The organism is Paraburkholderia solitsugae, from assembly GCF_013177695.1.
GTDB classification, from domain to species: Bacteria; Pseudomonadota; Gammaproteobacteria; order Burkholderiales; family Burkholderiaceae; genus Paraburkholderia; species Paraburkholderia solitsugae.
Map to the genome: position 1 here is coordinate 1 of NZ_WOEY01000016.1, position 56573 is coordinate 56573.

General features: G+C 60.2%; 56 protein-coding genes and 1 pseudogene (1 of these 57 running past the window's edge). 37 read left to right on the forward strand and 20 right to left on the reverse strand.

The features are described from left to right. The coding region (locus GNZ12_RS03755; RefSeq protein WP_328805944.1) for a reverse transcriptase domain-containing protein at positions 1-942 on the reverse strand (942 nt) is incomplete at its 3' end. A 1555-nt stretch (positions 943-2497) separates the two neighbouring features. Here GNZ12_RS03755 and GNZ12_RS03760 point away from each other — a divergent pair. From GNZ12_RS03760 to GNZ12_RS45745, 5 genes are all read left to right on the forward strand, one after another. Next, a complete protein-coding gene (locus GNZ12_RS03760; protein WP_172309080.1) occupies positions 2498-3034 on the forward strand; it encodes a hypothetical protein in 537 nt (178 codons plus the stop codon). Between the two features lie 186 nt (positions 3035-3220). After that, positions 3221-3808 carry a DUF6817 domain-containing protein gene (locus GNZ12_RS03765; RefSeq protein ID WP_172309081.1) on the forward strand — a complete coding sequence of 196 codons (588 nt, stop codon included), beginning with the start codon at positions 3221-3223 and terminating at the stop codon, positions 3806-3808. Positions 3809-4026: 218 nt separating this feature from the next. After that, positions 4027-4461: a GNAT family N-acetyltransferase gene (locus tag GNZ12_RS03770; protein ID WP_172309082.1), complete on the forward strand. Its 435-nt coding sequence runs from the start codon at positions 4027-4029 to the stop codon at positions 4459-4461. A 34-nt stretch (positions 4462-4495) separates the two neighbouring features. Next, a complete protein-coding gene (locus GNZ12_RS03775; protein ID WP_172309083.1) occupies positions 4496-5215 on the forward strand; it encodes a class I SAM-dependent methyltransferase in 720 nt (239 codons plus the stop codon). 45 nt (positions 5216-5260) lie between these two features. Beyond that, the gene (locus GNZ12_RS45745) at positions 5261-5854 is read left to right on the forward strand and encodes a hypothetical protein (RefSeq protein ID WP_456238557.1); all 594 of its coding nucleotides are present in this window, start codon (positions 5261-5263) and stop codon (positions 5852-5854) included. A 1004-nt stretch (positions 5855-6858) separates the two neighbouring features. On the opposite strand, the gene GNZ12_RS03785 is transcribed toward GNZ12_RS45745, so the two are convergent. The 7 genes from GNZ12_RS03785 to GNZ12_RS03815 all read right to left on the reverse strand — a co-directional run bounded on the left by GNZ12_RS03785 (position 6859) and on the right by GNZ12_RS03815 (position 14574). After that, a complete protein-coding gene (locus GNZ12_RS03785; protein WP_172309084.1) occupies positions 6859-8088 on the reverse strand; it encodes a tyrosine-type recombinase/integrase in 1230 nt (409 codons plus the stop codon). After that, on the reverse strand, positions 8033-9121 hold the full coding sequence (locus tag GNZ12_RS03790; RefSeq protein ID WP_172309085.1) for a fatty acid desaturase: 1089 nt from the start codon (positions 9119-9121) through the stop codon (positions 8033-8035). Before GNZ12_RS03790 ends, GNZ12_RS03785 begins: the two co-directional genes overlap by 56 nt. A gap of 168 nt (positions 9122-9289) precedes the next feature. After that, on the reverse strand, positions 9290-10612 hold the full coding sequence (locus GNZ12_RS03795; RefSeq protein ID WP_172309129.1) for an IS5 family transposase: 1323 nt from the start codon (positions 10610-10612) through the stop codon (positions 9290-9292). Between the two features lie 211 nt (positions 10613-10823). Then, a complete protein-coding gene (locus tag GNZ12_RS03800) occupies positions 10824-11600 on the reverse strand; it encodes a CDP-diacylglycerol diphosphatase (RefSeq protein ID WP_172309086.1) in 777 nt (258 codons plus the stop codon). A gap of 91 nt (positions 11601-11691) precedes the next feature. Continuing rightward, positions 11692-13146 carry an indoleacetamide hydrolase gene (gene iaaH / locus GNZ12_RS03805; protein ID WP_172309087.1) on the reverse strand — a complete coding sequence of 485 codons (1455 nt, stop codon included), beginning with the start codon at positions 13144-13146 and terminating at the stop codon, positions 11692-11694. 198 nt (positions 13147-13344) lie between these two features. After that, positions 13345-13560, reverse strand: a complete 216-nt coding sequence (locus GNZ12_RS03810; protein WP_172309088.1) for a transcriptional regulator — start codon at positions 13558-13560, stop codon at positions 13345-13347. A gap of 354 nt (positions 13561-13914) precedes the next feature. Beyond that, entirely contained in the window at positions 13915-14574 is a 660-nt protein-coding gene (locus GNZ12_RS03815) for an NADPH-dependent FMN reductase (RefSeq protein WP_172309089.1), read from the reverse strand. Positions 14575-15034: 460 nt separating this feature from the next. On the opposite strand from GNZ12_RS03815, the gene GNZ12_RS03820 reads away from it, so the two are divergent. Continuing rightward, positions 15035-15727 carry a J domain-containing protein gene (locus GNZ12_RS03820; protein ID WP_172309090.1) on the forward strand — a complete coding sequence of 231 codons (693 nt, stop codon included), beginning with the start codon at positions 15035-15037 and terminating at the stop codon, positions 15725-15727. A 22-nt stretch (positions 15728-15749) separates the two neighbouring features. Here GNZ12_RS03820 and GNZ12_RS03825 read toward each other — a convergent pair whose 3' ends face one another. Continuing rightward, complete coding sequence (locus GNZ12_RS03825) at positions 15750-16046, reverse strand: hypothetical protein (RefSeq protein ID WP_172309091.1); 297 nt, start codon at positions 16044-16046, stop codon at positions 15750-15752. A 255-nt stretch (positions 16047-16301) separates the two neighbouring features. Between GNZ12_RS03825 and GNZ12_RS03830 the strand changes: the two genes are divergently transcribed. Further along, positions 16302-16802 (forward strand): arsenate reductase ArsC, encoded by a 501-nt coding sequence (locus GNZ12_RS03830; RefSeq protein ID WP_172309092.1) that lies wholly within the window; start codon positions 16302-16304, stop codon positions 16800-16802. A 59-nt stretch (positions 16803-16861) separates the two neighbouring features. On the opposite strand, the gene GNZ12_RS03835 is transcribed toward GNZ12_RS03830, so the two are convergent. From GNZ12_RS03835 to GNZ12_RS03845, 3 genes are all read right to left on the reverse strand, one after another. Further along, the gene (locus GNZ12_RS03835) at positions 16862-17140 is read right to left on the reverse strand and encodes a hypothetical protein (protein WP_172309079.1); all 279 of its coding nucleotides are present in this window, start codon (positions 17138-17140) and stop codon (positions 16862-16864) included. 47 nt (positions 17141-17187) lie between these two features. Further along, positions 17188-17742, reverse strand: a complete 555-nt coding sequence (locus GNZ12_RS03840; RefSeq protein ID WP_172309093.1) for a fasciclin domain-containing protein — start codon at positions 17740-17742, stop codon at positions 17188-17190. 215 nt (positions 17743-17957) lie between these two features. Then, on the reverse strand, positions 17958-18284 hold the full coding sequence (locus GNZ12_RS03845) for an H-NS histone family protein (RefSeq protein WP_120307526.1): 327 nt from the start codon (positions 18282-18284) through the stop codon (positions 17958-17960). A 771-nt stretch (positions 18285-19055) separates the two neighbouring features. Between GNZ12_RS03845 and GNZ12_RS03850 the strand changes: the two genes are divergently transcribed. The 5 genes from GNZ12_RS03850 (at position 19056) to GNZ12_RS03865 (ending at position 22136) form a co-directional block, all read left to right on the forward strand. Next, positions 19056-19367 (forward strand): hypothetical protein, encoded by a 312-nt coding sequence (locus GNZ12_RS03850; protein ID WP_172309094.1) that lies wholly within the window; start codon positions 19056-19058, stop codon positions 19365-19367. Positions 19368-19805: 438 nt separating this feature from the next. Further along, the gene (locus GNZ12_RS44120) at positions 19806-20030 is read left to right on the forward strand and encodes a GDCCVxC domain-containing (seleno)protein (protein ID WP_235993584.1); all 225 of its coding nucleotides are present in this window, start codon (positions 19806-19808) and stop codon (positions 20028-20030) included. A 269-nt stretch (positions 20031-20299) separates the two neighbouring features. Then, the gene (locus GNZ12_RS03855; protein WP_172309095.1) at positions 20300-21217 is read left to right on the forward strand and encodes a CHAD domain-containing protein; all 918 of its coding nucleotides are present in this window, start codon (positions 20300-20302) and stop codon (positions 21215-21217) included. A gap of 160 nt (positions 21218-21377) precedes the next feature. Beyond that, a complete protein-coding gene (locus GNZ12_RS03860; RefSeq protein WP_172309096.1) occupies positions 21378-21716 on the forward strand; it encodes a hypothetical protein in 339 nt (112 codons plus the stop codon). Between the two features lie 84 nt (positions 21717-21800). Then, positions 21801-22136, forward strand: coding sequence for a hypothetical protein (locus GNZ12_RS03865; RefSeq protein WP_235993585.1), 336 nt, complete (start codon positions 21801-21803; stop codon positions 22134-22136). Positions 22137-22147: 11 nt separating this feature from the next. On the opposite strand, the gene GNZ12_RS03870 is transcribed toward GNZ12_RS03865, so the two are convergent. Together GNZ12_RS03870 and GNZ12_RS03875 are read right to left on the reverse strand one after the other, a co-directional pair. After that, on the reverse strand, positions 22148-22657 hold the full coding sequence (locus tag GNZ12_RS03870) for a hypothetical protein (protein ID WP_172309131.1): 510 nt from the start codon (positions 22655-22657) through the stop codon (positions 22148-22150). A gap of 73 nt (positions 22658-22730) precedes the next feature. After that, the gene (locus GNZ12_RS03875) at positions 22731-22901 is read right to left on the reverse strand and encodes a hypothetical protein (RefSeq protein WP_172309097.1); all 171 of its coding nucleotides are present in this window, start codon (positions 22899-22901) and stop codon (positions 22731-22733) included. 498 nt (positions 22902-23399) lie between these two features. On the opposite strand from GNZ12_RS03875, the gene GNZ12_RS03880 reads away from it, so the two are divergent. The 5 genes from GNZ12_RS03880 (at position 23400) to GNZ12_RS03900 (ending at position 28621) form a co-directional block, all read left to right on the forward strand. Beyond that, positions 23400-24110 (forward strand): lysophospholipid acyltransferase family protein, encoded by a 711-nt coding sequence (locus GNZ12_RS03880; RefSeq protein WP_172309098.1) that lies wholly within the window; start codon positions 23400-23402, stop codon positions 24108-24110. A 240-nt stretch (positions 24111-24350) separates the two neighbouring features. Beyond that, positions 24351-25103 carry an SDR family NAD(P)-dependent oxidoreductase gene (locus GNZ12_RS03885; protein ID WP_172309099.1) on the forward strand — a complete coding sequence of 251 codons (753 nt, stop codon included), beginning with the start codon at positions 24351-24353 and terminating at the stop codon, positions 25101-25103. Positions 25104-25196: 93 nt separating this feature from the next. Then, positions 25197-26525, forward strand: coding sequence for an MFS transporter (locus GNZ12_RS03890; RefSeq protein WP_172309100.1), 1329 nt, complete (start codon positions 25197-25199; stop codon positions 26523-26525). 48 nt (positions 26526-26573) lie between these two features. Continuing rightward, on the forward strand, positions 26574-27752 hold the full coding sequence (gene rhmD / locus GNZ12_RS03895; RefSeq protein ID WP_172309101.1) for an L-rhamnonate dehydratase: 1179 nt from the start codon (positions 26574-26576) through the stop codon (positions 27750-27752). An 86-nt stretch (positions 27753-27838) separates the two neighbouring features. Next, positions 27839-28621, forward strand: coding sequence for an SDR family NAD(P)-dependent oxidoreductase (locus tag GNZ12_RS03900; protein WP_172309102.1), 783 nt, complete (start codon positions 27839-27841; stop codon positions 28619-28621). A 15-nt stretch (positions 28622-28636) separates the two neighbouring features. On the opposite strand, the gene GNZ12_RS03905 is transcribed toward GNZ12_RS03900, so the two are convergent. Further along, entirely contained in the window at positions 28637-29635 is a 999-nt protein-coding gene (locus GNZ12_RS03905) for a LysR family transcriptional regulator (RefSeq protein WP_172309103.1), read from the reverse strand. A gap of 139 nt (positions 29636-29774) precedes the next feature. Between GNZ12_RS03905 and rhaM the strand changes: the two genes are divergently transcribed. The 7 genes from rhaM (at position 29775) to GNZ12_RS03940 (ending at position 36525) form a co-directional block, all read left to right on the forward strand. Beyond that, the gene (rhaM, locus tag GNZ12_RS03910; RefSeq protein WP_172309104.1) at positions 29775-30098 is read left to right on the forward strand and encodes an L-rhamnose mutarotase; all 324 of its coding nucleotides are present in this window, start codon (positions 29775-29777) and stop codon (positions 30096-30098) included. Between the two features lie 41 nt (positions 30099-30139). Beyond that, a complete protein-coding gene (locus tag GNZ12_RS03915; RefSeq protein WP_172309105.1) occupies positions 30140-31033 on the forward strand; it encodes an amidohydrolase family protein in 894 nt (297 codons plus the stop codon). Between the two features lie 63 nt (positions 31034-31096). Then, entirely contained in the window at positions 31097-32626 is a 1530-nt protein-coding gene (locus tag GNZ12_RS03920; RefSeq protein WP_172309106.1) for a sugar ABC transporter ATP-binding protein, read from the forward strand. Next, positions 32623-33681, forward strand: coding sequence for an ABC transporter permease (locus GNZ12_RS03925; protein ID WP_172309107.1), 1059 nt, complete (start codon positions 32623-32625; stop codon positions 33679-33681). Before GNZ12_RS03920 ends, GNZ12_RS03925 begins: the two co-directional genes overlap by 4 nt. Further along, positions 33674-34690, forward strand: a complete 1017-nt coding sequence (locus GNZ12_RS03930) for an ABC transporter permease (RefSeq protein ID WP_172309108.1) — start codon at positions 33674-33676, stop codon at positions 34688-34690. The genes GNZ12_RS03925 and GNZ12_RS03930 overlap by 8 nt, the downstream gene beginning before the upstream one ends. Positions 34691-34784: 94 nt before the next feature. Then, positions 34785-35792: a rhamnose ABC transporter substrate-binding protein gene (gene rhaS, locus GNZ12_RS03935; protein ID WP_172309109.1), complete on the forward strand. Its 1008-nt coding sequence runs from the start codon at positions 34785-34787 to the stop codon at positions 35790-35792. A gap of 376 nt (positions 35793-36168) precedes the next feature. Further along, positions 36169-36525 carry a host attachment protein gene (locus GNZ12_RS03940; protein WP_172309110.1) on the forward strand — a complete coding sequence of 119 codons (357 nt, stop codon included), beginning with the start codon at positions 36169-36171 and terminating at the stop codon, positions 36523-36525. A 105-nt stretch (positions 36526-36630) separates the two neighbouring features. Here GNZ12_RS03940 and GNZ12_RS03945 read toward each other — a convergent pair whose 3' ends face one another. Further along, on the reverse strand, positions 36631-36969 hold the full coding sequence (locus GNZ12_RS03945; protein ID WP_235993586.1) for a DUF6566 family protein: 339 nt from the start codon (positions 36967-36969) through the stop codon (positions 36631-36633). A gap of 227 nt (positions 36970-37196) precedes the next feature. On the opposite strand from GNZ12_RS03945, the gene GNZ12_RS03950 reads away from it, so the two are divergent. Both GNZ12_RS03950 and GNZ12_RS03955 read left to right on the forward strand, forming a co-directional pair. After that, complete coding sequence (locus GNZ12_RS03950; RefSeq protein WP_172309111.1) at positions 37197-37448, forward strand: hypothetical protein; 252 nt, start codon at positions 37197-37199, stop codon at positions 37446-37448. A gap of 29 nt (positions 37449-37477) precedes the next feature. Then, on the forward strand, positions 37478-37675 hold the full coding sequence (locus tag GNZ12_RS03955; protein ID WP_172309112.1) for a hypothetical protein: 198 nt from the start codon (positions 37478-37480) through the stop codon (positions 37673-37675). Between the two features lie 63 nt (positions 37676-37738). Here GNZ12_RS03955 and GNZ12_RS03960 read toward each other — a convergent pair. Further along, positions 37739-38164: pseudogene (locus GNZ12_RS03960) on the reverse strand (TOBE domain-containing protein). Positions 38165-38419: 255 nt separating this feature from the next. On the opposite strand from GNZ12_RS03960, the gene GNZ12_RS03965 reads away from it, so the two are divergent. The 9 genes from GNZ12_RS03965 to GNZ12_RS04005 all read left to right on the forward strand — a co-directional run bounded on the left by GNZ12_RS03965 (position 38420) and on the right by GNZ12_RS04005 (position 50406). Continuing rightward, complete coding sequence (locus tag GNZ12_RS03965) at positions 38420-38800, forward strand: TraR/DksA family transcriptional regulator (protein WP_172309113.1); 381 nt, start codon at positions 38420-38422, stop codon at positions 38798-38800. 419 nt (positions 38801-39219) lie between these two features. Further along, entirely contained in the window at positions 39220-42012 is a 2793-nt protein-coding gene (locus GNZ12_RS03970; protein WP_172309114.1) for an ATP-dependent Clp protease ATP-binding subunit, read from the forward strand. A gap of 244 nt (positions 42013-42256) precedes the next feature. Further along, entirely contained in the window at positions 42257-44539 is a 2283-nt protein-coding gene (locus GNZ12_RS03975) for an FdhF/YdeP family oxidoreductase (RefSeq protein ID WP_172309115.1), read from the forward strand. Positions 44540-44804: 265 nt separating this feature from the next. Continuing rightward, a complete protein-coding gene (locus GNZ12_RS03980; protein ID WP_172309116.1) occupies positions 44805-46193 on the forward strand; it encodes a cytochrome ubiquinol oxidase subunit I in 1389 nt (462 codons plus the stop codon). 4 nt (positions 46194-46197) lie between these two features. Further along, positions 46198-47205 (forward strand): cytochrome d ubiquinol oxidase subunit II, encoded by a 1008-nt coding sequence (gene cydB / locus GNZ12_RS03985; protein WP_172309117.1) that lies wholly within the window; start codon positions 46198-46200, stop codon positions 47203-47205. 38 nt (positions 47206-47243) lie between these two features. Beyond that, positions 47244-48155 (forward strand): bestrophin family protein, encoded by a 912-nt coding sequence (locus tag GNZ12_RS03990; RefSeq protein WP_172309118.1) that lies wholly within the window; start codon positions 47244-47246, stop codon positions 48153-48155. Positions 48156-48426: 271 nt separating this feature from the next. After that, positions 48427-49509 (forward strand): GTP 3',8-cyclase MoaA, encoded by a 1083-nt coding sequence (moaA, locus tag GNZ12_RS03995; RefSeq protein WP_328805945.1) that lies wholly within the window; start codon positions 48427-48429, stop codon positions 49507-49509. A gap of 45 nt (positions 49510-49554) precedes the next feature. Then, positions 49555-50106, forward strand: a complete 552-nt coding sequence (locus GNZ12_RS04000; protein ID WP_172309120.1) for a molybdenum cofactor biosynthesis protein MoaE — start codon at positions 49555-49557, stop codon at positions 50104-50106. Between the two features lie 42 nt (positions 50107-50148). After that, entirely contained in the window at positions 50149-50406 is a 258-nt protein-coding gene (locus GNZ12_RS04005; RefSeq protein ID WP_172309121.1) for a MoaD/ThiS family protein, read from the forward strand. A gap of 84 nt (positions 50407-50490) precedes the next feature. On the opposite strand, the gene GNZ12_RS04010 is transcribed toward GNZ12_RS04005, so the two are convergent. Further along, positions 50491-51918, reverse strand: coding sequence for an aminotransferase-like domain-containing protein (locus tag GNZ12_RS04010; RefSeq protein ID WP_172309122.1), 1428 nt, complete (start codon positions 51916-51918; stop codon positions 50491-50493). A gap of 273 nt (positions 51919-52191) precedes the next feature. Here GNZ12_RS04010 and GNZ12_RS04015 point away from each other — a divergent pair, with 273 nt between their 5' ends. Further along, positions 52192-53181: a LysR family transcriptional regulator gene (locus GNZ12_RS04015; RefSeq protein ID WP_172309123.1), complete on the forward strand. Its 990-nt coding sequence runs from the start codon at positions 52192-52194 to the stop codon at positions 53179-53181. A gap of 88 nt (positions 53182-53269) precedes the next feature. Here the strand turns inward: GNZ12_RS04015 and GNZ12_RS04020 are convergent, their stop codons facing one another. Then, positions 53270-54733, reverse strand: a complete 1464-nt coding sequence (locus GNZ12_RS04020) for a mechanosensitive ion channel (RefSeq protein WP_172309124.1) — start codon at positions 54731-54733, stop codon at positions 53270-53272. Between the two features lie 422 nt (positions 54734-55155). On the opposite strand from GNZ12_RS04020, the gene atpD reads away from it, so the two are divergent. Beyond that, positions 55156-56535, forward strand: coding sequence for a F0F1 ATP synthase subunit beta (gene atpD / locus GNZ12_RS04025; protein WP_172309125.1), 1380 nt, complete (start codon positions 55156-55158; stop codon positions 56533-56535). Positions 56536-56569: 34 nt separating this feature from the next. On the opposite strand, the gene GNZ12_RS04030 is transcribed toward atpD, so the two are convergent. Next, positions 56570-56573, reverse strand: the 3' end of a protein-coding gene (locus GNZ12_RS04030) for a family 1 encapsulin nanocompartment shell protein (protein ID WP_172309126.1). Its footprint extends 800 nt past the window's final position; only the last 4 of its 804 coding nucleotides appear in the window; its start codon lies beyond the right edge, outside the window — the gene reads right to left on this strand; its stop codon occupies positions 56570-56572.

The following is a 56573-nucleotide window of genomic DNA, read 5'->3' on the forward strand; positions in this document are numbered from 1 at the left end:
TGACCATCGGCAAGCAGATGAAAGGCGGCATTCAAACGCTGAGCCCTTTCGGAGAGAGTCGAGCGCGACATATGACATTTTTATATTACTTCTTGTGACGCAAATCAAGGACTGAATCGGACCGGCATAACGGAATCTGCCGCTCAAACTCAAAGTTATCTTTTGCGTCCATGGCGTGATGGGTGAGCCTTGCGGTATGCCGCGCCGGCTGTCCCGGGCCTCCGTCGTACGTTTCTTCCGTCCTCGGTTATCGGTTTCTTCTACGGGGCATTCCAGCCACATCCTGATCAGATGCAGCACTCGCCGATCAACGATGCGTCGCGCGAGCGACAGCATCAATTCGGCGTGGGGAATACTTCCGAAGTAGTCCGCGAGGTCGGCGTCAACAACGTCCGTTTGCCCTCGGTGCAGCCGCTCCTCCACCTCGATCACCGCTTGCTGGGCGTTTCGCCCCGGGCGGTAAGCGTATTGCTCCGGTGGAAGGTCAGCCTCGAAGATCGGTTCGAGCACGAGCATTGCTGCTGTCATGCACACCCGATCACGCAAGGTCGAGATGCCCAGTGGCCTCAGCTTGCCATTGGCCTTCGGGATAAACACTCGTCTGATAGGGTCCGGCCGGTAAGTCTCCTGCCTGAGCGCAAGCGCCAGTTCGCCGAGCCACTTCTGCACCCCGTACGCCTCGACCTCCGCGAAGTCCTGCCGATCGACACCCGGTGCGCCCCTGTTCGAGCGGCACTGAGCGTACGCATGCGCCAGCACATCCTCGCGATAGATCTTGTCGTACAGCGCGTAGAAGCGATACCCGGCTTCTGCCTTCGCTTTCGCGTGTAACGCCATCTGCAGTTTCTGAACACGAATCGGAGTTGATAGGTTGCCCAATCTCCACGTCCTCACTACGTATTGCGTCTGTCTTGAACTGAGGCCCCTTCCCTCCACCAGCATTACACCGGCTTCAACGGTAATACGGGCCTCTCCGTCACCCCAAGGCGCCCGGCCTGTCCCTCACGGGCGTCCGGTTGGTCATCCCTGACCACGCCAGGGGGGCTTCCCGTGTTGCGTGCGCTTCCCTTGTGTGCATGCTGTCGCCACTACCCCGGCGCAGCGACTGGGCGTCCTGCCTGCTCATTCACCCAGCCGTATCAGCCTTCCCCGACATGGCTCTCGGGTCGGCCTGCGCATCGTCCTTTTCGAGGCTTGCTCGGCGTTCACTCGCGTTACGGCCTGCACACTCGCGCTGTCACCGTATTTCGTGACACGCTTCACCGAAGGCTTCAACCGCTTCGTTACCTCCACGATTGCTCCGGTTGCTTCCGGCTGGAGCGGTTGCCGGGTGGGGCTTTCACCCACTGGAAAAGCGCCGCCTTTTCACGGCGCACGCCATGAAGGGACATTCGACATGACCGTCTAAATTGTCGACAATGCGTGCAAACATGGATGTCGAGGTTGCATCGTGATGAGAGTCGACAAAGTAAGGTTAGCGGCGGAGCGATTGGTCTCGGAATACGTTCGGCTTGTCGCGTTGGCGAGCGTGGCTGTTTGTGTCGTGTTGCCGGCCTTCGCGGCGCAGGTTGCGGCCTCGGACGTTGGCACAGAGCCCGTGCATCAGGTTGATTCGCAGGTCGATCGGCTAATTGCTGTAATCAAGGATGAGTACGCAACCGAGGCATCGAACGGCAGGCGGGTCAGGTTTATAGACGTGCCAAAATACGGGACGATCGCAATTGCAACCTTCCTGGTCGAGGGATTCGGAGACGGGAACAACGTTCACCAATATCTGGCCATTTTTGGGCCGCCAAATGACCGCAGGGCACCGCCGGTGCGAGGCTACTACGCTCTCTCGGCGATCGCGGAGGTTGGAGACGGCTGTGCCGTCGATGTGCGCGACGTTCGGCTTTCGGGCTTGCGAGGAGACGGTTCGCTCACGTTGACTTTACCTACGTTCACGTTGTCGACCACGGGCTCATGCGAAGGACAGACGCGCCGGTCGTATGTACTGCGGACTGGTGATGCCCGTCTCGGACAACTTGAACCCCGGTAGCCCACCATTGTCGGAGGTGGGCTAATCTCTATACGACGTAGCATGCTCAAGGACCTGACGATGAAGCGCTATGTTGTTGCTCTTTGTATGTTTTTGGTCTTCGCCACTTTTCCTCTCTATGAGCTATGGAGAGCCTACACACTTGGAGTAGTACTAGTACTGTCCAAGCACAGTCCGAGTTTCGATGCTACACGTGCGGCCAGACCTGGTGAATTCATTGCGTCGGTCTGGTTTTACGTCTTCTTGCTTGCGGTTGCCGCGGTTGGCGGAGCGGCTTGTTTGCTGCCAGATCGCAGACCCTCCAAGGCTCGGTCCTCGGTTCGATAATCGATCGCTGATCGGCCATTTTCAGCCGCTCGACGGCGAAGGTGGGATCGTTTCAATCGCTACGGAATAAGACAGTACGCGTATTCAAGGGGCGCAGCAGCTTGCTTCCGGGTGACTAGAGAGACACATTTGATGCAGCAGGAAATCACCGAGAGATCGGATAGTTTCTCGTACGGCCACATCGTTGCGTGGTCACTTTACGGGGCATTGTTCTATCTCTTCGACCAACTAGAGCGGTTCTCCGCGTTGTCTCTTTTCCTGACGCTTCCGCTGCTGACCTTAGGTGGCTTTTGCATGTTAATCGTATGGGCATCGACGATCACAGTTTCACTTTGGAAGCGGCGTTGGCGTTATGTAAGCACAGCCGTCCTTGGTCCCGCGTTGTTGGTTGGAGTGGTTTTTCTGGTGCGTTACGGATATGGTTGCGATTGGCTCCGCTTCCAGTTATTCGGTTGGCGATACGCGCGGGAAGTACAACAGATGCCGCAAACTCAGCCGAGGTATCGTACGTGGGATTGGGGCGAGACCGGTGGAGCAGGCGTCGTCAATATTTTCCACTCATTGGTGTATGACGAGACCAATCGAACAGCAGAGCTTGCACTCCCCAGCGGAGCGATCAGCGTGCACGCGTTAGGCAATCACTTTTTTATCGTTACTGAGATCGAGTAGTAGGACCTGCTTGATGCTGTCACCGATCGCAAAAATGCAACGTGGATGGGCGCTTTGCGGTCGCCCACTGATCGTTCCGGGTCGGTTTATGCCTATCTCACCAGGCGCTTTTCGGCCATTTGGGGACGTTCGACAGGTTGGGCTAGATCGTTCACAATTGAGCACCGTCGACCATGAGGGGTGCTCATGCTTGAGCAGCTGCAACGCGAAGTCCGCACGTTCGGCACCGACCAAATCTTTCATTTTGGAAGACCGCTGACATCGCATCTTGTCGAGACCGGCAGATGGCTTAAGAAGTGGGGCAACCCACGCGCTCTTGTTGCGGCCGGCGCCTTTCACAGTATCTACGGGACTGAGGAGTTTCGCGAAAGGGCCGTCTCGCTGGAACGACGCCCAGAGATCCGGCAGATCATTGGCGAAGAAGCCGAGGCGCTTGTCTATCTCTTTTGCGTGGCGGATCGCCACGCGCTTTTCTCTGCTCAAGCGGCCGGATCTTATTCTGTTCCTCTTCCATCTCTTGGAACCCGCGCGGAACTTGATGAGCCGACGTTCGCTGCACTTCTGGAACTGGAAGCGGCGAACATCGTCGATAGCGCATTGCATCAAGCGGACGCTCCACCCACCGCAGGACGGTTCTGGTTGGAACGGTTTGGGTCAGTCAAACCTTGGCTCTCCGACAGGGCCTACCGCACTGCTCGCGAGGTCTTGACGAGTTGGTGCGCGGACACGGTTCGTGAGCGAATGAGGATGGAAGGATGGTTGACCGATAACTAGCCTTAAGACTTCGTGTTGACGTCGCTCGGCCACGAAGGAACGAGCGACCGCTTTCAAGGACGACGACTTCCCCTTGTGGGTCGAGCCGAGCCGGTCGTCATCGTACCCAGTTCGGCCATTTTCAGTCGGTCGACAACGTCGCGTAGATCGCCGACAATCGGTCCGTCGAAACTTGCAGTCCTGCACATTCCGTCGCAGCACGCTCCTATGAAAACAGCATGCTAGCCATAACTCCGCTAAAAACCCTCTCTCCGCAGCTAGTCGACCTCGAACGTGAGGCATCGAAAGAAGGGTTTAACTTTATGAGACGTTTGATCGAGGAGTGGAGAAACGGCAGCAATAGGTTCGACAAGCCGGGCGAACGCCTGCTAGTGGCTATCAACGACATGAACATCGTGGGTATCGGTGGATTGAATGTTGATCCGTATAAACCAGCCGGCGACACCGCGCGGTTGCGGCGTCTCTATGTCGCAAATGGCTTTCGGCGTCGTGGCGTAGGCGAAGCGCTGGTCAATGCGCTCCTCGTGGGAGCGTCATTACGATTTCGTGTAGTTCGGCTCTCGACGGATACCGAAGCCGCCGCTGCTTTCTATACGCGACTAGGGTTCAGTGCAATCGAGGACGAGACAGCTACGCACGTCAAAATGCTTTGAAGGGAAGGTCCAAAATACGAACTACGAGGTAGACATGACCACAACTTCGTCTGGTTGGGACGAGTCGGCATCTGCGTGGATCGCTGCACAAGGAGAAGATGGAGACTTTGGTCGCAGGTTCGTTCTCGATGGCCCTATGAGATCTCGCATCATGAATCGCGGCTTTGTGACCGCGCTCGATGTTGGATGTGGCGAAGGTCGGTTTTGTCGGATCATGCAAGCGGAGGGAATCAGGACCGTCGGCATAGACCCGACCGGAGCGCTCATTCAACGCGCCCGAGAATTGAACGTTCGGGGCGATTATAGAATCGAGTCCGCGGAAAATTTCTGCCTTGAAAGCGCGTCGTTTGATCTCGTTGTGAGCTACCTGTCGCTAATCGACATTCCCGACATAGCGCGCGCTACACATAATATGGTCCGTGTGTTAAATCCCGGCGGCACACTGTTGATTGCGAATTTAACCAGCTTCAACACTGCCGGGATGCCACAAGGATGGGCTACAGGCAGCGATGGAGTTGCCCGTTTTTGCATCGATGATTATCTGGAAGAACGTCCGATTTCAGCCGAATGGCAGGGAATACGGATTAAGAATTTTCACCGGCCTTTGTCTAGCTACATGAAACTGTTTCTAGACACCGGTCTGATATTAAGGCATTTCTCAGAGCCACCGCCCACCGGGGGCGACTCCGCGAAAGCAGACCGCTACAGACGGGTTCCATTCTTTCACATCATGGAGTGGCAGAAGCCGGCGTGACATCTTTGTTCCGCGTCGAGCGGTCACGTGGAGGAGAAAGCAGCAATGTCGAATACGACGCATGAGCGTGACGCCCGACTGTGGCAACGGTCTCTATCGGCCAATCCTAGTGCAGGGGTGAGACTGTCCAACCTGCGCAACGTAACGGTGGGCGACGTGCCTGCGTTGGGAACGCTCTTCTTTTGGGCGTTCCTTGGGACGATCGATGACGCAGGTGAAGCCGAATCGCAATACTCATTAAAGGCGGCAGCGATTTTCGGTGGCGGGTACGAAGAATGGATTCCGGCGGCGTCGTGGGCGATTGAAGAAGCTGGGAATATTCTGTCTGCGTGTCTCGTTTGCGACTACAAACCTTACGGCTGCCCGGTCATCGCAGTCGTCGCTACGACACCGTCGCGCAAACGGTCGGGAGACGGCAGAACATTAGTGAACGCAGCGGCTATGTCGCTCGCTGCGCTCGATGCCATCGAATGCTGCGCGATGATTGCCCATCGCGTCCTTCGCAGACACCGCCATCTTGCTGAGTTGTCCGTGATCGTTTCCGACGTTAGTTACCTCATGCTCCACGATCAGGTGATGTTTCGTGTCTACGGCTACCTGAACGTTGTAGCCCACTATGCCGGAATCCGGTTCAGGTAATCGCCGAACGCCGCAACTGCGAGCAAGCTCATCGTCCGCAAAAGGCAGAGCTACAGCCGTTCACGAGCAGTCTGCTGACGGCCGTTGTGGGTCGAAAGTACGCATCCGGCAAACGTGTAACTGGCCATTCGCGGCAACTGATTGGTGAATGGCTGTTCAACGCCCTATAGCGGCTGCCCCGACGGCGATGAGTGAGCGGCAGCTCCGGCCGAACTACAGTCTCCCCATGGGAGTCGACGAATAGCCGTTGAGTCTTGAAAATCGACCAGGAGGGCGCGTCGGGCAACGGCCCGCAATGGTGGCGAACTCAGCCAGACGCGTGCGGGCACGTCCTGATCCGCTGCACGAATAGCGCGAGTTCCCCGATGTGATGCTTCGCGAGGATCGTATGGGAGAAAAGGGCATTTGGAATGTCGATGCACGATTGCTCCTGACATGGGCTTGATCGCGCCGGCGGAAGCTTGAGGCACTTGCCGGGCGTGATTGCGCAGCATCTCCCTGTCGAGTGGCTACTGCGTTTTGCTCACCTCGGTTGCGACACGCGTTGTATGCTTCTGAGCGGGGGGCGACCTCTGTTAAGATCATGGCTTCTTCAAGCTTTGCCAGGTCCGCGTTGGAAAGTGGCTGACGGTATCGATGACGGTATCCCCGCAGAAGTAGTATTCGGATGCCCAGTGTCCGTGATGTTTGAACGACAGCGCACGTTGATTCTCCGATGCAGTCTGTCCAAAGCTGATAACTGCCGACTGGATTTTTCGGTATGGCTGACGGTATGGTCGCTACCCGACAGGGCGGAAAGGCCGTCTTCACAAGGGTCCGGTCGACAATTGACGATCGAGTGGGGATTCGACACGAGCCCGCAAGGGATGAGTCGGAAGCGTCATGCGCGCGTTTTTGGTTTCTCGCAGCCGCATAGTCTTCGCCACGCGGATCGGACGGTGGCAAGCGTTGGAGTCTGTTGCGCTGCTATGCGTCTAAAGAAGCGAGGCGCAGAGCCGCAACAATCAACTGCTCATGCTTTGGAGATAGTCGCCCCAATCCTGCATCATTTTCTGCCTTTCAGGAAGAAACTCAGCTTTGTTATACGCTCGGCTCACCCGGTTCTTCTCGACGTGGGCCAACTGTCGTTCAACCGCAAGTGGAGCAAATCCCTGTTCGTGCGCCCATGTGCTAAACGTACCGCGTGCACCGTGCGCCCTGAATAGCCGTTCGTCATTGAATCCGGCGCGGATCAGCGCTGCATTGATCGTGGTAGGCGACATGGGGCGCGATTTGTCTTTGACGTTTGGGAATAGGTAGTCGTCAGCGATTGTAGCTCCAGTGATTTTCTGAATTTCTTTCAGAATTTCAATTGCCTGAGTACTCAGTGGCACGACGTGTGGATGCCCCATCTTCATGCGCTCGCCGGGAATGGCCCATATCGCAGATTTCAGGTCTATCTCCTTCCACGTCGCGCCCCGCAATTCGATAGTTCGCACCGAGGTAAGCAACAGCAGATGCATTGCCAAACGTGTAAGCGCCGTTCCCACGACCGACAATGAATCCAGCAAGCATTTGAGTTCATCGGCCTCCAGCGCCCGATTGTGGCGCGTAGGAGGAAGCGTCACCACGTCCGACGCTTTGAGCGCCGCAACAGGATTTGCGTCGGCCCGCCCTCTGATAATGGCCCGCCTGAATATCGCGTCAAGGTGCTGACGCAGACGCACTGCAATATGAGGAGCACCCCCGGGCTTGCGTTCATCACCTGAAAGGGTCTTGCGTTTTGCAATTGATTGCAGCAGATCGTAGACGTGAGCCACTTTGATATCACGTACTGGCATCTTCCCGAGTGGCGAATCTTTCACATAGCGCGAGAGAAAGCGTATTGCCTGCCCGCAGTAGTACTCGCTCCACCTGTCACGGTTGTCTTCAATCCAGTCCTCGCAGATGGCCCAAAAGGTGTTCTTGTTGTGTGTGATCGTCTGTAGTTGCAACTGCTGCTCATAGGCCTTGGGGTGGATGCCGGACGCCACGAGCTTGGCCGCATCGTTGCGACGTTGGCGGGCGTCGTTTATCGACAGGTCAGGGAATCGCCCAAGGGTATAGCTGCAGTCCTTGCCATCCAGCCGGTAGTCAAATTTCCAAACCTTCGAACCCGAGACCGATACCCGCAGATACATGGAGTCGCGGTCACGGATCTTATAGGGCTTGTCTTGCGGTTTCGCGTTCAGCAGTAGCGGGTAGGTTAGCTTCACGGAGCTCTCCTCGACGGACAACTACCATGAATTTTACCCGCAATTTACCCGCAAAACTGTCGGAAGCATGTGGATCACCCTGGATCAAACCGGATAGATCCCCATAAACCGGAAGCGCAACCGCGGCGAACGTATAAAGTTTCAACCATTCGCTGTAACCACCTACCAGAAAGCCTCCCGAGCGTTCTATGTACTGCTGGCGGGACGTTTCATAAACCTCCCGAAGTGCAAACCACGGCACATGCGGCAAGTCGTGATGAACCAGATGGTAGTTGTTGTTCAGGAATAGCAGGCGCCAGAACCATGCTGCTTCGTTGATGACGGTGCGATGTTCGTGCGCGTGGGCTGCGCGATGTTCCTGAAACGAGCGGATCGAGCCCAGTGACAACGATCCATAACCCGCGCCGACGATAAAGGCCCATGCAGGGATTCCGCAGACGCGCTGAAGCCACATCGTCAGCGCGGCCAACGCGGCGAGATGCGCGAGCCACATCGGGACATCGCGAAAATCGCCGTGTTTGATTCTGCGGATTGCATCGACGCCCGTCGCCGCAATGGCGAAAGCCGGCCCAACCAGCAGGCGACCGATAAACGTATTGCGGAACGTCAGCAGCGCACGAATCGCAAAACCCGCGCGTTGCCACACACGCTGACCGACGAAGTAGCTTTCGGGATCACGCTCAGGAAGCGTCAGATGCGGATCGTCGTGATGCTGAAGATGCGAATCACGGTAGACGCCATACGGAAACCACACCGCGAGCGGCGCGAATCCCAGCAGTGCGTTGAAGCGCGGCGAACGCGTTGGATGACCGTGAAGCAGTTCGTGTTGCAGGGACATGTACCACGTGCCCAGCAGTGCCAGCAGTGCGGTGGTCAAGGGCAGGCCGAGGGTGCGTGCATGCGTCGCCACACCGAACCATCCACCGTAGATCGTGACGATCAGCAACCACGTCGGCCATTGTGTGCGCCATGTCCAGCTTGCAGCCTGTCGGGCGAGTGCTTTGCGTTGGGTATCGTCGAGGTAAATCGCCATCGGCTGGATCGGTCGGAATGCAGATTTAGACCAATCCTACGGACCCATTCACACGACTAGAACCATTTTGTTCGGCAATGCATCTGCGCAAACGTGCAAAAGCGGGGGAACACATCGCCGGCCCTTACGCAGTCGGCCCTGAACAATTCGTTTTTCGTTGCGCCGGCGTCACGCCGTCACGTCGGCGGCAATGCAGCGATTGAGCAAAGCAGCGAGAACGAAGACGCAAAAAAGCCGCAGCGTCCTCAGGATCATCCGCAGGTTATGGCCAGCGCCGCACAGTACCGCGTGCATCGCGTCGCCCAGCGCACCTTTAAGCCAGTTTCGATCGAGTTTCCCGTCTGTCTTCATGTGGCCGATGGCTGGCTCGATTGCACTTCGCCGTCTGATCATCGCACGCAGTGCGCGAGTGATGCCGCGCCGCAGGCCGGGGTGATAGACCTTCACGCCATCAATCGCAACGCCCTTGTAACCACGGTCCACGACGGCGACCTCTGGCGTAACGTCGCTGAGGATCGCTGCCTGCTCCAGCGCCTCAGCCAGCGTGTGGCCGTCGTATGGGTTGCCCGGCATTGAGCGCATGCCAACCACCAGTCCTTCCTTGTGGGTCGTCGTGATCGACACCTTCACGCCGAACTCGTACGGCTTGCGGGCCTTGCCTTTGGCCAGACACTCGACTTCAGGCGCGTGTAGCGCATAAAGCTTGTTCTTGTCTTTCGGCTTCTGCGCCAGGATGCGCTTCGTGTGGCCAATCAGCTCCATTAATGCAGCACGGCCTGGCTCGGCCACCTGGGCGACCTGCCGCTCCACATCGCGCATCACCCGTCCGACGCGTGAACGCAGCGTGCGCAGTGCTTTCCTCATGCGCTTGTACTGCTTCGCGTGAGCGTAGCGGCCAATCTGCAGCCCCAGACGCGGCGCCTCCCGGTTGTAGTTCTGCCTCAGTTTCAGGCCGTGTCGCGCCGCGGCCTTCACCAGATGTTCCCGACACCGTTCGAGCAATCGCGAATCGGTTGGATGGGCGATCGCCTTCTCCATGATCGTTGTGTCCACAATCACGCGCTTCACGCTCGCGGCCTTGATTACGCCAGCACGTTTTGCTGCTTCGATCGTCTCGGCCAGCAGTTCTTCAACGCCGGCTTCGCCTAGGCGCTTGCGCCATCGCGTCAGGCTCGACGGGTCGATCGGAGGCTCCGTCTGCAGGTACGTTTCGCCCGTGAACACCTGCCAGTACGGGTTCTCCACCCATTGCCAGACGACCTCTTCGTCGGACAGATCGAACGCATGCTGCAAGTACAGCAGCCCCGCAATCAGGCGCGGCGAGCTCGCTGGTCGACCCTTGCGTGATACGAAGCTCTCGCTCATCGATGCGCCCAATCGTTCCCAACTGATCAGGTCGGCCAAACCGACTAACGGGTGCTTCAGGTTGATCTGTTCGCGCAGCGGTTGCCGGAAGAAATCTCCCTCCGCTACAGGCGTCTTCGGACCCATCTGCACCTCGTCGAAAAATGCAGGATTCACGCGTTAATGTGCCAGGTTCCTGCAATTCCCACAACCGTATTTGCGGCTCAAAGCCTCACACCGCAAGGCTTTGAAGATTGTTCAGGTCCGACTACGCAGCGTCAAGCCGCCATCACCTGGCGCTCAGAACGCCGTGCAAGGCCCTTGCGGATCCTGTTCGGGTAAAGGCGCAGTAGACCGCTCAACCTCCGTCCGCCACCCGGCATGCATGATCAAGCAAGCCTTCCGCCGTACCGCTGCCGTTGTCGACATCCAGACCGCTATTCACGACGAGCCAGCCGTCCTTTTCCGCCGATGGCCCCGCACCGGTCACGAGGATGGTTTGCATCGCCATCGCCGCGGCGTTTCCGTTGTCACGCGCGATGATACGAAACGGATTGTTCGCCTCAGTGAGCGAGGTGACGCGCATGATCCGGTAGCGCTGGCCGTCGAGCGTATCCCAGCGCCACTCGTCAGGTGTGTCCTTCGCGTGGCGCGCGAGTGCGTCGCTCACGTTGCTGTGCATGCAATCGATATGGATATGCAACTGGTTTTGCGAGCGTCGGAATTGCGAGTTGATCTCGAGCCCAAGTTGATTGTCGGGCAGGGATCGCTTGACGGATTTTTCGACGTAAAGCCGCGACATCCACGCGTCGTCCCAATAGTCCTGTGCATTCGGCGCCAGCACGAACGGGCTTTCGATGCCGGTGACGCGGTCGGTCGGCATCAGCAGATGCTGTGAGCGGCCGACGATGTCCTTCAGGATTACATAGCGTTTGTCGAGGTCGACGACCGTGCATTGGCCCGGCGTGCCGGTAGCCTGTTGCGACGGCACGCAGCGCAGATCGACGATTTTCCAGAGCGCGTTCGAATCGACCGCGGCAAGGCGCGCGCAGGAGGTAGCGGTGAAGGCGACCGCCAGCGCGGCGACGGTTCGCAGAAGTGTTTGTCGAAGGCGGGGTGATGTTGACAGTGTCATCGGCATGCGGATCGGCGCTTACTTGTTGGAGTTTTCAACGGCATTTTCAATGGCACCTTCAACGGTGCCTTCAACGGCATCTTCAAAGCCGTCAGAGCACAGGCGCCGGCAGCACGCCGAGCAATTGCTCGAATGCGACGCCGATCGCCAGCAGGCGCCGGTCCTCGCCGAGAGGACCATCCAGTTCCAGTCCGACCGGCAAGCCGCTGGCGGTCATCCCCGCGGCCAGCGACAAGCCCGGAATGCCGGACGTGCTGGCCGGGTCGGTATTGCGCAGGAAAGCGTCCATCGTATCGATCGGCGCGGCGCCATCGATCGATACCGTCGACGAGCCGTTCAGATCGTCGATCGGCACCGCGGCGAGGCGCGTGGTCGGGAACAGCAGCGCGTCGAGATGCTCATCCGCGAAAGTCGCCGCGACATATTGCTGCAAGCGCGGCCGCCAATGCTTCAGTGCCGCGTCGTAATGGGTGCCGAGCACGTCGGCAAGCACGTCGTCGTAGATCGCACGCACGTCCGGGCTCGCAATGCGGGCCGCCATTTCAGCTACCGTCTTGACGGGCGCATGGTTAGCGGCGAGCCAGGCGAGCACGTCTTCGCGCGGCTCGTGGATCGCAATGGGACCGCCTACCTTGCCGTTCAAGGTTTCCAGTTCGCTCATCGCGACGGGCACGAAGGTGACGCCCGCTGCGTCGAGGCGCAGCAAGGCAGCGCGCGCGACTTGTTCCACTTGCCTTTCGAGCCCTTCCCAGAGCGGTGCGGGCAAGCCGATACGCAAGCCGTTCAGCGTGAGCGCGGGCAACGGTCCCGCTCCGGTGATCACGCCGTCGAGCAAGGCAATATCGGCAACTGTGCGCGCCATCGGGCCCACCGTATCGCGCGTATGGCTGATCGGCACGACGGCATTCGGGTCGTGATAGCGCCGCTCGGCGCCGCCATTCCCGACCGACGGACGAAACCCCGCGATGCCCGTCAACGCGGCCGGAATGCGGGTCGAACCGCCGGTGTCGGTGCCGAGACCCGCGGGCGCGATGCGCGCGGCGATCGCGGCGGCGGTGCCACCCGACGAGCCGCCGGGGATCAGGGTGGGGTCGTACGGATTGCGCACGGGGCCGGCGTGGGTGGCGAAGTTCGTGCTAGTGATGCCGAACGCCAGTTCGTGCATGTTGGCTTTGCCTAGCACGATCGCGCCGGCGTCGAGAAGCCGTTGTACCGAAGGCGCGTTCGTCTTCGGCACAAAGCCCTCCAAAGCGGGCGTGCCCGCCGAGGTCTGCAAGCCGGCCGTGTTGATGTTGTCCTTCACGACGATGGGCAAACCGGCGAGCGGCAACTGCGCTTTCGCTTCGGGCGGCAACGCATCGAGGCGCTGGGCGGCGGCCAGCGCGCCGTCGAGGTCGAGCGTGGTGAGCGCATTGAGGCTCGAGAGCGCCGCCGCGCGCGCGAGCAGCGTGGCCATATAGTCGGCGGCTTTGAGGCGCCCGGACTGGATCGCGGCGACCGCTTCCGTTGCGGTTAGCGCCAACTGTTCATCAACGGTCCATGTCATCGCCGGCGTCTCCTTGTGAGGTGTCGCCTATTCTGGCACAGCCGTTTGAGAACCGACGTCGAGTGGCACAAGGTGGCGTGTGTTTGCCGGGTTGCCGGTGGCCGGCTGCCACGGCGACTGGCCTTCTGGTTCTACGCGTTGGACCGGCGTGAGCGCTGTTATGGGTTCTTTGGCTGCTATTGGGTGACCCTGCAGATGTTATTTCCGGCTGTCGATCCACATGCGTCCCCAGCGGAACGCATAGGCGAGCGCGTGTTCTTCGTCGAAGAAATAATCGAGCGCGTCAAACGAGTAGGCCTGGCCCTGGTCTGCAGAGGTTTTCTCGATGGTCAGGTTTGCGGCGAACAGGCCATTGGGCAGCCGTTGTGCAGCCGGGGCGACTTCGTAGCCCTTGTAGCGGATATGTGAGTTCATGGTCGTGGCAGTGAATATGCCCGCGTGTATTGCTAAGGAGCCAGTGCGCGGGACGCAACCCTGTGCGTCAGGCAACCGGTGAGTGAGCGGGCAGGATCAAGCGTAGGCCGCGCCGCGCAGCGGGTGAACCAATCTTTCGTCGTAAGCAAATCAGCGAGGGTCGGGAACAGTCTTCACAAGGCCGGATTGGACCTTAATCGCTGAGTGTCAGGACACTATCCCGCGTGATTGGCGGATGGTCTGTTATGTGGCGCACGGTTTGGAGTGGGGCGATGCGGCCGCGTCGAGAAAGCCGGCCGGCAAGGAAGGTTCGTGGACCGCGAGCCGCGATCCACGAGGTCATACGATTCTCGCTTAGACCGCGTGCAGCAAGCGGGCGGGTTGCGCTTCCTTGGCTGCATTGCCGAGCGGCGCGGCCGTCGGCGTGCGATGCGCGTTGAACGCCAGGGCGAATTGCGCGGCCTGCTGGCCGACCGTGGCGAGCTGATCGACGACTTTGGCATCGGAACAGGTATCGACGGTGTCGAAGCGCGTTTCCAGCGTGTTGATCCCGGCGCCGAACGGCGTGGGCCAGCCGCGCAACGCGTGGACGATCGAGCGTAGGGACGTCAGCACCGAGCCGGCCGCCTGCCACCCATAAGCGGTGACGATACAGCCGACCGCGCGGCCATCCAGATACGGCCGCTCATCGGCGCGCAACTCCTCGAGCGTGTCGAGCGCGTTCTTCACGAGGCCCGAGACGCCGCCGTGATAGCCGGGCGTCGCGATGATCAGCGCGTCTGCGTGGCGCACGGCCTCGATCAGTTCGAGTTGTTCGTCGGTGCGTCGAGGGTCTTCCGGGGCGTAGTGGGGCAGGCTATGCAGGAAGGTGCCGCCGAACAGGCGGGTATTCGCGCCCGCGGCTTCCGCGCCGCGCAGCGCAAAGCCGAGCGCGCGCTCGGTCGACGACGCCGCGCGTGTCGTGCCGCCGATGCCGATGACAAGCGGCCGGCGCTGTTGATTGAAACTGGTCAACGAAATGCTCCTTCGGTAGCGGCTCACGGGACGCTGGCGCGGGGCTGCGCGTAGACGAACCGGGGCGAACCGGACTTTGAAGTGTCATCTTAATGACCGCCGCGACCCGGGCGAAGCGACTTTTTGTTCTAACGATATAACCGCGGGAGGGTATCGGCGGTCTGGCGGGCTGTCTGATGGACGCCTCGAAGCAGATGCGCTGTTCAGTGCTTTGCAGTTGAAGCCGCGCCGGATAAGCATATGGCGAACCATTGTTTGGGGGCGCGATGACGCACGGCTATGATTGAGTCGTCTCCTCCATGACATCTCCTTGACATGGGACTCGGCCTCGCCACACCAGTGGCGGGGCCTTTTTTTGTCTGGTCTTTCAATGGCGTAAGCGCTTGCCGCTTCACGATAAAGCCGCTTTTAGCATGCTACGATGGCCCGCGAAGTGATTCACGGCGAGGTCGAGCAAGCGATGGCAACCCTATATGACACACTCGGCGTGCCCATGCACGCCACGGAAGAAGAAATCAAGCGGGCCTACCGCAAGGCCGCGATGAAATGGCATCCCGATCGCAACAACGGCGCCGAAGAAGTTGCGCGTGCCACCTTCCAGGAAATCAAGGACGCGTACGCGATCCTCTCCGACGCCGCGCAGCGCAAGGTGTATGACGCGGTCTACACCGAGCAGATGCGTGGCTGGGAAGCGCAGCGTGCGCGCCAGCAAAAAGCCCAGACTGAACGTGAGGCGGCCGCCCGTGCTGCGGACGAAGCGGCCTACGCGGAAATGGTATCGCTCGCCATGCGTTTCGCCGACGACGGCCACAATCGCGACGTGCTGTTCGGCGTGCTGCTAGGACGTCGATGCGAGGCGCAGCGCGCCGCGCAGATCGCTGACAGTGTGTCGGCCTTGCAAGCGTCGCGGCGCGAGGCAGAGAAGGCGGCGGTTGCTGCCGAGGCAGCCGCGAAAGCTGCGGACGCCTCCGAGGTTGCTCCCGACGTTTCTACCCAAGCTGAGGCGGCGAGCGTGAATGACGATGCGGCCAATCATGGCGCACCTGCTCAACGCAACAATCCAGGCAAGCGCGAAGAAAGTGCCAGCGATGCCCACCCGGCCGGCGTACTGGGTGGACTCTGGTTCCAGTTCCTGAACGGCTTGCGGTTTTGATCAGACGGTTTTGGCCGGTAGATCAGAGACGTGGACCGAATTGATATAGACAGCAGCCTTCAGCGTCCGGATCGCCGCTTCTAGAATCAAAGACACGTCCCTGACGTGTGGCCGCGCTTTGCTTGACCTCCACGTCGCAGATTCCGGGAGGCACGACGGCCATGGTTACTTTTATCTTTGTCGTTGCAGTGGCGGCCTTTATCCCATACGTCGCAACGCCCGCCATTGTGAACGGCGTCAAGGCGATCAGCGCGCCGCCTGCGGCGATGCGGTTCGAACCTTCACCGGCGGCGTCCGGCAGCGCAAGCGACGCTGCCAATCGGATCGTGTCCGAACCACACGTCAACGAGGCTTCTGGTTGAAGGGGAAGCCGCGCGGTTGACAGCATACTGAAAGCTTATATTTTCCGCTGCTACACTTCGTCGCAAATGCAACGGCCGATGCCCGTGGGTTGACGGTCCTGGTACACATTCTGGTGGCGCCGGGAATTAAGTCATCGTAGTGTCACGAGGGTGCAAGACCGGGCTGGCAGAATGCCACAGAGAGATAAAAAAAACACGTGTACGGGGTGAGCGTGACCAGAAAATACAAGGTGCTGTTTCTCTGCCGCGAGAATTCAGCACGCAGCATCATCGCCGAAGCTTTGCTGCGCGAACTGGCTGGACACCGGTTCGAAGCATTCAGCGCGGGGCCGGAGCCGGCCGCGCGCGTTCATCCCATTGCGGTCGCGCAATTGCGGCCCGGTATTTCGGACCTCGGCGCGCTCAGTCCGAAAAGCTGGCTGGAATTCACCGGCGAATGGGCACCGCGGATGGATCTCGTCATCGCCCTGGACGAGTCCGTCGCCGGGCATCATGCGCCGCTCTTTCCGGGGGAGCCGTCGTTGTGTCATTGGACATTCGCCGATCCGCTCGCCGATGAAATGCCAGAGCCGGAGCGTGTCCGTTTGTTCGAAAAAGTGTTCTGGCAAATCGTGCGGCAGATCAGCACCTTCATCGAATTGCCGCAGTACGCGGCGATGCGGGAGGGTGTCGTGAGTGTAGAGTCGCCGGCTTGCGTGGGCGACGCGGTGTGAGCATCCCCGGCGTTTCGTCCGGCTGAGCGACGCCAGACGCGACACGCGGGGGTGCGTTTTCACTGCGCGGTTTTCGGAGGATTCATCGGATCGTTGGGCGACATCGCGTGCGTGCCGGGGTCGCTCGAGTCCATCATTTTCGACGTGTTCCCGGGCCACATCGCTAGCGGGCTCGTAACCGGGTCGCCGTGATACGTCATGCCTGCCGTGGCGGCGCCGTGCGCGTTGCCGCCACCCGTGCCACCCTGGCCGTTGCCGCCCCCTTGTGCGAAGGCCCCACCGTAAGCCATTGAAAGAGCGGCGGCAGCGAGCATGATTTTAAGCGTGGAATTGCGCATGATATTTCTCCTTGCGAACTCATCAGGCATTGGGGGCGCGCTGCCCGTTACTTCGGCATCAGCACTTTGTCGACCACCATGATGACGCCGTTGCTTTGATAGACGTCGTAGGTGGAGATATCCGCGGTGTGGCCCGCTGCGTCGGCGACGACGATATTGCGCGGTCCGTTTTCCGTGAACGTGAGCATTTCGCCGTTGACGGTCCTGATCGACGCTTTACCGCCGCCAGCCTTGATCGCCGAGTCCAGCCTGCGGAAGTCGTAACGGCCGGGAAGCACGTGATAGGTGAGAATGCTGGTGAGCGTCGCCTTGTTTTCAGGCTTGACGAGCGTGTCGACCGTGCCGGCCGGCAGTGCCGCAAACGCTTCGTTGGTCGGCGCGAAAACGGTGAACGGACCCGGACTCTTGAGCGTGTCGACGAGACCCGCCGCTTTGACCGCGGCGACGAGCGTGGTGTGATCCGCGGAGTTGACTGCGTTGTCGACGATGTCCTTGCTGGGGAGCATCGCCTGTCCGCCTACCATGACGGTTTCACCCGCGGCGAATCCGCTGGAGGCGGCAATCGATAAAACAGCGGCGGCAAAAACCCATTTCCCTTTCATGACCGGTCTCCTGAAGATGCAGCGCGTGATTGCGTTGCTCTGACCGGATATACGGCCGGCCCAGGCGTCTGGATGCAAGCCGGCAGGGCACAACTTGTCTTCGCCAGCGTAAGCGGCGCCAGCACGCCCGCGTCGACGGGCGTGCCAAACCTGTTGTTGCCATCAGAAAAGTACGGGGTAGTGCCTTTGCGCTAGCGGCTTAACAATCAGACGGCTTAGCGGTTGTTCTGGCGCGCAAGCGGGCTGCCTGCGAACGGGTCGTTGACCCAATCCACCTGTTTTCTCGGCTGCGGGGCGGGTGCCGGCGTGGCCGACAGTTCGAAGTGGTCAATTGATTGACCTGCGCTAATTGCCTGTTTAAGCCATTGGGGCATTTCACCCTGGCCGTCCCAGCTATCGCCCGTTGCGCTGCGGTAGCGCGCGGCTTTTTGCCCCTTCGGTTCGGCCGCCAGCACGGCGGCGAGGTCTTCTGGTTTGATACCAAACTCTTCCATGCGATGGCGGAGATACGCAATCATGCTATCTCGCTTCCTTTCGTCCATATGATATTCGTCCTTCTAAAGCGTCCGCCGTTCTGTGAATCACAGACTGCAAGGGGAAGCCGCGAAAGCATTGCGCCCATGTAAATGGGGCCCGCTCGCGGTGAGGTTATTGATCGAAGGAAATCCCACTGGCAGCGTCAAAAAACGATGCCCCATAAATTGTGTTACTGCCTATGCCCGGTCAGGCCGCCTATACGGCTGGCCGCGCCAATCAGTGAATATTCAGGCGCTCCGCCGCGCGGCAGGTACGGCTGGATAAGCCCTGCGGCCGCTATGGAAAAAACGGTGATAACGATGCACTGATTGCGCATGGCCGGTCTCATGCCCGCGCTCCGTCTCTCGCCGGTGCCTCGCGCGGGGCTGATTTTGTGCGTTATTCCAGCATCATAACGCACTGTTCGAGTAAAGCGCGCGCTTGCCCGGCTGATTTTGTTGTCGCCTGTTCCTGAACGGGCGGCGACCGCCGCCAACGCAGCCGGCACCGCCGGGATTGAAATCCTGAGTGGCCGACCTATAACGAAACAGCAGAGCAACACTTTGCGTTTCCAGCCTGGTGGCGACCGTTTCCGGCAAGCCGCGCGTGCGCGCCCGACATCGGTTTCAGGTTTGGCAACTATTTACTCGTTTAGTTCGGTGACTCGCCGCAGCAGTCCCGCATAGGCATTCGCCCGTTCCATCCATCTGTTCGATTGGGTGACGTGACGTTTTTTCGCGGATCAATTCTTTTTGAAGGGGATGAGCGCTGCTGCGCCGGATTCGAGGAGTCTGGACATGAAACTACGTTTATTGATGGCGCTGGCAAGCGCCGCGCTCTTTCTGGCGCCGAGCACAGCCGGTGCACTGGACAGCCAGCAGGATGAAGCGGTGTCGGGCCGGGTGCTGATGCAGCAGAACGCGAACGAATCAGCGCAAGACACAACCGACATGTCGTTTGGTGAAAGTGGGCGAACCATGATGCCGGCCGCGCAACCGGTGCAGAACGTTTCCTATGGCGGTGTGGCTGCAGGCGCGACGGAAGCGGGAGGTCGACAGGAACGGCCGTGCTCTTCCGGACCGCAATGCAGGATCTATTTTGGTCAATAGCAGACCGGCAGTTCAGGAGGCGGTGTGGGAGCAGCGTACCGCCTCCGCCCCATTCGCGCACGACACCCTGATCGAAATACCCCCACGCCCGACTGCAATTTTACGGAGTGGTCAGCGGGCGATTTAATACGATGGTAAGGTGTGTTCCGTTCAGGTTTCACCCACAGTCTTTTCCGATCGCAATCATAAGCAGGCCAATACCGCCTGCTTTTTTATTCATGAATTGCCATTCGTGAATTGATTAGTCCGGTGCGACTGCGCCAATCCCACCCGTTGTTAAGTTACTCGCAAACAATACTATGCTGATGGAAGATAATCTGCCGGCGAGCACTGCCTCGCCGGACGATGGTGCCTCGTCGTCCCTACGTTCGTGGCTCGGTGTTGTGGCCGTTGCAACCCGCATTCGAGTTATCCGTCTCACGTAAAGCAGGTGCAGTGATGGCTCAAGTCGTGCTGGATTCCACCATTACTTGTCCGGTGTGCGGGCACAGGAAAGACGAGTCGATGCCTACCGACGCTTGTGTGTGGTTTTACGAATGCGAGCAATGCAAAACGGTACTGAGGCCGAAGCCCGGGGACTGCTGCGTGTACTGCTCATACGGCACCAACAGGTGTCCTCCAATGCAGCAGTCAGGCTCATGCTGCGTGGGCCAAGCCAGGTGACAACTCGCCGCGCGGCGGTGAGCAAGTGCCATCCTCGCTGACATACGACTCGTATCGTCGTTAAGCATTTACAGGCATGGCGGACTTCCCGGCGGCACATAGGCGCGACCAAAGGGGGCGCATTGGCTTTCGGGGATTCTTCGTTATACGATTGGAATGAGTGGCTAGATAGCGTCCGCAATCATGCCGCGGCGTCAAATCCGCCGGCGAACAGGTATTCGTCACCGACTGCCTCTGCTCATCCCGTCGTGTCCGAGGGCGTCCTGAAAATGAACTCTCAGATTCTCGTGTCTGCGACGCCTGAAACCGTAGCGTCCACATCGGTTGCCGGTGGCGACAGCGGGCGAGCGGATTCGATAACCCGGGCCATGTCGACGGCCGACGCGTTCGCCTGTCTGGCGACGTCCATTTCTGCAGATGCCGCTCGGCGTGCTCACGCATTGCATTTGAAAGCAGACCCTGAAGTCCTGCACAAGCTTCGCGTCGCGCTGCGCCGTTTGCGTTCGCTCTGGTGGGCGTACGAGCCACTACTCGACCGGAAGGACTCAGCGCTGCAGCGTGGCGAGTTCAAATCCCTGGCCAACGCCGCAGGCAAAACCCGCGACTGGGACATCCTGCGCGACCTGCTTGCGGCCGACCGGGCGATGCAGCACAGGTTTGCCGCACTTCTCGAGTCTGTGGACGAGCATCGTGCCGACGCGCTGTCGTTCAGTCGAAGAACAATCGGGAACGCGGGCGTCGAGCAGATACTCCAGCGCGCACTGACAGGTGCCCGGCACCAACTGGATTCGCCGGCCACCCGTCCTACGCTGGCTGGGTTTGCCGAGGACCGCGTTGAATCCGCCGAGAACGCACTGAAGAAGCGGGTGAGGCGAGTGGTCTCGGATAAGGATTCAGGGTACGTTGCGCTGCATGAAGTGCGCATCGCGGGAAAGCGGCTGCGATATCTGCTGGAGTTCTTTTCGCCGGTCCTCGATGGCAGTCATCGGGCCACAATTGAGCGCTTGACGTCGGTGCAGGACGAACTCGGGACGCTCAATGACCTCGTCACGAGCGAAACGTTGCTTCGGGAGTATTCGTTCCAGCTCGGTGAGCCAAAGGTGATCAAAGAGGCCGTCGCGTATCTGCAAGGCCAGAAGAAGCATCACATGCACAACGTGCACGAGACGTTGCGCACGGCATGGTAGCCGTTCAGCCACCGTCCCGCCGCGACCCTCTGCGCGATTTATTCCTGGCTTTCGAAGAGAGAGGGGACACGCATTCGAACGTAGGCGCTTATAGTGGAACCATGGACGCCCGAGGGCGAGATTTCTGTTCAGGACCGACGCATTTGACGGGGGCGGCATTATGGCTGCTGATTCTGGTTTGGCCTACGACCCGCAAGGGCAGACGCCAGGTTCGTTGCTGACGCTGGTCGAATTTCTCGAGCTCTCGCTGGATGAGGGCGAGTGCGTCGTCATGATGCGCCGCGGTACGGGCGTCTGTGCTGTCTACATCGGCAACCCAGCGGACGAGGACAACGAGTTGAAGGGTCACGGAACCATTGCGGTGGACGTGGCTGACGAAATACTCGAGCTGACGCAGTCCGGCGTAAACCGGATAACGCTTGGCGACCAGACGTACCGCTTTGTTCGAAGCTTCACGCACATCGCTGACGTTGGCGCAGTGATATTTACTCCGGCGTAGGCTTGCGAGCAACCGGTCATCCTGCTTTCGGGACGCGAAGAGACGCCAGCGCGAGCCGCACTGTTCGCCTCGTCATGTGTTGCATTGTCACAATCAGTTGATATACAGGAGGCGCAATCCGAGCAGGAGGTTGATTTGGGCGTTCGAAAGTCAGTGTTACACGTCGAAAGTGCAACGAAGCATCCATTCGAGAGCTGCTTCGCCGACCTTGGTGGGCATTCTCCGGAACGAGCCCTCACCGTACTCACTGCAGCGGTGCATGCTGCCCAGCGCGAAATGAATGCCTTTGTCTGGATTACAGAAGCACTTCCCGGTGCGACTCTGAAGCCAGCCTTGGCATTCGGCACGGTTGGAGAACTGTATCGGTCATATACCCGACCCGCTGAACTGGGACGCCTGATCGGCGTGCTGCGTTCCTGACTAGCCGTGCGTCAGGACGTCGACTTTGGCTCTGGCCAAGGCCAACCCTTCTTCTCGATGGGTTCGTCCGACCTGGCGGGCAGCGTGGCCACGACCGGCGCTGCATCCTTTGCGGCATCGCGAGCCGGTTCTGCCAACGCGTCCGCATTCATCCCCGGAAGCCCGATCCCGAACCACTTCACTGTCCTTTGGACGTGGGTGACATACGCTTTCCAGCCGTCAGGGTTGCCGTCAAAAAGCTTGTGCTGAACGCTTGACGCCAGCGCGTCCCGGTTGAGCTCCGCCTCAAGCAGCGCCCTGGGCCACGGGAAGAATGCGCCGGCGATGCATTGGGTAAGCTCGGTCACCGTCATTTTTGGCGCCAGCGCCCGGAGGAACTCGAAGCGCTGCAATGAATCCTCTTCCTGCATAAGGTGCGCCACCAACGCGGTTGGCCTGCTTTTCCTGGCTAAACAGCTCAAAGCTTCGAGCATGTCCCCGAGATGAAGCAGTAATTCTCGCCTGTCAAATCGGTCGTCCATTGCGGTATGTTCGTTCATTGCGTACTGGGTTGGAGAGGGTTTGCATTCGGTTGAACGTCAGGTTTCATTGCCACTATTCGGGTGCGTCTTCATCGAATAGCTCGTCGTCCTCTGACTTCAGGATTGGGGCAGGGCTGTCCGGGTCCGGCGAGCCAGCGTCCGCGTCCGGAGCATCGTCCGCGCGCTTGTCTTCGCCGTCTTTGCGACCCTCATCGGACGTCCGTTCCTTTGGATGGTTCGTCATGGCAACCTCCGAAATAACGCTAGCCGCTCGATGCTTCAGTTGCATCCTGGCGCGGCATGCGGGTTATCGGACCAGCGGCAGCGATTTCGCATACCGCGCGTCTGAAAGAATCCTCTAGTATCATTCACGTCACGCTCGCCGACCTCGCGGGTGGCGGACCCGTAGGGGTGGCGATTTTCGCACAGAGGGAAGGCGGTTTCCCTCTGTGTGCCGCGCGTTGATCGCCATTGGTCCTTGTAAAATCCCCCGTTCGTCTTTGATTCGCAATGTCGCGGTGTCCATCGACACGGACTGCTCGTCGGTATCCAATGGTAGCGCGCTCCCAACCAGCGTCAACCGTCGCCTTCGTTGCTGCGTTCCATCCGACGCGCTTGTCGACTCTGCGGAACCGGTAGCTGCCGATGCTGGCGTTGCCGGTAACACACGCATCGCTCACCGCATAGTCTCACCTGTCAACGGCGAAATGTTCCGCCGCAAACCAATCTGAATCAGGCCCCGATGCGCTCGACTTTCACTAAATGGCTGTTCATTGTCTACGTTCTTGGTAGCGGGACGCTGTATTCAATGGCCATACTGCTTCTGTTTCCTTTCGTCGGCAGGGCTGGACGATACTGGTTGGCAAAACAATGGTGTCGTGCCCTGGTGGCTGTGATGCGCTGGCTGCCGGGCGTCTCATGTTCGGTAGAAGGGCTTGAACATATTCCTGCAGGGCCCGCGATACTACTGTGCCGTCACGAATCGACCTGGGAGACACTCGCATTTCTTGCACTTTTTCCACGGCGCATCAGTTTTGTTTTCAAGGAAGAGCTTCTTCGCATTCCTTTTTTTGGATGGGTGCTGCGTGGCCTCGATATGGTGAGCCTGAATCGCGGCTCCGCTCGTCAGGCTCATCAGGCTGTGACGCAGGAAAGCGCTGAGAGGCTGGCGAAGGGAGATGTCGTTGTCATTTTCCCGGAGGGGACCCGGGTGCCACACGATGCCCCGTTGAGGATGACATCTGGGGGCGTTCGCTTGGCTTGCGCGACTGGCGTACCTGCTGTTCCTGTGGTTCTCAACGCCGGCAAAGTCTGGCCGGCGAAGGGCTGGCCAAGCGGCCGTGGACAAATTCGCGTGGTTGTCGGCCCGGCATTCTCTCCTCAGGACCTGTCGCAGCAGGAACTGAGTCGAGCCGTCCACGACTGGATGAAAGATGAACTGCCGCGACTTTGAAACGCGTAAAACCGGATGAATCCCGCGAATGGTTTGGGTACCGGCCACGTAAGCCGGTCGCCACGGGGTCTGATTCCGCCACACCCACCGATCCGCTTTTGTTATCGCCCTCTCCAATACACGGATTGTTAGCGCATCGCACCGCTCGTATATTTGCTGAACGAAAGCAGCGCCAGCACGGACAGCAGAAATACAACAACTGAAAGACAAGCCCCTCGGGCCTGTCACAGGAGCACAGCGATGAATCGAATCGATCTGGAGGGGCGTGTTGTCGCCATCACCGGCGGCGCGCGCGGCATTGGCTACGCGGTGGCTCAGCGGGCGCTGAACTCGGGCGCGTCGGTCGCCTTATGGGACATCGACGCCGAGCGCCTCGCGCGCAGCGAGCGCGAGCTCAGCGAACTGGGCAAGGTAACGGCCGTCACGGTCGAACTCACCCAGGAAGCCTCGGTTGCTCAGGCGGTGGCACAAACCATCGCTGCCCATGGCGCAATCGACGTGCTGATCAACTGCGCCGGCATCACCGGTGGCAATGGCACGACGTGGGAGCTGGACCCCGAAGTCTGGCGCCGTGTGATCGACGTGAATCTGATCGGCCCGTATCTGACCTGCCGCGCGGTCGTGCCGCACATGCTCGAGCGGGGCTACGGCCGGATCGTCAATATCGCCTCGGTGGCCGGCAAAGAGGGCAATCCGAACGCCTCGCACTACAGCGCCTCCAAAGCCGGGCTCATCGGCTTGACCAAATCCCTCGGCAAAGAACTTGCGACGAAGAACATCCTCGTCAATGCCGTCACGCCCGCAGCAGCCAAAACGGAGATCTTCGATTCGATGTCGCAGGAGCATATCGACTACATGCTCTCGAAGATTCCAATGAACCGGTTCCTGTTGCCGGAAGAAGCGGCGTCGCTGATCCTCTGGCTCTCCTCCGAAGACTGCGCGTTCAGCACCGGCTCGGTATTCGATCTGTCCGGCGGCCGCGCCACTTACTGAGTCATGACAGCGTCACCTGGGCCGTAGCAGTAGTAGCTGTGCAAAAGGCAAAAACCGCAGAGCGCGACCCGCATGCTCTGCGAAGGAGACGACATGAATTCGCATTCGCCCGCTTCACTGGAGGCGATAAACAGCAAGGTCATGCGCCGGCTGTTGCCGTTTCTGCTGTTGATGTATGTGCTGGCGTTTCTCGATCGAGCCAATATCGGCTTCGCGCAGAAGGCCTTGCAGCACGATACGGGATTGTCCAACGCGGCTTTTGCCTTCGGTGCGGGCGTGTTCTTCATCGGCTATGCATTGTTCGAAGTACCGAGCAATCTTCTGCTGCATAAGGTCGGTGCGCGTGCGTGGATGTGCCGGATCATGGTGACGTGGGGGATCGTCTCCGCGGCGATGTGTCTTGCGCATACGCCGACTGCTTTCTACGCATTGCGTTTTCTGCTCGGCGTCGCCGAAGCGGGTTTCTTCCCGGGCGTGATCTATTACCTGACTCATTGGTTTCCGCAAGCGGCGCGGGCGCGTGCGGTAGGCATGTTTTATTTCGGTGCGCCGCTGGCGTTCATCTTCGGCAGTCCGTTATCGGGTTCCTTGCTCGAATTGCATGGTGCAATGGGTTTGGCCGGCTGGCAGTGGCTGTTTCTGATCGAGGGAACGTTGGCCTCGTTGGTTGGCGTATGGGCGTTCTGGTATCTCGACAACCGCCCTGAAGATGCCCGTTGGCTCGACGCGCAAGAGCGCACCACCTTGCGCAGCGCGCTCGACGACGATGCGCTCGCCGCATCGGCGCATGGGCCACGTCACATTCTCGCTGCGCTGGTGGACCGCCGCGTATTGCTGCTGTCGGCGATCTATCTGCTGATTCAGATGAGTGTCTACGGCGTGATCTTCTATTTGCCGCAGCAAGTGGCCGCTTTGCTCGGCACGACGGTCGGCTTGCGCGTGGGCCTCGTCGGCGCGCTGCCATGGCTGTGTGCGCTGGCGGTCACGTGGTATGTGCCGCGTCGTGCGGATCGCACAGGGGGACACCGGCGTTGGGCGGTCGCGCTGCTGGTGCTCGCAGGCCTCGGTATCGGCGCTTCGGGCCTCGCGCATAACCCGTCGATCGGTTTGATCGCACTGTGCTGCGCGGCCAGCGGCTTCATCGCGGCGCAACCGCTGTTCTGGACATTCCCGACGCGCTACCTCACTGGCGCCGCGGCTGCGGGCGGAATTGCGCTGATCAATTCGCTTGGCGGCCTCGGCGGATTTATTGCACCGAGCCTTCGCACCGCGGCGGAACGGGCGTTTTCGTCGACCTCGGCAGGGCTGATCGTATTGGGCGTGTCGAGTCTGCTGGCGGCGCTCATGATCGGCACGCTATTGCGTCGTGACGGCGCACATTCACCTGGGTCTTTCCAGCACTTACTGCACCGTGGCCGCTAGGCGCATTCCTGGCTGCACGTTCGACGAACCAACAACGGAGCCCATTTCATGGCCATGCCTACTATCCGGCACGTGCGTGCCTTCATCGTCCGCGGTGGTGGTGCGGACTATCACGATCAACCCGACGGACACTGGATCGACGATCATGTTTCCACGCCGATGGCGCGGTATCCGGAGTATCGCCAGAGCCGCCAGTCGTTCGGCATCAATGTGCTCGGCACGTTGGTGGTCGAGATCGAAGCGAGTGACGGCACGGTCGGTTTTGCAGTGACGACGGGCGGCGAAATCGGCGCGTTCATCGTTGAGAAACATCTCGCGCGTTTTCTCGAAGGCCAGCTCGTCACCGACATCGAGAAGATGTGGGATCAGATGTATTTTTCGACGCTGTACTACGGCCGCAAAGGCGTGGTGCTGAATACGATCTCGGGCGTCGATCTTGCGTTGTGGGATCTGCTCGCGAAAGTCCGCAAGGAGCCGGTGTACCAACTATTGGGTGGCCCGGTGCGTGACGAACTCGTGTTTTACGCGACTGGTGCGCGTCCGGACCTCGCGAAGGAGATGGGTTTCATCGGCGGCAAAATGCCGTTGCAGCATGGTCCTGCTGAAGGCGAAGCAGGTCTCAGGAAGAATCTGGACAAGCTCGCGGAGATGCGCAGCCGTGTCGGCGACGACTTCTGGTTGATGTACGACTGCTGGATGAGCCTCGACGTACCGTATGCAACGCGGCTCGCGCAGGCGGCGCACGAATACGGTCTGAAATGGATCGAAGAGTGCCTGCCACCGGACGACTACTGGGGTTACGCCGAACTGCGGCGTAACGTGCCGCGCGGCATGATGGTGTCGACCGGCGAGCATGAAGCGACGCGTTGGGGGTTTCGCATGCTGCTGGAGATGCAGTGCTGCGATCTGATTCAGCCGGATGTGGGCTGGTGCGGCGGCATTACCGAACTCATCAAGATCTCCGCGCTCGCCGACGCCCACAATGTGATGGTGGTGCCACACGGTTCGTCAGTGTATAGCTATCACTTCGTCGTCACGCGGCACAACTCATCGTTCGCCGAATTTCTGATGATGGCGCCGAAAGCGGATGAAGTGGTGCCGATGTTTACGCCGCTGCTGCTTGATGAACCGGTCCCCGTGAATGGACGCATGAAGGTGCCAGACACACCGGGGTTCGGCGTGCGGCTCAATCCGGAATGCGCGCTGGTGCGGCCTTATCCGCGTTGAAGGCGCGTTGAAGGTGGCTCGAGGCCGGGTTTAACTCGGGTTCAACCCGCAAGACACAGTATTAATCCAGCCAACAGGAGAATGACGTGCTGCTCAAGGACAAGGTCGTGATCGTCACCGGCGGTTCGCGTGGCATCGGCCGCGCGATAGCGGTTGCGTGCGCTACCGAAGGCGCGGATGTGGCGATCAACTACTGGGGCGATAACGACGCATCGTATGGCCGCCGTTCGGCCGTCGCGGAAGTGGTCGGCGAAATCGAAGCGTTAGGGCGGCGCGTAATCGCGATCGAAGGCAATGTAGCCGTGCGCGAAACCGGTCAGGAACTCGTTCGCCGCACGGTCGAAGCCTTCGGCAAAGTCGACGTGCTCGCGAGCAATGCCGGCATCTGCCCGTTTCACGCTTTTCTCGACATGCCGCCCGAAGTATTGGAGTCGACGGTCGCAGTCAATCTGAACGGTGCGTTCTACGTCACGCAAGCGGCCGCGCAGCAGATGAAAGCGCAGGGCACGGGCGGCGCGATCGTGGCGACGAGTTCGATCAGCGCCCTCGTAGGCGGCGGCATGCAAACGCACTACACGCCGACCAAAGCGGGTGTGCATTCGTTGATGCAGTCATGCGCGGTGGCGTTGGGGCCATACGGCATTCGCTGCAATTCGGTCATGCCCGGCACGATCGCGACTGACCTGAACGCGGAAGATCTCGCCGACGAAGCGAAGAAAGCCTACTTCGAAAAGCGTATTCCGCTGGGCAGATTGGGCCGTCCGGAGGACGTCGCCGATTGCGTGGTATTCCTTGCATCCGACCGCGCGCGCTATGTCACAGGCGCCGCGCTGCTGGTAGACGGCGGCTTGTTCGTCAACCTGCAGTAGCGCGCGATGCCGACGTCAATGAACCGGTGCGGAGACGATCACAGGCGCGGTCACAGCGGAGGCGGAATCGTCGCGTGCGAGCTTGCGCGAGAAGCCGCGCAGCAAATCGATAAAGCGCAGCGCCGGTTCGGCGAGGGCTTCTTCCTTGCGCGTGAGAATGCCGAAACCGGCGAGGCTCTTGCCGATTTCGAGCGGCAGCGCGACCAGCAGCTTGCCGCGCACATGATCGCGCACGACCGACTCGGGCAGCATGGCCACGGCGTCGTAGTTCTCGAGCAGTTGCAGCGTGGCAAAGATCGACGCGCACTCGGTCAGGTTGACGGGCGTCGCAAGGCCCGCGCGCGCGAGTTCCTCTTCGAACAGCACGCGCGCCGGACTGGTAATCGGTTGCGCGACCCACGGCCAGTCGATCAGCTCCCGCAATGTGATGCGCGAGCGCTGCGCCAGCGGATGCACCGAACGCACGACCAGCAGCAAGGTCTCGCGTGCGAGTGGCTCGAAACTGAAATCGTTGTGTTGCAACGGACTGGTCAGGCGTCCAAGCGCCAGATCGACTTCGCGGCGATGCAGCAATTGCACGACCTGGTCGCTGGTTTCGCCAAGAATGCGCACGTTCAGCAAAGGGCTTTCGGTTTTCAGCGCGGCGACCGCCATGGCCAGCAGATCGGGCGCGGCGCCCATGATGGCGCCGACAGTCAACTGTCCATGTCCGCCTCGGCGCTTGACGTCGAGGTCCTCGGCAAAACGGGTCAACTCGGCGAGTGCGCGCCGCGCATACGCCAGCGTGACCACGCCGAGCGGCGTGGGCGTCATGCCGCGCGCGTTGCGTTCGAACAGCAGGAAACCGAACGCTTCCTCGATGTCGCCGAGCATGCGGCTCGCGCTGGGTTGCGCGACATTGATCGCCTCGGCGGCTTGATGGAGATTGCGCGCGTCGTCGAGCGCGACGAGCAGCGCGAGGTGCTTGAACTTGAGCCGATTGACGAGTGCGATGGCAGCTGAGTGTTGGCTCATGGTTCCGGTGCGATTCGGTTTGTGGATCGCCCAATCCAAACAACGGATTGAGATGCTATCGACGCAGGAATTATAGTCGTATCAGACGCTTCTACGCTTCTCAGGGAAAGCGCCCGGATACGACGGGAGACAGGCCGCAATGGAAACAATCGCTTTCCGGATGGTGCTCAACCCCGGCATGCGCGAGGAATACGAACGACGTCATGCGCAAATCTGGCCCGAGCTGGTTGATGCATTGCACAACGCCGGTGTGCACGACTATCGGATTTTCTTCGACGCGGGTTCGGACCATCTTTTCGCCATTCTGACGCGCACCACAAATCACACCATGAATGCGCTGCCGCAACTCGACGTGATGCGCAAATGGTGGGATTACATGGCCGACATCATGCAGACGGCCCCTGACCATACGCCGCTCCAGCAACCGCTCGAACCGGTCTTTCATCTGAATTCGCTTAGCTAATGTAGCTGACTGTGCCCGACCTAAAGGGCGGAGGGTGTTGCATGCAGGTTGTCGATTCGCATATCCATCTGTGGGATCTGAAGACGCATCGCTATCCGTGGCTGGAAAACCCGGGCGTGTCGTTCGTGGGTGACGCGCGCGACTTGAAGCATGACTATCTGCTCGATGATCTGCTCGGCGAGGCGGGCGATATCGAGGTGCTGAAACTGGTGCACGTGGAAGCGAATCACGATCCCGCCGATCCGGTCGAGGAAACCCGCTGGTTGCAGTCCATTGCGGATTGGCCGGCGTCTCGCGGCATGCCGGATGCGATTGTCGCTGCGGTGGATCTGTCCGCGGCGAACGCACCGGAAATCCTTGAAGCACACGCGTCGTTCGCCAATACGCGTGGCATCAGGCAGATCCTGAACGTGCACGAGAACAAGCTGTTCGATTACGTCAGCCGTCATTTCATGCGCGAGCCGCAGTGGCGTGAACATTTTGCCTTGCTGCGCCGTTACGACATGTCGTTCGATCTGCAACTGTATCCGTCGCAGATGGAAGAGGCGGCTGCGCTGGCACGCGCGCATGCCGATACGATTTTTATCATCAACCATGCGGGCATGTTCGTGGACCGCGGCAGCGTCGCCGGCTATAGCGCGTGGCGTGACGGTATGCGGACGCTCGCGGGTTGCAGGAACGTCGCGGTAAAGATCAGCGGACTCGCGATGTTCGATCACCAGTGGACCGTCGAAAGCCTGCGGCCTTATGTGCTCGAAACAATCGATGCGTTCGGCGTCGAGCGTGCGATGTTCGCGTCGAACTTTCCAGTCGATCGCCTGTTCGGCTCTTACCAGGATTTGTGGCGCGCGTACGCGTCGATCGTCGATGGTGCGAGCGTTGCTGAGAAAGAAGCGCTGTTTTGCCGTAACGCGGAGCGCTTTTATCGTATCTGACCTACCGCATCCGCCGTACCGCATCTGAAGCATTCCCGAAAGCGAAGAAGGAGGAGACAAGTCGTGCCGCAATCCCCATCCGCTGTGCCCAGGCTCGAACTACGGCGCGCGAGCAAATCATTCGGCCGGGTCCGTGCGTTATCCGACGGCGATCTCGCGTTGTGGCCGGGTGAAGTGCATGCGCTGCTCGGCGAGAATGGCGCGGGCAAATCGACCGTCGTGAAGATTCTTGCGGGCGTGCATCAGCCGGAGACCGGCGAGCTGCGGGTCGACGGCGTGGCGCGTCGCTTCGCGACGCCTGCCGAAGCGCGCGACGCGGGCCTCGCGGTGATCTATCAGGAGCCGACGCTGTTCTTCGATCTCTCGATCGCGGAGAACATCTTCATGGGACGGCAGCCGGTCGACCGGATCGGCCGCATTCAGTACGACGTCATGCGCCGGGAGGTGGACGGCCTGCTGGCCTCGCTCGGGGTCGATCTGCGCGCGGATCAACTGGTGCGTGGTTTGTCGATTGCCGATCAGCAGGTGATCGAAATTGCGAAGGCGTTGTCGCTGAACGCGAACGTACTGATCATGGACGAGCCGACCGCGGCCTTGTCGCTGCCCGAAGTAGAGCGGCTCTTTGCGATCGTGCGTAAGCTGCGCGAGCGCGACGTGGCGATTCTGTTCATCACGCACCGCCTCGATGAAGTGTTCACGCTGACGCAACGCGTGACGATCATGCGCGACGGCGCAAAGGTATTCGATGGGCTCACCGCCGATCTCACCACCGAATCCATCGTCGCGAAGATGGTGGGGCGTGACCTGGAGACGTTCTATCCGAAAGCCGGCCGGCCACCGGGCGAAGTGCGCCTGTCAGTGCGTGGACTCACGCGGGTGGGCGTTTTCAAGGACATTTCCTTCGACGTCCGCGCCGGCGAGATCGTCGCGCTGGCGGGTCTCGTCGGCGCGGGGCGCAGTGAAGTCGCCCGCGCGATCTTCGGTATCGATCCTCTCGACTCGGGCGAAATTTCGCTTGGCGGCCAGCGTCTCGCCGCCGGCAGCCCGGCCGCCGCGGTGCGTGCCGGCCTCGCGCTGGTACCGGAGGACCGTCGCCAGCAAGGGCTGGCACTGGAGTTGAGCATCGCGCGCAATGCCTCGATGACGGTGCTCGGGCGTCTCGTCAAACATGGCCTGATTTCCACCCGCAGCGAAACGCAGTTGGCCAATCAGTGGGGCACGCGTTTGCGCCTCAAGGCGGGGGATCCCAATGCGCCGGTCGGCACGCTTTCCGGCGGCAATCAGCAAAAGGTCGTACTGGGCAAGTGGCTCGCCACCAATCCGAAAGTCCTGATCATCGACGAACCCACGCGCGGCATCGACGTCGGCGCTAAGGCCGAGGTGTATAGCGCGCTGGCGGAACTGGTGCGCGACGGCATGGCCGTGCTGATGATTTCGAGCGAATTGCCGGAAGTGCTCGGCATGGCCGATCGTGTGCTGGTCATGCACGAGGGCCGTATCAGCGCGGATATCGCGCGCGCCGAGGCTGACGAAGAACGCATCATGGGCGCCGCACTCGGTCAGCCGATTCCGCCTTTGGGGCACGCCGCATGATGCGCCATTCTTCGACCCATCCCGCGCCGGTTCAGGCGCCGGTCGCTAAGCGCACCGGCAGCGCGCCGGGCGGCTTCATTGGCAGTATCGCGAAGAGCCGCGAGACGACGCTCTTCGTCGTTCTGATCCTGTTGATTGTGGGCACGGGGCTCGCGAAACCGCAGTTTCTGAATTTGCAGAATCTGCGCGACGTGCTGCTGAATGTGTCGATCATCAGCTTGCTGACCGCCGGCATGACGGTGGTGATCCTGATGCGGCATATCGATCTGTCGGTGGGGTCGACGGTCGGCATCAGCGCGTATGCGGTCGGGAGTGTGTACGTTGCGTTTCCGCATATGCCGGTGATCGTCGCGTTGCTGGCCGGACTCGCGATCGGTCTGGTGGCGGGCGGTATCAACGCGTTGCTCGTTGCCGTGGGGCGCGTGCCGTCGCTGGTGGCGACGCTCTCCACGCTCTACATCTTCCGCGGCGCGGACTATGCGTGGGTACACGGCGGCCAGATCAACGCGACCAGTTTGCCCGATGCGTTCTCCCGGCTTGCTACCGGCACATTCTTCGGCATACCGACGCTCGCGCTGATCGCGATCGTCGTGCTGGCCGCGCTGGCTGTCTATTTGAAGCAGTTTCGCGGTGGACGCGAACACTACGCCATCGGCTCGAATCCGGAGGCGGCACGGCTTGCCGGCGTGAACGTCGAACGTCGTGTGATGGCGGGCTTTCTGCTGTCCGGCGCGATTGCCGGCTTCGCGGGCGCGTTGTGGCTGGCGCGCTTCGGCACCGTCGATGCAAGCACCGCAAAGGGCATCGAACTGCAGGTCGTTGCCGCCGCCGTGGTGGGCAGCGTCGCGATTACCGGCGGTGTGGGCACCATTCTCGGCGCCACGCTCGGCGCGCTCGTGCTGGGTGTGATCAGCATCGCGCTCGTCGTGCTGCACGTCTCGCCATTCTGGGAGCAGGCGATCCAGGGCGCGTTGATCGTCGCCGCGATTGCCGCCGACACCTTGCTGGCCCGCTCCGTCGCCAAACGCATGATGAGGAAGCGCGATCATGGCTAAACCCGATGCCGCGCTGCTCACGCGCAAACGCGAAACGCCGTTGCAATGGGAAGTGTTGCTGGTCATCGTGCTGGCTCTGTCGCTCGGGCTCGGGCGGTGGTTGTCGCCGATGTTCCTAACCGGTGCGAATGTCAGCAACATCCTCGCCGATCTGACCGAGATCGCATTGATGGCGCTGCCCATGACCTTGATTATCGTCGCCGCGGAAATCGATCTTTCGGTGGCATCGGTACTGGGTGCGTCCAGTGCGCTGATGGGCGTGCTGTGGCACATGGGCTTGCCGATGCCGGTTGTCATCGTGCTGGTATTGATTGCCGGTGCGCTGGCGGGCTTGCTGAACGGTCTCGTGATCGTGAAGCTCAATCTGCCTTCGCTCGCGGTCACCATCGGCACGCTGGCGTTGTTTCGCGGCCTGGCGTATGTGCTGCTCGGCGATCAGGCGGTCGCGGATTTTCCGGCGGCTTATACGGCGTTCGGCATGGACACAGTCGGCTCGACCTTCATTCCGTTGCCCTTTGCGATCGTGATCGTCGGCGCGGTGCTGTTTACCGTGCTGCTGCAGTCCACGGCGTTCGGGCGCAGCCTCTACGCAATCGGTGCGAATCCGATCGCCGCGGCTTTCTCCGGTATCGAAGTGGCGAAGATCAGGCTGCGTCTATTCGTGCTGTCCGGCGCGATGAGCGCGCTGGCCGGCGTCGTCTATACGCTGCGGTTCACCAGCGCACGCGGCGATAACGGCGAAGGGTTCGAATTGTCGGTGATCGCGGCGGTGCTGTTCGGTGGCGTGAGTATTTTCGGTGGACGCGGGTCGATGTTCGGCGTCCTGCTGTCGCTGCTGATTATCGGTGTGCTGAAAAACGCGCTGACGCTCGATGATGTATCGAGCGAAACGCTGACGATCGTCACCGGCGTGCTGCTGCTGGCATCGGTGCTGATCCCCAATCTGGTTGCCCGCTGGCGTGCGGCGCGTGACCGGCGTTTCATCGCGAAGTCCGCTTCGTCTTTATAACGCTCTCTTATAACCGGCTCCAGAAGAAATACCCAATACCCAATACCGACAACCCGGACAGCGTTCCGTCCAACAACAAAGCAGGAGACGCCTCATGTTCAATCCTCTACGTCACACCGGCAAGACCGCGCTGTGCATTGCTTGGGTCGCGATCAGTTGTGCCGCGTCCGCGGCGGGCTTGAAAAGCGGTCTGAAAATTGCCTTCGTGCCGAAGCAGATCAACAACCCCTATGAAGTGATTGCCGACGACGGCGGCATGGCTGCGATCAAGGAATTCAACGGCGTGGGCAAGGTGGTGGGGCCGTCGGATGCGGGCGCATCGTCGCAAGTGCAATACATCAACACGTTGATCACGCAGCGGCAGGATGCCATCGTGATCGCGGCCAACGACGCGAACGCAGTCGTGCCGTATCTTAAGAAAGCGATGTCGCAAGGCATCAAGGTCGTGACCTTCGACTCGGACACCGCGCCTGAAGGACGCCAATTGTTCGTCAATCAGGCGAATGCGGAAGGCATCGGCCGGGGTCAGATTCAACTGGTGGCGAAACTGATGGGCGGCGAGGGCGAGTTCGCGGTGCTGTCGGCTACACCTAACGCGACCAATCAGAATACGTGGATCAAGTGGATGCAGGAGGAGTTGAAGAAGCCCGAGTACTCGAAGATCAAGCTCGTGAAGATCGCGTACGGCAACGATGACGACCAGAAGTCGTTCGTCGAGACGCAAGGTTTGCTGCAGGCGTATCCGAATCTGAAGGCGATCGTTGCGCCGACCACGGTTGGCATTGCAGCGGCGGCGCGTTATATCTCGTCGTCGTCGAGCAAGGGCCGTGTGCAGGTGACCGGTCTGGGCACACCGAACCAGATGCGTGCGTTCGTGAAGAACGGGACGGTCAAGGCTTTCCAGCTTTGGGATCCGAATCAGCTGGGATACCTGGCGGCCTATGCAGCGGCGGCGCTGTCCTCGGGGACGATTGCCGGCAAGGAAGGCGAATCGTTTGATGCAGGCAAGCTCGGTAAGCGCACGATTGGACCGCAAGGCGAAATCATTCTCGGACCGCCGACCACCTTCGATGCGAGCAATATCGATAACTTCAACTTCTAACCAGCGAGCCGGGTGCCGCCAGGACGGGCGGCACTGCGCCGGGCGCCGTAGCGCAAGGTGTCCGGCATGAGGCGATTAGCAGCCGTAGTACTCAATCGGGCACTCGGTTTGGTACGGGATATGCATGCCGGGCGATCAAGCGGAAGGCTCCCGCGGATGCCCGCTGGAGCCTTCGTCGCGAACTTTAAGACCTATACTTTGAATCGGCAAATCGACCGTGGGCGTAGTGGGCTCGAACTGCTATCTTGACCGGGAGCCGTTCGGACAGTGTGTCATCGTGAACGGAATTCGAGGGTCGAGGTTTTCGACGAGGATGAAGGCGAGCAGTCAGAACGGATGCTGTACACGCAGATAAATCCCTGCTTAGAGGTGCATGATGACTGAAGTGACGTGGCTTGTTGTGGCCGACGGAGGCCGCGCGCGGTTTTTCCAGACGCCGGGACTCACACTCGACTTGCAAGAAAAAGAAAGCCTCATCAACACGGAATACACCGGCACGATGCTAACGGAGAAGGACCGCGAGAAATTCGCCAAGCGCGTTGCCGATTGTCTGGAGAAAGGCCGGCTCCATCAACTCTACAATCGGCTGAGACTCGCCATCGAGCCAAAATTTCTCGGCATGGTCAAAGCCGACCTCAGCGAGGAAACCCGTCGAATGATATTCGAGCAAATTAGCGAGGATCTGTCGACGCTCAATACCCGGGACATTGAGGCGCACCTGCGGCGACACTGATCGGCTGCCTTGGGTGCCATGGTGTATTCACATAGTGAACCGACCTTGCCACAGAGCGTGGCCTGGCAGGGCTTATGCGTGACCAATGCGTGGCGTATGCGCGACTTACGCGCTGGTTTCCGAGTCACCCGACTCTTCGGCATCACGGAACCAGCGTTCCGCATGCGATCGCTCGGCAACCCAGGAGCGACCCTCCGGCGTGTTGAACTCGTGATCGATGAACCGGCGTCCCCATTCGACCCCGTCTCTCGCTGCTTCTTCTTCAGTTAGCCACTCGGGTTGAACGGTTTTGGGGCGGACATCGATGATTGTTCGGGCGCCGTGACTCACGCTCACACTGGCGATCCAGGCACCGAGCGGGTTGCGCTCGGGGTGCACGGTGATCTCGAATTCGCCGTAAGAAACAGTGCGTGTTGACATTGTTTTCTCCTTTGCAGTGTTCATGAGTGTATCCGCCCGTCATACAGCGTGCGTGCGTCCCTCCAAGCGCCATCATGCCGTAACCCCGGCAGTCCGGCGCGCGGATATTGAAGTCAAATGACAAACCAGTAGACGTATTTCACCAATATCTAGCATCGGAGAAACCCACGTTCACATAGACATGACTTGCTCATAAACTTCGACTACAAAGCAATGGTGAGTCGCAAACTCTTCAGTTGAGGGGAGGTTTCATGGAACAGAATGAACTTTCATATCGGCGGTTTCTGGTCGCCTCAACGATCGCACCGCTGCAGGGTAACCGCGGGATCGTCACGGTCGATGTCACCACCTCAGATCCGGAGCGCATCGCCGATCTCGGAACGGCACGCTTTATCCACGTGGAACGGTGGGTTGAAAGAAATGAACCCGCTTTCCTTCAAGTCGTTGTGGACGAGTGTAAGGTCGCTATCGACCACTACGCGGACAACGTCGACGATAGTTGATTCTGCCGACTCTCGCATGAGGTGTTGCCATGCAGGAATTCGATTTCTACCTCAACCTGAAGAAACCGACACTCGGGCTCTACGTGCGCAAGGGTGCAGGCCTCCCCGACCTCGTTGACACAAGTCAGTGGCAATTCGATGGACACGTGTGGCAAAGCGAGCTGACACCCGAGATCCTGAAGGGGCTCGAGGCCAATGGCCACGCATTTCAGGAGCTGGGTGGGTGAGGGGTGATGCTACGGCGACCCGTGCGCGCCGTTCTGAAGCGGCCGCGCATCGATCCACTACGGTCATTCAACCCCGACGATCACGCTCGAGGCTTTGAAAATTGCGGTGGCGGATTTTCCGGCAGCGAGCCCGAGGCGCTCAACGCTATCGTTGGTGACGACGGCGACAATCTAGGCGCCACCCGGCGCGGTGATCGAAACTTCGGCGTTAACCGTTGCTTTTGTGACTGACGAAACCGTTCCCGCGACGCAATTTCGTGCTGACACTTTGCTGCTGTCGAAATCGACCAGCAGGATTACCGATGAGGCTTTGACTAGCGCAAATGCTTCAGTGCCGCGGGCAAGGCCCAGCGAGGTGGCGCTTCCGCGTGTGATGATGGCGACGATATCCAGGCCGCCCCGCGTTCGAAGTGTGATTTCGTCACTGACGGCGCCGGTTTTGATTTCGGCGATCTGCCCGACGAAATGGTTGCGAGCGCTGGTGAGCATATCGATCTCCGCTGGACACGTTAGGGTCCAATCAGCCGGGAAGTTGGGTTGGCTGAACGATGCAAATCAGTGTAGTGCCGATTCGGGAATCCACAAGTCTCTCAACTGGGGATGCCTTGTATCGGTCGAGACAGCGCTTCGATCTCTTCAAATTAGTACTATCCTTGCCTTAGGCTGGATGAAAGCGCGCTGTCGCATGATCTTCATGCGGCGCGAATCACATGTCGGCCATGGAGAGGAGAGAGGGAGAGAATCATGCCGGAGCAGCTAGTCAATTTGAGTGACGATTTCATTGCGCTGCAGCGCAAGCGTCTGATGGCATTGCGGCAGCAACTCCTGGGCGGAGAGGAGAATACGATCGCGGACGAGCGGGCGAGCCAGGAGGAGCATGGCGATGAGGCCGAAGAGTTCGAGGACGCGGCGCAAGGCATGGCACAGAACGAGGTCAACCAGGCGCTGCACGACGTGAACGACCAGCGCATCAGCGATATCGGGCGCGCGCTGCAGAAGATCGATGAGGGTACCTACGGCCTCTCCGATGAAAGTGGTGACCCGATACCGAAAGCCCGGCTCGAAGCGACCCCCGAGGCGATCCTGACCGTTGAAGAGCAGAGTCGCCGCGAAGCCGGCAAATGATGGCTTAGAACGCCCAGTGCGCGACATCGCTGGGCGGCACGCATGTCAAAGAATCAGATCTTCAGGCTGAGACGCCTCGGGCATATGCCACCAATGCCTATCATCGGAAAAACCGATATTCCCTTATCCACGAGCCACTCTTAGAATCCAAGTGCGGATTCAGGGCTTCGTTATGCTAATCATACTGAAACCGGCGTTGTAAACAATCCGCGTTCTTCAGACAGCGCTCGTCGAAAACGGACGGATTCAAGAACCTCACAACATGCCGCGTTCGATGCGCCATCGCTATCACGGTTCTCCGCTTATTGAACAAAACAAACGGACCGTGGACGGCGGGTCTGGAGTGTTCGCTATTCACATGGACGCGTCCTATAACCTTTGAACTGGCCGCATGTTTTAACCGAAAAAGGTGACTCTCGATGCCCGCCCTCTGCGAAATCTGTAACGCCCGTCCCGCTGTCGCCCGTGTGACCGTTGTGCAAAACGGCGAGCGGAAATCCATGTCGATCTGCGACTACGACTACCGGCAATTAATGCGGCACCAAAGCATGCTCAACCCATTCGATTCACTGCTCGGGGGAGGCGGCCTGTCGCGCTTCTTCGGCGGCATGGAGGATGGGGCCGAGGACGAAGATGCTGGGTTCGCCGCCGAGGTGCCGCGTGAATCGGTCGATGCGACCGATGCTTTCAGTGAGCAGACGCTCGAATTGCTGCAGCGCGCCGCTGAGAAGGCACATGAGCTTGGCCGCAGCGAACTCGACTCTGAACACCTGCTGTACGTGCTCGCGGACGCCGACGTGTGCGCGGCGCTGCTGAAGGAGCTCAAGCTCTCGCCGCAGGACATCAAGGGATATATCGATCAGCATGCGCAAAAGGGAACCGCCGATCCCGACGCGCCGATCGACAAGATGACCGTCTCGCCTCGTTTGAAAAAGGCATTCCAATATGCGTTCCAGGCGTCGCGCGATCTGGGGCACTCTTATGTGGGCCCGGAGCATCTGCTGATCGGGCTTGCGGCCGTGCCGGACAGCATTGCGGGCACACTGCTGAAGAAATATGGCGTGACGCCGGAAGCGTTGCGTCAGAAGGTCGTGAAAGTCGTGGGTAAAGGCGCGGAGGACGGCCGTGTCGACGCGCCAACCGGCACGCCCAACCTTGACAAGTTCGGACGCGACCTCACGGCCATGGCGCGTGAGGGCAAGCTTGACCCGGTGCTGGGTCGTGCGCAGGAAATCGAGAGCACGATCGAGGTGCTCGCGCGGCGCAAGAAGAACAATCCCGTGCTGATCGGCGAGCCGGGTGTCGGCAAGACCGCGATCGTCGAAGGGCTGGCCCAGCGCATCATCAATGGCGACGTGCCTGAAGTGCTGCGCGGCAAGCGGCTCGTCGAGGTGAACATCAACTCGATGGTGGCCGGTGCGAAGTATCGCGGCGAATTCGAGGAGCGTGCCAAGCAGCTGATCGATGAAGTCACGGCCAAGAAGGACGAACTGATCCTGTTCATTGATGAACTGCACACGATCGTGGGTGCGGGACAAGGCGGGGGCGAAGGCGGTCTCGATATCGCGAACGTGCTCAAGCCCGCGCTTGCCCGTGGCGAGCTCAGTCTGATCGGCGCGACGACCCTCAACGAATATCAGAAGTACATCGAAAAAGATGCGGCGCTCGAGCGGCGCTTCCAGCCGGTGTTGGTGCCGGAACCGACGGTCGAGCAGACCATCGTTATCCTGCGTGGCCTTCGCGACAAGCTCGAGGCTCACCACCAGGTGACGTTCGCCGACGATGCGTTTGTCGCCGCCGCCGAACTGTCGGATCGTTACATTACGTCGCGCTTTTTGCCCGACAAGGCCATTGACCTGATTGACCAGGCGGCGGCGCGCGTGCGCATCGGCGCGACCTCGCGTCCTGCGGCCATCCTGGAGCTCGAAGCCGAGATCGCCCAGCTCAAGCGCGAGCAGGATTATGCGTCTTCGCGCAAGCGCTTCGATGAGGCGAAAGCTTTCGAGGCACGGATCGGCGAAAAGCAGGAGAAACTCGACGAACAGATGGAGACATGGCAGCGCAAGACCGGCTCGGAAACGCTCGAAGTGACCGTGGAGTCGATCGCCGAAGTGGTGTCGCGTCTCACCGGCGTTCCAGTCACGGAACTCACACAGGAAGAGCGGAAGAAGCTTCTGGAGATGGAGAATAAGCTGCGCGAGCGCGTGATCGGCCAGGACGACGCGGTGATTGCCGTGAGCGATGCCGTGCGCCTCTCACGTGCGGGGCTCGGCCAGACGAACCGGCCTATCGCGACGTTCCTGTTCCTCGGACCGACGGGTGTCGGCAAGACCGAACTCGCGAAGGCGCTGGCAGAAACGGTGTTCGGCGACGAGCAGGCGGTCGTTCGTATCGACATGTCGGAGTACATGGAGCGTCACGCGGTCGCACGGTTGATCGGCGCCCCTCCAGGTTACGTCGGTTATGACGAGGGTGGGCAACTGACCGAGCGCGTCCGGCGGCGCCCTTACTGCGTGATCCTGCTTGACGAGATCGAGAAGGCGCACCCCGACGTGTATAACGTGCTGCTACAGGTGTTCGACGACGGGCGGCTGACCGACGGCAAGGGCCGGGTCGTGGACTTCAGCAACACGATCATCATTGCGACGAGCAATCTCGGCGCATCGATCATCATGGACAACCTCGAGAAACCGGAAGCGGATCGCCAAGGTGAAAAAGAGGTCCGCGAGGAATTGATGGGCGTGCTCAAGGGACACTTCCGGCCCGAATTCCTGAACCGGATCGACGAGATCATCGTCTTCCATGGGCTCTCGCGCGACAACATCCGCTCGATCGTGCAGATCCAGCTCGAACGGGTGGTGCGCACCGCTGCCGCGCAGGACATTACCCTCAAGATCGACGAATCCGTGATTGATCACCTCGCCGAGGCCGGCTATCGGCCGGAGTTCGGTGCACGCGAGTTGAAGCGCCAGATTCGCCAGGAACTGGAAACGCGGCTTGCGAAGGAGATGCTCGGCGACATCCTGAAGTCGGGCGACACCGTCGACGTCAGTTATGACAAGGACAGCGGCGAAGTGAAGTTCACCAAGAGCGAGGCAGCGCCTGCGCCTAAGGCGGCGAGCGGGAAGGGGAGTAACGGACGCGCGAAGAAAAAGCCGTCTAAAGAGGCCAGCAGCCCCGAGCCAACTGAAAGCGCCGCCTCGAAGGAGTGATGTCTGCAACACGCCAGGAGGCGCCGCCGCGTCATCGCCGACGGTGTGCGGCGCCCAGCCTGGTCGAGACCGATGGCGGTGTCGCTGTACTTGAACTGTGCACGCCCGCCGCCGGTCGATCTGTACCTTTCACGGTGTATTAACCCAATTAGACTGAACTCGTATCCAAGCCTTATGCCGTGATACGGCATAATCCCACACGATAAAGCCTTAAGGCCTCCTAAGGCAGGCCATGGAGTCTCATATGACCACGCGACGCGAAGTTCCGGGAATCCGGCCGTATGACGCACCCGCTGGAGGGTGGGGCGCGCTTAAAGCGACCGCACAAGCTGTCCGAACCCAGATGGAAAGCATTGAGGCGCCGATTACGTTGATGCGGACCAATCAGCCTGACGGCTTTGATTGTCCGGGTTGCGCGTGGCCGGACAAGGAGCACAAGTCTACCTTCCAGTTCTGCGAAAACGGCGCCAAAGCGGTCACATGGGAAGCGACGACCAAGCGGGTGACGCCGGAGTTTTTCGAGAACAACACGGTAACGTCGCTGCTGCAACGAACAGATTTCGAACTGGAGGATCTCGGCCGGCTGACGCATCCCCTGGTCTACGACCGCGCCACGGACAAGTTCCGGGCGGTTGAATGGGAGGACGCATTCGCGCGTATCGGCGAAGTGCTGCGAGGCTTGTCCTCGCCCGACCAGGCCGAGTTCTATACGTCGGGCAGGGCGTCGAACGAGGCCGCCTATCTCTTTCAATTGCTCGCACGAGAGTATGGGACGAACAATTTCCCTGATTGCTCGAACATGTGCCACGAGCCGACCAGCGTGGGCTTGCCCCAGTCGATCGGGATCGGCAAAGGCACGGTATCGCTGGAGGATTTCGATAAGACCGAACTCATCCTCTCGATTGGCCACAATCCCGGGACCAATCACCCCCGGATGATGGGGACACTCCACGAGTGCTCGCGGCGCAACGTCCCGATCATCGTGTTCAATCCGCTTCGCGAGCGCGCGCTTGAGCGATTCGCCGATCCGCAGAGCGTCATTGAAATGGCGACCTTTGGATCGACGCGGATCGCGTCGACCTATTTTCAGCTCGACGCTGGTGGAGACGCGGCTGCACTCAAGGGCATCATGAAATCGCTCCTGCAGATGGACACTGAGCAGGGCAACACCGTCCTGGATCACGAGTTCATCGCGACGCATACCCAGGGTTTCGAGGCGTTTGCCGCCGATCTGGAAGCGACGTCATGGGAGGATATCGAAAAGGCCAGCGGACTCACCCGAGAAGATCTCGATGAAGTTGCCGTTGCCTACGCAAAATCGAATGCAACGATCGTCACTTACGGAATGGGCGTCACCCAGCATAACAAAGGCACCGCCAATGTCCGTCTGATTGCTGATCTGCTGTTATTGCGCGGCAATATCGGCAAACCCGGCGCTGGCATCTGTCCGTTGCGCGGGCATTCCAACGTGCAGGGGAACCGCACGGTCGGCATCACCGAAAAACCGTCCGCCACCTTCCTCAAGCAGATCGAAGATGTGTTCGGGTTCACGCCGCCGGCGGCGCACGGGCACGACGCCGTTCAGGCGATGCAGGCGATGATCGCCGGCACGGCCAAGGCTCTGATTTGCCTCGGCGGAAACTTTGCGGTTGCGTTACCGGATTCCGAGCAGTCCTTTCCCGCGATGGGCAAACTCGATCTGAGCGTCCATCTCGGTACCAAGCTCAATCGTTCGCACCTGCTCGTGGCAAAAGAGACGTATGTGTTGCCGGTTGTGGGCCGCACGGAACTGGATATCCAGGCGACCGGCCGGCAAGCCATTACGGTCGAGGATTCCATGTCGATGGTCCACGCTTCGTCGGGCAAGCTGACGCCTGCGTCCGAACACTTGAAGTCCGAACCGGCGATCGTCGCCGGCATCGCAACGGCCACCTTGCCGAACAGCAAGGTGGCATGGTCGGACCTGGTAGCCGACTACGACAAGATTCGGGACCTGATCGAGCAGACCGTACCGGGATTCGAGGCATTCAATGACCGAATCAGAGTGCCGGGTGGGTTCCGTATGCCGCTTCCCCCGACCGAACGCGTGTGGCCCACACCCTCAGGAAAAGCGATGTTCTCGGTGTACGGTGGCGTGACGGAAGACGCAGACGTCCTCGGCGCTGAAAATGTGCTGCGTCTCATCACGATCCGCAGCCACGACCAGTACAACACCACCATCTACGCGCTCGACGATCGTTACCGAGGCGTATTCGGCCGGCGTGACGTGCTGTTTATGAACGAAGACGATCTTGCCGATCGTGGACTCGAACATGGCGATCTGGTCGACATTGAAACCATTTCAGCGGGCAGACAGCTTCGCCTGAAGAAGATCACGGCAATCGCTTACAACATCGCGCCGGGTTCGGTGGCGGCCTACTATCCGGAAGCCAACGTGCTGGTGCCACTCGACTTCATTGACAAGGAGAGCGGCACGCCTTCGTACAAGTCGGTTCCGGTTCATGTTGTGCGCTCGGCAGAAGCCTGACTTTAAGCGATGACGGGTCGATCAACCGGACGTGCTTCGCGTCCTGTTGATCGACTTGCAGGATACCGGGCGCGAACGCGGGTTTGGCAGGGATATCCGGCGGGAGCCGTCTATCCGCATTGCCTGAACTGCGTGCGATTCCCGTTCAATCTATTTATCAGTAGACGTTGTGTTATCGCACTCGATGAGCCGCGTAGCCGTTCCGTCGCCACATGGCGCCCGTTCTTACGCAATTGCCGTTATTACCTGGAGCCATTGATCAATCATGGAAATCTTCGATGCATTCCACCTCGCCAGGTTGCAGTTTGCGTTCACGGTTTCGTTTCACATCATCTTTCCCGCGATCAGCATCGGCATGGCGAGTTTCCTCGCTGTGCTCGAATGGCGCTGGCTGCTGACCGGCGACGTTGCCTACAAGGACATGTTTCTGTTCTGGTCGAAGATCTTCGCGGTCGGCTTCGGCATGGGCGTGGTCTCGGGTGTGGTGATGGCCTACGAGTTCGGGACCAACTGGAGTGGATTTTCCAGCGTTGCCGGCAACGTCACAGGGCCTCTGCTGACTTATGAAGTGCTGACGGCGTTCTTTCTCGAGGCCGGTTTTCTCGGCGTCATGCTGTTCGGCTGGCAACGCGTCAGGCCCCGCGCACACTTCTTCGCCACGCTCATGGTGGCGGTGGGCACGCTCATTTCCACGTTCTGGATTCTCGCGTCGAATAGCTTCATGCAGACGCCGCAAGGATTCGCCATCGAGAAGGGCAAGATCGTCCCGGTCGACTGGATGAAGGTGATTTTCAACCCGTCGTTCCCGTTTCGCCTTGCGCATATGACCATCGCGGCGTTCATCGTCGCGGGCTTCATCGTCGCCGCCTGCGGCGCGTGGCATCTCTTGCAGGGCCGGCGCGACAAACCGGTCACGCGTAGTTTTTCGATGGCACTGTGGATCCTGCTTTTCCTCGCGCCGATACAGATTTTTGTTGGCGATGCACACGGACTCAACACGCGCGAATATCAACCGGCCAAGATCGCTGCGATCGAAGGGCTGTGGGAAACCGAGAAAGGCGGTACGGCGCTCAATCTGGTCGGCCTGCCTGACATGAATGCGGAAGTGACGCGCTACACGATCCAGATACCGCATCTGGGCAGCCTGATCCTGACCCATAGCTGGGACGGCGAGATCCGCGGGCTGAAGGAGTTTCCGCCGCAGGACCGTCCGTACTCGCCGATCATATTCTGGACCTTCCGGATCATGGCGGGTCTGGGCATGTTGATGCTATTCACGGCGCTGCTCGGCTTGCTGCTCAGACTGTGCGGCCGTCTCTACGAGACGCGCTGGTACCAGATCCTCGTGCTGTGCATGGGACCTTCTGGAATTGTGGCGCTATTGGCGGGGTGGATCACGACGGAGGTCGGCCGCCAACCGTGGACCGTCTACGGTGTCCTCCGGACAGTGGACTCCGTTTCGCCGGTCAGCTCGCAGCAAGTCGGCGTTTCATTGCTGATCTTCGTACTGGTGTATTTCCTGGTGTTCGGCATGGGGTTCTACTACATGATGAAAATGATGAAGCGCGGACCGGAGGAGCATATCGACCGCGGCAAGTCGCGCAGGTACCCGGTGCTGACTAATCGCCCGCTCGACGCACTGGAAGGAGAGTGACATCATGCAAATCGATCTCCCTGTCGTGTGGGCCGCGATCATCGGACTCGGCGTTTTCATCTACGTGATGCTGGACGGATTCGATCTCGGCATCGGCCTGCTGTTTCCGTTTTTCGAGGAGAAAGGCGACCGGCAAGTGATGCTCAATACCATCGCGCCGGTCTGGGACGGTAACGAAACCTTTCTCGTGCTCGGCGGCGCGGGGCTTTACGGGGCGTTCCCCGTGGTCTATTCGACGCTGCTGCCGGCGAACTATCTGCCGCTGATCCTGATGGTGGTGGGCCTGATCTTCCGCGGGGCGGCCTTCGAATTACGCGCCAAGGCCGTCAGGACCCAGCACGCGTGGGACCTCGCCTTCATTGGCGGCTCCGCGCTCGCGGGGCTCTGCCAGGGCATCGTGCTGGGATCGCTGCTGCAAGGCATCAAGATCGTCGATGGCCGTTTCGCCGGCGGTCCGTTCGATTGGCTCTCGCCGTTCAGCCTGTTCTGCGGAATCGGTGTGCTCTTTACGTATGCGACGCTCGGCTGCGGTTGGCTCATCCTGAAGACCGAGGGTGAACTGCAGCGCAAGATACGCGAGGTGATGCGGCCGCTCGTGAGCATCCTGCTCGGAGTGATGGCCATTGTGAGTCTCTGGACTGTGATCGGCTTGCCGGCAGTGGCATTTCGCTGGTTCGGAAGCGGCAATCTCGGCTGGTTTCTGCCGGTGCCGATTCTTGTCATCGCCTGTGTATGGGGCGTGTTCCGTTCGCTTCGGCTGGAGCACGAAGCGACCCCGTTCCTTCTCACGCTCGCGCTGTGCTTTCTCGGCTACAGCGGCTTGCTCATCAGCATCTGGCCGAACATTGTTCCACCGTCCCTGACGATCTGGGAGGCCTCGTCGAGCCACTCGAGCCAGTTGTTCACGCTGGTCGGCACCGTGATCGTGCTGCCGGTCATCCTCGTCTACAACGCCATGCAGTATCGCGTTTTCCGGGGCAAAGTGCGGGAAGGGGACGCCGGCTACCACTGAGGGTGACGGCGCAATCAGGCTACCAAAAAGAGCACATCATGATAGTAAGACCAGGGGAAAACTGGTTCCGGCTGCTGTTTATCTGGAACGGTTCCGTGTTGCAGTCGATTATTCCGCAGCTGGTTTTCATGGGGATCGTCAGCAGTGTTGCTGTCCTGACGCAAGGGCGCATTTTCGGCGAGAAGATCCCACTGAATACCGCGCCGTTCACCTTATTCGGCCTCGCGCTGGCGATCTTCCTTGCATTCCGCAATAACGCAAGTTACGAGCGGTTCAATGAGGCGCGCCATCTCTGGGGCAGCACCCTGATCTCAGCGCGCGCGCTGACGTCGCAAATGCTGTGTTACGTCCCACGGGGCGATCACAACGTTCAAGTGGCCCATACACTGATTGCGTGCGTGTACGCGCTGAAGCACCAGTTGCGCAGGACCGACCCGACGCCTGATCTCCTGCGCTTTCTCGGACGCACGCGAACCGAGGCTTTGCAGCACACCTGCTATAAACCGACGGCGCTGCTTAATGACGTTCGTCGCGACTTCGCCGATCTGCAAGTTCGGGGTTTGATGTCGGATACGAAGCTCTGGATGGTCGACGCGCAGATCAACGAGTTGGGAAGGACGGTAGGAGGATGTGAGCGGATCGCATCCACGCCCATTCCGTTTGCCTACAGTGTGTTGCTTCACCGCACCGTCTATGCCTATTGCGTGTTGCTGCCGTTCGGTCTTGTCGATTCGACGGAATTCTTTACGCCGCTTCTTTGCGTTTTTATTTCTTATACGCTGATTGCGCTCGAAGCGATTGCCAGCGAAGTCGCCGAGCCGTTTAGTCTCGCGCCGAATGCGCTGGCGCTTGACGCCATGACTCGCAACATCGAGCGATCGATTCTCGAACTGTGTGGCCGTGAACTGCCCGCCGAGGTCGTGCCGGTGCGCTCGTACCAACTGACTTAGGGGGCGTTCTTCGACGCATCCGGTCAGTCTGCCGAGCGGTATGCGCGTCTGCCTCGCCGTGACACACGATGCGGCGCGTCAAACTGTACTCCTGGCATTCGGCACAGACTGTGCGTCCCCCACGCAGGGCCGACGCACTATCCTGCCAGAAGGTCATGCAATGGCCGGCGGCTCGTCCGGTCAGAAAGATCGACTGCCGTCGCACCCTTGCACCGTTTGCCGCCGCACGCTGCCCACCTTCGGATAGATCGTGAACCTCATCGACCAGCTTATACCCGCCGATACGGCATCCCGCCATGGCGTAGCCGCCGGCGGTGTCACGACTACGCTCGACAAGCTCAATCGTCCACTGCGGGATTTACGTCTGTCCGTCATCGATCAATGCAATTTTCGCTGCACGTACTGCATGCCACGGGACACCTTCGGCGCGGACTACCGGTTCCTGCCGTCTTCGGAACGCCTGTCATTCGAACAGATGCTTAAGCTCGCGAAAGCGTTCGCACTGCTCGGGGTGGAGAAGATACGCATCACCGGCGGCGAACCGCTCCTGCGGCGCGGGCTCGAATCCCTGATCGAACAGCTCGCGAAACTGACGACCGAAAGCGGCAAACCGATGGAGCTCGCGCTGACGACAAACGGCTCTCTGCTCGCCGCGAAAGCACGCTCGCTGCGCGACGCCGGTCTCGGCCGCGTGACAGTGAGCCTTGACGCAGTAGACGACGCTGTGTTCCGCCGGATGAGTGACGTCGACCTGCCCGTGTCGCGGATATTGGACGGGATCGAGACCGCGCGCGCGGTGGGACTCGCTCCGGTCAAGGTCAACACAGTCATCGAGCGAGGCGTCAACGACAGCCAGATTCTGCCGCTCGTGCAGCGGTTCAAGGGCACCGGCGTGGCCGTGCGCTTCATCGAATATATGGACGTTGGCGGCGCGGCCGGATGGTCGAGCACGAAGGTGATCACGGCTCACGAGACGCGCGACATTGTCGAATCGGCGTTTCCTCTGGTCCCCGTCGTCGTTCATGAGCAGACGGGCACCGCGGTCAACTATCGCCATGCCGACGGCACTGGCGAAGTCGGATTCATCGCGAGCGTATCGCAACCCTTCTGCGGGTCGTGTTCGCGCGCCCGCGTATCGGCCGACGGTCAACTTTATTCCTGCCTTTTCGCCACACATGGCACAGACCTCAGGCCCTTGCTCACGGACACCGCCTCAGTCGAGCAACTGGCAGCGGTCGTCCGCAGCCGCTGGGTCCAGCGCGACGACCGCTACTCCGAGCTTCGCTCAACGCCGCGCAGGGCGGGATCGGGAAAAGCCTATCCCACAGTCCGCATGTCGCTGGTCGGCGGCTGACGCCTCGCCAGCCCTTGTACAGCAGACATAGACCGGAGAGCCGCCATGACAACACCGCAGCCTAGTGATCGCGCACGTCGTGAAGTACCGTTTGCCGACGAGCGTGCTAGCGATCCGGACCATCCGCAGGCCACCATCGCGGCGGGCTTCGAAGTCCGTGTCCAGCACCAGCCGATCGATATCCAGTCGGAGATCACGCCGGTCGCGCGCAATCCAAACGTGGGGGCGATCGTGAACTTCCTCGGCGTGGTGCGTCATAGCGGCGATTTCGACGACGTGGTCGCGCTCGAGCTTGAGCACTACCCGGGGATGACCGAGCAGTCGTTCAGCAGCATTGTGGAAGAGGCGATCGCAAGATGGCACCTGGAGGCGGTGAAGATCGTGCATCGTGTCGGCCGTGTTGCGCTCGGCGATGCGGTGGTACTTGTCGTGGTCGCCGCGCCGCATCGCGGGGCGGCATTCGACGCGTGCGAATTCCTGACGGACTTCCTGAAGGCCCATGCACCGCTCTGGAAGCAGGAAATCAGACGCGACGGTGAGGTCAGATGGGTCGAAGCCAAGACACGAGACGGACAGTCCATGCTGCGGTGGGGGTGACGCGCTATTCGCCCATATCGTGCCGGCAAAAGGAATAGACAAATGAAGCTCACCATCCGATATTTCGCTAGCGTTCGTGAACAACTCGGCATCTCGCAGGAGATCGTTCACATTGACGCGCCCGAACTCCCCGTTGACGGGCTGCGGGTCAGGCTCGCATCGAGAGACGAGCGGATGGCCGAGGCATTGCGCGCGAGCCGACCGCTCCGTATAGCCGTCAACCACGAGATGGTCGCCGACACGTTTGTGGTGCGCGAGGACAGCGAAGTCGCGTTCTTTCCGCCCGTCACAGGGGGCTGAGGTCTCCGTGATGCGCCAGATCGAGCCGCACGGGGTTCACGCGTGCCGACAGGCACAGGCGCTCAGGCCGCGACCAGCATGCCACTAACGGGCACACATCGCGACGAGCTTGCCCACGGTAATCACCGCCTGTTCGATTTCGCTCGACCAGGGGCTGCTGTAGTTGAGGCGGATGAAATTCCGATAGGTCGTCTCAGAGACCGAGAACATGTAGCCGGGTCCGATGGTGATCCCCTGGTCGAGCGCGAGCTTGTAGAGCCGCATTGCGTCGACCTTGGGCGGCAGCTCGATCCACAACACGTATCCGCCCGCGGGGTTGGACATGCGCGTCCCTTCAGGAAAGAACCGCGAGACGGTCGCCTTCATCAGATTGGCCTGCTGCGCATACGCCTTTCGAATCCTTCGCAGGTGATGCCCGTAACCGTCGCGCTCAAGGAATTCCGCAATCGCCATTTGCGGAATCGACGGAGAGGTCAGCGTGTTCAGAAACTTGAGCTTCTCGACCTGATCGCGATAGCGGCCCGGCAGCGCCCAACCGATCCGGTAGGCGGCCGTGAGCGTCTTCGAGAAAGAACCGCAGTGAAGCACGAGCCCCTTCGTGTCGAAGGACTTCAACGTGCTCGGGTGCGTGCTGTCGTAGTGAAGCTCGTTGTAGACACCGTTCTCGATGACCGGAATGTCCCGCTTCGTCAGGAACTCCACGAGTTCGCGCTTGCGTTCGTCGGGCATCAGAAAACCCAGCGGATTCTGGAAGTTCGGCATGACCATGCAGGCGGTGATGGTTTGCGACTCCACGATTGCGGCAAGCGCCTCGATGTCGATGCCGTGCTCCGGATGCGTCGACACCTCGATCGCTTTCATGCCCATCCGTTCGATTGCATGCAGCATCGCGTAGAACGTCGGGGATTCGACAGCGATCACGTCGCCAGGCTTGGCGACCGCCTGAAGGCACAGATTGATCGCCTCAGTCGCGCCGACCGTGATGATGATCTCGTTCGGATCGACGGTCATGCCGTTCTCGAGGTAGCGACGCGCGATCTGGCGCACGAGTGCCGCATTGCCGGGTGGGAGTGCGTCTGTCACGCCCCAGCGCGTCTTGCCGCGTCCCGCGTCGTAAGCGTAGCGATTGAGCTTTTCGAAGGGAAAGAGACCCGGGTCGGGGTAGGGCGAACCGAGCGGCACGGCGTCGTCGACACCGATCGAGCGCAAAGTGGAAAGCACCAGCCGACTGACGTCGACCGGCGACGATATCGGGATCGGCTTCGACGGCCGGAGCTCCAGCGTTTTCCGTTCGCCCCCGTCGCCCCGGAAGTTGACGAAATAACCCGACTGGGGCCGGGCCGTTAGCAAGCCACGGCTCTCGAGCAGCAAATAGGCGCGGATAACAGTCGTCACGCTGAGCCGGTGCTGCTGGCTGGTCTGCCGTACCGATGGCAAGCGTTCGCCATGGCCGTACACGCCTTGCCGGATCAGTTTCTCGATATCGTCTGCAAGCTTGTCATACAGATTCATCGGACGATTCCCCTAGCGTTTTGCTGCGGTAAATTGTACCGGTCTCTTCCGTGGCCTACACGCGCTCGCGTCGCCATGCTGCCACCTGGTGCCGGCGTCGTAGCAGAACTGTACTGACCCGAGTCGGCCCGATGTGTGCACTCTGCGACTGATGGCCCGGCCTTAACCTTTACTCCATCGAATGAACATTGCCAGGTCCCCACGTTGGGATCTTTCGACGCGTAACGGTTGGTTTGAATGACGCGTGATCGGCACACAGGGAGGTTGGGCACGATGAATCTGCTAGAAGCCATGCGTATTTACGTCAGGGTGGTTGAGCGAGAAAGTATCTCCGGCGCGGCGAGGGACCTCAATATCGGGCAGCCGGCCGCAAGCGAACGCATCGAGCGGCTCGAGAAATACCTGGGGTGCCGGCTCCTGCTGCGCAGCGCACGCGCTTTCAATTGCACGCCCGAAGGCCTCACCTTCTACGAGCGTAGCAAGCGGATTCTGCACGCGGTGGAACAGGCGGTCGCTGAGGTGTCGAACGACGAGCAGGATCTGAAGGGAACGATTCGGATCGCGGCCCCTCACTGCTTTGGCGAGACGGTCGTGCCGGAGGCGTTGACGCTGGTGCGCGCAGCCTATCCGCAACTGGATCTGGAACTGGTCCTGAACGACCGGATCGTCGACCTCGTGACGGAGGGCGTGGACATTTCGTTTCGTCTTGGGCAGCTCGGTGAAGGGGCATTCATTGCCCGTCAGCTTGGCCAGGTCGGGCGTGTTCTCGTTGCAGCGCCTGGCTATCTGAGCCAGCACGGTCCGATCACGGAGCCGTCTGAGCTGATCAAACACGCGTCTATCCGGGTCCAGGGCATGTTTGGCACGGAGCAGTTGCCGCTCAGGCACATGGCGACCGTCGTGGAGAGCGCGCCGATCCGTACCGCCATCAAGACGAGTCATTGGCGGCCCATGTATGAAATGATCCTCTCGGGCGTCGGCATCGGGGTGCTGGAAGAGCCGGCGTGCGTGGATGCGCTCGCCGATGGCCGGCTCGTGCGCGTACTGCCGGAATTCGAGGTGCTGCCCTTCGATCTGAATGTACTGATCCAGGCGCAACGTCCGGTGCCGCCACGGGTAAGGATGCTTGTGACGATGTTAAGAAAGTGCACTTCGGAAATCCTGGAGAGAGTGCACGTCGATTGCGGCGAAGTGGCAGGCCGCTTTGAAGTCCTGCCCGACGAGGAGGTGTCCGCACTGCTGAAACCGTCGTTGCGGGCCTGAGCCCGCAACGACGGCCGTTGCGAGAGTCGTCGTCCTGGCCGGCGTCTGGGAGTGTTACTGAGGGCCGGCCGAAACGGCGTGGAGCGGGTCAGGCTTTGTCTTCCCGACCGTTGATCCAGCGATCGAGCAGTTTGCCGGCCGCCTCGCGGCCACCCAGACCAAACGACAGCGCAACGGCCACTGCGATCGCGCCGAGTACGAGTCCAAAGGCGAGCTGGACAATCTCGTTCGCAATGCCCATGGCGTGAAGGCCCATTGCGAACACCAGTCCGAGAATCGCAAACTGCGCGATCCGCGCGAACAGGACGCTGTGTTCACCGTCGGCCTGCTGAATCAGCCGACGGGCGAGATCGGCGAGCCAGTAGCCGATGATGAGAATCACAGCGCCCATGAGCACGTGCCCACCGAATTCGATGAACAAGGTCACGATGTCGCGCACCTGAGAGAAGCCCAGACGGTTCGCGGCTTCGACGACGGCGAAGAGCATGGCGAAGAACATAATCAACCGAGCCACCAGCACCGAGGGCTGCAACATCCCGGTAAACACGTGGCCTACGCCAAGCAACCCCGGCAGCGTGTCCGCGCCTGCAGTCCTAAGGACCTTCTGCGCGAGTGCGGCAAGAAAGCGTGCAACGTAAAACGTGACAAGCAAAATGACGATAGCGGCAATCAGGTCTGGAATGGCGCCAAAAAATTCGTTGAGCATGTCGGTCGCCGGACGTGAGATCGCATCGATCCGCAGCGCGTCGAGCGCGGAGATCAGCGTCGGTACAAACACGAACAGGTAGACCAGGGTCCCCGCCAGATTAGCCAGCTTGACGGGCGTCGGGCTCCCGACCTCCTGCGGGAGGCGGTCCGCGCCGGCTGCATTGAGCAGGTTCGTGACGAGGCCACGCAGCACGCGCGCGACGATCCAGCCGACGAAGCCGATCACGACCGCGGCGAACAGGTTGGGGACGATGTCCAGCAGCCTGTTTATCATGCCCTGCACGGGTGCAAGCAAACCGGACAGCGCGAACGCAGACAGGATCGCCGGCAGAAACATCAGGATGACAAGCCAGAACAGGACATCGCACAGGTAACCGCTGGTTGGCTTCACGTCCGCGTTCGCGGACAGTCGTTCGTCGAATTTTCCGGCCTTGAGCGCGCGGCGCGCGAGACTGCGCAATATCAGCGCAATCAGCCAGGCGACGAGCGCCAACACGGCCCCCCCAATCAGGTTAGGTAGATAGTCCACTATCTGCGCGAGGAGTTGCGAGAGCGGACCGGAGACGGAGTAGAGATTCAGAACATTAAAGACGCCGACTGCGGTGACAAGCAGAACCAGCCAGAACAAGCCGCCCGCAATCAGTTGTTCGACGAATGCACCTTGCCCGGCGTTTTCGGCAATGCGCTCGTCGATTTTCAGCATGGCGAGCAATTTGCGCACGCCCGCGCGCACCAGCACGGCGATCAACCAGCCGACAATCAGAATGCCGATAGCAGCCGCGATCCGCGGTAGATACGCCCCGAGCGAGGCGGGAAAGGCCATAGCGAAGTTGGATGGTTCCATTTTTCTTTCTCGTGGAGTGGCAAAACCCGATGAAAAGACCGCACGCATTCGGCCTACCAGGCGGAAGCGGTCGACTATTTGGCGTAGATACACGCCCGACCTGAAAAACACGACGACATGAACGTCTTGCAATTCGTTTGCGGCTTTCCGTACAAGTCCACTTTGATTTAATTATCGAGCCATTCGCTGACCTGAAGAATCCTGGTGCACTCCGATTCTAAATATCAGTCTATGCTATCTCTCAGTTTACCCAGCTATCGATCTGGGTTTGACTTCCGTCAACCGATAGTAGGAATCGGAATTGAACGTGTGGCAACTTTGAGGGAAATCGCTATCTTTTGTAGGCAGAGGAACCCGTCCGCCAAGCTGCCGGCATTCGCAGAATGTTCATTTAATCCCGACGAACGTGATGAGGCCTAGCGATGGTTGAAGGCAAAATCGTGCAATGCATCGGCGCGGTGATCGACGTGCAGTTCCCGGCTGGGGAAATTCCCAAGGTCTATGACGCGCTCGTTCTGGAAGGCTCGGATCTGACGCTCGAAGTCCAGCAGCAGTTAGGCGACGGCGTGGTCCGCACCATCTGTCTGGGTTCGTCGGACGGCCTGCGCCGGGGCCTGATAGTGAAGAACACCGGTCGCCCGATCTCGGTGCCCGTCGGCAAGGCGACCCTCGGCCGCATCATGGACGTGCTAGGCCGTCCGATTGATGAAGCAGGGCCGATCGACAGCGAGCACACGCGTTCGATCCACCAGAAGGCTCCGCCGTTCGAGGAGCTGTCGCCGTCGACGGAACTGCTCGAAACCGGCATCAAGGTTATCGACCTGATCTGCCCGTTCGCCAAGGGCGGTAAGGTCGGCCTGTTCGGCGGCGCCGGTGTGGGCAAGACCGTCAACATGATGGAGCTCATCAACAACATCGCGAAGGAGCACGGTGGTTACTCCGTGTTCGCCGGTGTGGGCGAGCGTACCCGTGAAGGGAACGACTTCTACCACGAGATGAAGGACTCGAACGTTCTCGACAAGGTTACGCTGGTGTACGGCCAGATGAACGAGCCGCCGGGCAACCGTCTGCGTGTCGCGCTGACCGGCCTGACGATCGCGGAGTATTTCCGTGACGAAGGGCTCGACGTGCTGTTCTTCGTCGACAACATCTATCGTTTCACGCTGGCAGGCACGGAAGTGTCGGCACTGCTCGGCCGTATGCCGTCGGCAGTAGGCTATCAGCCGACGCTGGCTGAAGAAATGGGTAAGCTGCAAGAGCGCATTACGTCGACCAAGACCGGCTCGATCACATCGGTTCAGGCCGTGTACGTCCCTGCGGATGACTTGACCGACCCGTCGCCGGCTACGACTTTCGGTCATCTGGACGCAACCGTCGTGTTGTCGCGTGACATCGCTTCGCTGGGTATCTACCCGGCAGTGGACCCGCTCGATTCGACCTCGCGTCAGATCGACCCGAACGTGATTGGTCAAGAGCACTACGCAATTACGCGCAGCGTGCAGCAAACGCTGCAGCGCTACAAGGAACTGCGCGACATTATCGCGATTCTGGGCATGGACGAGCTGGCGCCGGAAGACAAGCTCGCCGTGGCGCGCGCGCGTAAGATCCAGCGTTTCCTGTCGCAGCCGTTCCACGTCGCGGAAATATTCACGGGCGCACCCGGCAAATATGTCTCGCTGAAGGAGACGATCCGCGGCTTCAAGATGATCGTCGATGGCGAGTGCGATAGCCTGCCGGAGCAGGCGTTCTACATGGTCGGTACGATCGACGAGGCCTTCGAAAAGGCCAAAAAGATGCAGTAAATCAGCGCATCGTTCCGCGCTGATTCTGCTTGCCTTAT

What these genes read in the sequence shown, in the direction of transcription:
- GNZ12_RS03760 (WP_172309080.1), top strand. Translation starts at nt 2,498, where the DNA reads ATGCAGCAGGAAATCACCGAGAGATCGGATAGTTTCTCGTACGGCCAC.
- GNZ12_RS03765 (WP_172309081.1), top strand. Translation starts at nt 3,221, where the DNA reads ATGCTTGAGCAGCTGCAACGCGAAGTCCGCACGTTCGGCACCGACCAA.
- GNZ12_RS03770 (WP_172309082.1), top strand. Translation starts at nt 4,027, where the DNA reads ATGCTAGCCATAACTCCGCTAAAAACCCTCTCTCCGCAGCTAGTCGAC.
- GNZ12_RS03775 (WP_172309083.1), top strand. Translation starts at nt 4,496, where the DNA reads ATGACCACAACTTCGTCTGGTTGGGACGAGTCGGCATCTGCGTGGATC.
- GNZ12_RS45745 (WP_456238557.1), top strand. Translation starts at nt 5,261, where the DNA reads ATGTCGAATACGACGCATGAGCGTGACGCCCGACTGTGGCAACGGTCT.
- GNZ12_RS03790 (WP_172309085.1), bottom strand. Translation starts at nt 9,121, where the DNA reads ATGGCGATTTACCTCGACGATACCCAACGCAAAGCACTCGCCCGACAG.
- GNZ12_RS03795 (WP_172309129.1), bottom strand. Translation starts at nt 10,612, where the DNA reads ATGGGTCCGAAGACGCCTGTAGCGGAGGGAGATTTCTTCCGGCAACCG.
- GNZ12_RS03800 (WP_172309086.1), bottom strand. Translation starts at nt 11,600, where the DNA reads ATGACACTGTCAACATCACCCCGCCTTCGACAAACACTTCTGCGAACC.
- iaaH (WP_172309087.1), bottom strand. Translation starts at nt 13,146, where the DNA reads ATGACATGGACCGTTGATGAACAGTTGGCGCTAACCGCAACGGAAGCG.
- GNZ12_RS03810 (WP_172309088.1), bottom strand. Translation starts at nt 13,560, where the DNA reads ATGAACTCACATATCCGCTACAAGGGCTACGAAGTCGCCCCGGCTGCA.
- GNZ12_RS03820 (WP_172309090.1), top strand. Translation starts at nt 15,035, where the DNA reads ATGGCAACCCTATATGACACACTCGGCGTGCCCATGCACGCCACGGAA.
- GNZ12_RS03835 (WP_172309079.1), bottom strand. Translation starts at nt 17,140, where the DNA reads ATGCGCAATTCCACGCTTAAAATCATGCTCGCTGCCGCCGCTCTTTCA.
- GNZ12_RS03840 (WP_172309093.1), bottom strand. Translation starts at nt 17,742, where the DNA reads ATGAAAGGGAAATGGGTTTTTGCCGCCGCTGTTTTATCGATTGCCGCC.
- GNZ12_RS03845 (WP_120307526.1), bottom strand. Translation starts at nt 18,284, where the DNA reads ATGGACGAAAGGAAGCGAGATAGCATGATTGCGTATCTCCGCCATCGC.
- GNZ12_RS03850 (WP_172309094.1), top strand. Translation starts at nt 19,056, where the DNA reads ATGAAACTACGTTTATTGATGGCGCTGGCAAGCGCCGCGCTCTTTCTG.
- GNZ12_RS44120 (WP_235993584.1), top strand. Translation starts at nt 19,806, where the DNA reads ATGGCTCAAGTCGTGCTGGATTCCACCATTACTTGTCCGGTGTGCGGG.
- GNZ12_RS03855 (WP_172309095.1), top strand. Translation starts at nt 20,300, where the DNA reads ATGAACTCTCAGATTCTCGTGTCTGCGACGCCTGAAACCGTAGCGTCC.
- GNZ12_RS03860 (WP_172309096.1), top strand. Translation starts at nt 21,378, where the DNA reads ATGGCTGCTGATTCTGGTTTGGCCTACGACCCGCAAGGGCAGACGCCA.
- GNZ12_RS03870 (WP_172309131.1), bottom strand. Translation starts at nt 22,657, where the DNA reads ATGGACGACCGATTTGACAGGCGAGAATTACTGCTTCATCTCGGGGAC.
- GNZ12_RS03875 (WP_172309097.1), bottom strand. Translation starts at nt 22,901, where the DNA reads ATGACGAACCATCCAAAGGAACGGACGTCCGATGAGGGTCGCAAAGAC.
- GNZ12_RS03880 (WP_172309098.1), top strand. Translation starts at nt 23,400, where the DNA reads ATGCGCTCGACTTTCACTAAATGGCTGTTCATTGTCTACGTTCTTGGT.
- GNZ12_RS03885 (WP_172309099.1), top strand. Translation starts at nt 24,351, where the DNA reads ATGAATCGAATCGATCTGGAGGGGCGTGTTGTCGCCATCACCGGCGGC.
- GNZ12_RS03890 (WP_172309100.1), top strand. Translation starts at nt 25,197, where the DNA reads ATGAATTCGCATTCGCCCGCTTCACTGGAGGCGATAAACAGCAAGGTC.
- rhmD (WP_172309101.1), top strand. Translation starts at nt 26,574, where the DNA reads ATGGCCATGCCTACTATCCGGCACGTGCGTGCCTTCATCGTCCGCGGT.
- GNZ12_RS03905 (WP_172309103.1), bottom strand. Translation starts at nt 29,635, where the DNA reads ATGAGCCAACACTCAGCTGCCATCGCACTCGTCAATCGGCTCAAGTTC.
- rhaM (WP_172309104.1), top strand. Translation starts at nt 29,775, where the DNA reads ATGGAAACAATCGCTTTCCGGATGGTGCTCAACCCCGGCATGCGCGAG.
- GNZ12_RS03915 (WP_172309105.1), top strand. Translation starts at nt 30,140, where the DNA reads ATGCAGGTTGTCGATTCGCATATCCATCTGTGGGATCTGAAGACGCAT.
- GNZ12_RS03925 (WP_172309107.1), top strand. Translation starts at nt 32,623, where the DNA reads ATGATGCGCCATTCTTCGACCCATCCCGCGCCGGTTCAGGCGCCGGTC.
- GNZ12_RS03930 (WP_172309108.1), top strand. Translation starts at nt 33,674, where the DNA reads ATGGCTAAACCCGATGCCGCGCTGCTCACGCGCAAACGCGAAACGCCG.
- rhaS (WP_172309109.1), top strand. Translation starts at nt 34,785, where the DNA reads ATGTTCAATCCTCTACGTCACACCGGCAAGACCGCGCTGTGCATTGCT.
- GNZ12_RS03940 (WP_172309110.1), top strand. Translation starts at nt 36,169, where the DNA reads ATGACTGAAGTGACGTGGCTTGTTGTGGCCGACGGAGGCCGCGCGCGG.
- GNZ12_RS03945 (WP_235993586.1), bottom strand. Translation starts at nt 36,969, where the DNA reads ATGAACACTGCAAAGGAGAAAACAATGTCAACACGCACTGTTTCTTAC.
- GNZ12_RS03950 (WP_172309111.1), top strand. Translation starts at nt 37,197, where the DNA reads ATGGAACAGAATGAACTTTCATATCGGCGGTTTCTGGTCGCCTCAACG.
- GNZ12_RS03955 (WP_172309112.1), top strand. Translation starts at nt 37,478, where the DNA reads ATGCAGGAATTCGATTTCTACCTCAACCTGAAGAAACCGACACTCGGG.
- GNZ12_RS03965 (WP_172309113.1), top strand. Translation starts at nt 38,420, where the DNA reads ATGCCGGAGCAGCTAGTCAATTTGAGTGACGATTTCATTGCGCTGCAG.
- GNZ12_RS03970 (WP_172309114.1), top strand. Translation starts at nt 39,220, where the DNA reads ATGCCCGCCCTCTGCGAAATCTGTAACGCCCGTCCCGCTGTCGCCCGT.
- GNZ12_RS03975 (WP_172309115.1), top strand. Translation starts at nt 42,257, where the DNA reads ATGACCACGCGACGCGAAGTTCCGGGAATCCGGCCGTATGACGCACCC.
- GNZ12_RS03980 (WP_172309116.1), top strand. Translation starts at nt 44,805, where the DNA reads ATGGAAATCTTCGATGCATTCCACCTCGCCAGGTTGCAGTTTGCGTTC.
- cydB (WP_172309117.1), top strand. Translation starts at nt 46,198, where the DNA reads ATGCAAATCGATCTCCCTGTCGTGTGGGCCGCGATCATCGGACTCGGC.
- GNZ12_RS03990 (WP_172309118.1), top strand. Translation starts at nt 47,244, where the DNA reads ATGATAGTAAGACCAGGGGAAAACTGGTTCCGGCTGCTGTTTATCTGG.
- GNZ12_RS04000 (WP_172309120.1), top strand. Translation starts at nt 49,555, where the DNA reads ATGACAACACCGCAGCCTAGTGATCGCGCACGTCGTGAAGTACCGTTT.
- GNZ12_RS04005 (WP_172309121.1), top strand. Translation starts at nt 50,149, where the DNA reads ATGAAGCTCACCATCCGATATTTCGCTAGCGTTCGTGAACAACTCGGC.
- GNZ12_RS04010 (WP_172309122.1), bottom strand. Translation starts at nt 51,918, where the DNA reads ATGAATCTGTATGACAAGCTTGCAGACGATATCGAGAAACTGATCCGG.
- GNZ12_RS04015 (WP_172309123.1), top strand. Translation starts at nt 52,192, where the DNA reads ATGAATCTGCTAGAAGCCATGCGTATTTACGTCAGGGTGGTTGAGCGA.
- GNZ12_RS04020 (WP_172309124.1), bottom strand. Translation starts at nt 54,733, where the DNA reads ATGGAACCATCCAACTTCGCTATGGCCTTTCCCGCCTCGCTCGGGGCG.
- atpD (WP_172309125.1), top strand. Translation starts at nt 55,156, where the DNA reads ATGGTTGAAGGCAAAATCGTGCAATGCATCGGCGCGGTGATCGACGTG.